General features: G+C 59.5%; 48 protein-coding genes, 5 tRNA genes and 1 pseudogene. 18 read left to right on the top strand and 36 right to left on the bottom strand.

What is annotated here, in order from left to right; all coding sequences use genetic code 11:
* Positions 1–115: 115 nt before the first annotated feature.
* Positions 116–313, bottom strand: a complete 198-nt coding sequence (locus ACY8D3_RS12165; protein WP_462379042.1) for a DUF1289 domain-containing protein — start codon at positions 311–313, stop codon at positions 116–118.
* Positions 310–927 (bottom strand): CoA pyrophosphatase, encoded by a 618-nt coding sequence (locus ACY8D3_RS12170; RefSeq protein WP_462379043.1) that lies wholly within the window; start codon positions 925–927, stop codon positions 310–312. Before ACY8D3_RS12170 ends, ACY8D3_RS12165 begins: the two co-directional genes overlap by 4 nt.
* Positions 928–1,064: 137 nt before the next feature.
* Between ACY8D3_RS12170 and ACY8D3_RS12175 the strand changes: the two genes are divergently transcribed.
* Complete coding sequence (locus tag ACY8D3_RS12175) at positions 1,065–1,622, top strand: NUDIX hydrolase (protein WP_462379044.1); 558 nt, start codon at positions 1,065–1,067, stop codon at positions 1,620–1,622.
* A 21-nt stretch (positions 1,623–1,643) separates the two neighbouring features.
* Positions 1,644–2,147 carry a L,D-transpeptidase family protein gene (locus tag ACY8D3_RS12180; protein ID WP_462379045.1) on the top strand — a complete coding sequence of 168 codons (504 nt, stop codon included), beginning with the start codon at positions 1,644–1,646 and terminating at the stop codon, positions 2,145–2,147.
* A 6-nt stretch (positions 2,148–2,153) separates the two neighbouring features.
* On the opposite strand, the gene ACY8D3_RS12185 is transcribed toward ACY8D3_RS12180, so the two are convergent.
* Together ACY8D3_RS12185 and purL are read right to left on the bottom strand one after the other, a co-directional pair.
* Positions 2,154–2,465 carry an NGG1p interacting factor NIF3 gene (locus ACY8D3_RS12185; protein WP_462379046.1) on the bottom strand — a complete coding sequence of 104 codons (312 nt, stop codon included), beginning with the start codon at positions 2,463–2,465 and terminating at the stop codon, positions 2,154–2,156.
* Positions 2,466–2,526: 61 nt separating this feature from the next.
* Positions 2,527–6,423, bottom strand: a complete 3,897-nt coding sequence (gene purL, locus ACY8D3_RS12190) for a phosphoribosylformylglycinamidine synthase (RefSeq protein ID WP_462384357.1) — start codon at positions 6,421–6,423, stop codon at positions 2,527–2,529.
* 404 nt (positions 6,424–6,827) lie between these two features.
* On the opposite strand from purL, the gene mltF reads away from it, so the two are divergent.
* Positions 6,828–8,297, top strand: a complete 1,470-nt coding sequence (gene mltF, locus ACY8D3_RS12195) for a membrane-bound lytic murein transglycosylase MltF (protein ID WP_462379047.1) — start codon at positions 6,828–6,830, stop codon at positions 8,295–8,297.
* 7 nt (positions 8,298–8,304) lie between these two features.
* On the opposite strand, the gene tadA is transcribed toward mltF, so the two are convergent.
* The 5 genes from tadA to ACY8D3_RS12220 form a co-directional block, all read right to left on the bottom strand.
* Positions 8,305–8,781 (bottom strand): tRNA adenosine(34) deaminase TadA, encoded by a 477-nt coding sequence (gene tadA, locus ACY8D3_RS12200; protein ID WP_462379048.1) that lies wholly within the window; start codon positions 8,779–8,781, stop codon positions 8,305–8,307.
* Positions 8,781–10,148, bottom strand: a complete 1,368-nt coding sequence (locus tag ACY8D3_RS12205; RefSeq protein WP_462379049.1) for a multicopper oxidase family protein — start codon at positions 10,146–10,148, stop codon at positions 8,781–8,783. Before ACY8D3_RS12205 ends, tadA begins: the two co-directional genes overlap by 1 nt.
* 136 nt (positions 10,149–10,284) lie before the next feature.
* The gene (locus ACY8D3_RS12210; RefSeq protein WP_462379050.1) at positions 10,285–11,892 is read right to left on the bottom strand and encodes an ABC transporter permease; all 1,608 of its coding nucleotides are present in this window, start codon (positions 11,890–11,892) and stop codon (positions 10,285–10,287) included.
* Position 11,893: 1 nt separating this feature from the next.
* On the bottom strand, positions 11,894–12,841 hold the full coding sequence (locus tag ACY8D3_RS12215; RefSeq protein WP_462379051.1) for an extracellular solute-binding protein: 948 nt from the start codon (positions 12,839–12,841) through the stop codon (positions 11,894–11,896).
* 185 nt (positions 12,842–13,026) lie between these two features.
* Positions 13,027–14,997 (bottom strand): BCCT family transporter, encoded by a 1,971-nt coding sequence (locus ACY8D3_RS12220; protein WP_462379052.1) that lies wholly within the window; start codon positions 14,995–14,997, stop codon positions 13,027–13,029.
* Positions 14,998–15,232: 235 nt separating this feature from the next.
* Here ACY8D3_RS12220 and ACY8D3_RS12225 point away from each other — a divergent pair, with 235 nt between their 5' ends.
* The 4 genes from ACY8D3_RS12225 to cmoB all read left to right on the top strand — a co-directional run bounded on the left by ACY8D3_RS12225 (position 15,233) and on the right by cmoB (position 18,977).
* Complete coding sequence (locus ACY8D3_RS12225) at positions 15,233–16,447, top strand: MFS transporter (protein ID WP_462379053.1); 1,215 nt, start codon at positions 15,233–15,235, stop codon at positions 16,445–16,447.
* A 356-nt stretch (positions 16,448–16,803) separates the two neighbouring features.
* Complete coding sequence (locus ACY8D3_RS12230; RefSeq protein ID WP_462379054.1) at positions 16,804–17,205, top strand: protease inhibitor I42 family protein; 402 nt, start codon at positions 16,804–16,806, stop codon at positions 17,203–17,205.
* A gap of 60 nt (positions 17,206–17,265) precedes the next feature.
* Complete coding sequence (gene cmoA / locus ACY8D3_RS12235) at positions 17,266–18,021, top strand: carboxy-S-adenosyl-L-methionine synthase CmoA (protein ID WP_462379055.1); 756 nt, start codon at positions 17,266–17,268, stop codon at positions 18,019–18,021.
* On the top strand, positions 18,018–18,977 hold the full coding sequence (cmoB, locus tag ACY8D3_RS12240) for a tRNA 5-methoxyuridine(34)/uridine 5-oxyacetic acid(34) synthase CmoB (RefSeq protein ID WP_462379056.1): 960 nt from the start codon (positions 18,018–18,020) through the stop codon (positions 18,975–18,977). Before cmoA ends, cmoB begins: the two co-directional genes overlap by 4 nt.
* A 641-nt stretch (positions 18,978–19,618) precedes the next feature.
* On the opposite strand, the gene apbC is transcribed toward cmoB, so the two are convergent.
* Positions 19,619–20,713: an iron-sulfur cluster carrier protein ApbC gene (gene apbC / locus ACY8D3_RS12245; RefSeq protein ID WP_462379057.1), complete on the bottom strand. Its 1,095-nt coding sequence runs from the start codon at positions 20,711–20,713 to the stop codon at positions 19,619–19,621.
* A 187-nt stretch (positions 20,714–20,900) separates the two neighbouring features.
* Between apbC and metG the strand changes: the two genes are divergently transcribed.
* From metG to ACY8D3_RS12265, 4 genes are all read left to right on the top strand, one after another.
* Entirely contained in the window at positions 20,901–22,937 is a 2,037-nt protein-coding gene (metG, locus tag ACY8D3_RS12250) for a methionine--tRNA ligase (RefSeq protein WP_462379058.1), read from the top strand.
* Between the two features lie 83 nt (positions 22,938–23,020).
* Positions 23,021–23,980 carry an RnfABCDGE type electron transport complex subunit B gene (locus ACY8D3_RS12255; RefSeq protein ID WP_462379059.1) on the top strand — a complete coding sequence of 320 codons (960 nt, stop codon included), beginning with the start codon at positions 23,021–23,023 and terminating at the stop codon, positions 23,978–23,980.
* Between the two features lie 23 nt (positions 23,981–24,003).
* A complete protein-coding gene (gene nth / locus ACY8D3_RS12260) occupies positions 24,004–24,642 on the top strand; it encodes an endonuclease III (RefSeq protein WP_462379060.1) in 639 nt (212 codons plus the stop codon).
* A 109-nt stretch (positions 24,643–24,751) separates the two neighbouring features.
* Positions 24,752–24,922 (top strand): PA3496 family putative envelope integrity protein, encoded by a 171-nt coding sequence (locus ACY8D3_RS12265; protein ID WP_462379061.1) that lies wholly within the window; start codon positions 24,752–24,754, stop codon positions 24,920–24,922.
* Between the two features lie 181 nt (positions 24,923–25,103).
* On the opposite strand, the gene ACY8D3_RS12270 is transcribed toward ACY8D3_RS12265, so the two are convergent.
* Both ACY8D3_RS12270 and ACY8D3_RS12275 read right to left on the bottom strand, forming a co-directional pair.
* Positions 25,104–26,321, bottom strand: a complete 1,218-nt coding sequence (locus ACY8D3_RS12270) for an argininosuccinate synthase (RefSeq protein WP_462379062.1) — start codon at positions 26,319–26,321, stop codon at positions 25,104–25,106.
* A 77-nt stretch (positions 26,322–26,398) separates the two neighbouring features.
* Positions 26,399–27,322 carry a flagellar protein MotY gene (locus tag ACY8D3_RS12275; protein WP_462379063.1) on the bottom strand — a complete coding sequence of 308 codons (924 nt, stop codon included), beginning with the start codon at positions 27,320–27,322 and terminating at the stop codon, positions 26,399–26,401.
* A 184-nt stretch (positions 27,323–27,506) separates the two neighbouring features.
* On the opposite strand from ACY8D3_RS12275, the gene pyrC reads away from it, so the two are divergent.
* The gene (gene pyrC / locus ACY8D3_RS12280; protein ID WP_462379064.1) at positions 27,507–28,553 is read left to right on the top strand and encodes a dihydroorotase; all 1,047 of its coding nucleotides are present in this window, start codon (positions 27,507–27,509) and stop codon (positions 28,551–28,553) included.
* Entirely contained in the window at positions 28,550–29,224 is a 675-nt protein-coding gene (gene rnt, locus ACY8D3_RS12285; protein ID WP_462379065.1) for a ribonuclease T, read from the top strand. The genes pyrC and rnt overlap by 4 nt, the downstream gene beginning before the upstream one ends.
* 39 nt (positions 29,225–29,263) lie before the next feature.
* Here the strand turns inward: rnt and ACY8D3_RS12290 are convergent, their stop codons facing one another.
* A complete protein-coding gene (locus ACY8D3_RS12290; protein WP_462379066.1) occupies positions 29,264–29,548 on the bottom strand; it encodes an Rdx family protein in 285 nt (94 codons plus the stop codon).
* 74 nt (positions 29,549–29,622) lie between these two features.
* Here ACY8D3_RS12290 and ACY8D3_RS12295 point away from each other — a divergent pair, with 74 nt between their 5' ends.
* Positions 29,623–31,803 carry a patatin-like phospholipase family protein gene (locus ACY8D3_RS12295; RefSeq protein WP_462379067.1) on the top strand — a complete coding sequence of 727 codons (2,181 nt, stop codon included), beginning with the start codon at positions 29,623–29,625 and terminating at the stop codon, positions 31,801–31,803.
* 282 nt (positions 31,804–32,085) lie between these two features.
* On the opposite strand, the gene ACY8D3_RS12300 is transcribed toward ACY8D3_RS12295, so the two are convergent.
* On the bottom strand, positions 32,086–32,520 hold the full coding sequence (locus ACY8D3_RS12300) for a MarR family transcriptional regulator (RefSeq protein WP_462379068.1): 435 nt from the start codon (positions 32,518–32,520) through the stop codon (positions 32,086–32,088).
* A 173-nt stretch (positions 32,521–32,693) separates the two neighbouring features.
* Positions 32,694–33,668: a cysteine synthase A gene (cysK, locus tag ACY8D3_RS12305; RefSeq protein WP_462379069.1), complete on the bottom strand. Its 975-nt coding sequence runs from the start codon at positions 33,666–33,668 to the stop codon at positions 32,694–32,696.
* Between the two features lie 251 nt (positions 33,669–33,919).
* Between cysK and ACY8D3_RS12310 the strand changes: the two genes are divergently transcribed.
* The gene (locus ACY8D3_RS12310) at positions 33,920–34,984 is read left to right on the top strand and encodes a DUF748 domain-containing protein (RefSeq protein ID WP_462379070.1); all 1,065 of its coding nucleotides are present in this window, start codon (positions 33,920–33,922) and stop codon (positions 34,982–34,984) included.
* Positions 34,985–35,017: 33 nt separating this feature from the next.
* Here ACY8D3_RS12310 and ACY8D3_RS12315 read toward each other — a convergent pair whose 3' ends face one another.
* The 11 genes and pseudogenes from ACY8D3_RS12315 to leuC all read right to left on the bottom strand — a co-directional run bounded on the left by ACY8D3_RS12315 (position 35,018) and on the right by leuC (position 47,197).
* Positions 35,018–35,692 carry an SPOR domain-containing protein gene (locus ACY8D3_RS12315; RefSeq protein WP_462379071.1) on the bottom strand — a complete coding sequence of 225 codons (675 nt, stop codon included), beginning with the start codon at positions 35,690–35,692 and terminating at the stop codon, positions 35,018–35,020.
* Between the two features lie 10 nt (positions 35,693–35,702).
* Complete coding sequence (gene folC, locus ACY8D3_RS12320; protein WP_462379072.1) at positions 35,703–36,983, bottom strand: bifunctional tetrahydrofolate synthase/dihydrofolate synthase; 1,281 nt, start codon at positions 36,981–36,983, stop codon at positions 35,703–35,705.
* Complete coding sequence (accD, locus tag ACY8D3_RS12325; RefSeq protein WP_462379073.1) at positions 36,980–37,852, bottom strand: acetyl-CoA carboxylase, carboxyltransferase subunit beta; 873 nt, start codon at positions 37,850–37,852, stop codon at positions 36,980–36,982. The genes folC and accD overlap by 4 nt, the downstream gene beginning before the upstream one ends.
* A 117-nt stretch (positions 37,853–37,969) precedes the next feature.
* Entirely contained in the window at positions 37,970–38,590 is a 621-nt protein-coding gene (locus ACY8D3_RS12330) for a phosphoribosylanthranilate isomerase (protein WP_462379074.1), read from the bottom strand.
* A gap of 52 nt (positions 38,591–38,642) precedes the next feature.
* A complete protein-coding gene (truA, locus tag ACY8D3_RS12335; RefSeq protein ID WP_462379075.1) occupies positions 38,643–39,497 on the bottom strand; it encodes a tRNA pseudouridine(38-40) synthase TruA in 855 nt (284 codons plus the stop codon).
* 1 nt (position 39,498) lies between these two features.
* Positions 39,499–42,252 (bottom strand): FimV/HubP family polar landmark protein, encoded by a 2,754-nt coding sequence (locus ACY8D3_RS12340; protein WP_462379076.1) that lies wholly within the window; start codon positions 42,250–42,252, stop codon positions 39,499–39,501.
* A 452-nt stretch (positions 42,253–42,704) separates the two neighbouring features.
* Positions 42,705–43,817 carry an aspartate-semialdehyde dehydrogenase gene (gene asd, locus ACY8D3_RS12345; protein ID WP_462379077.1) on the bottom strand — a complete coding sequence of 371 codons (1,113 nt, stop codon included), beginning with the start codon at positions 43,815–43,817 and terminating at the stop codon, positions 42,705–42,707.
* Positions 43,818–43,874: 57 nt separating this feature from the next.
* The gene (leuB, locus tag ACY8D3_RS12350) at positions 43,875–44,957 is read right to left on the bottom strand and encodes a 3-isopropylmalate dehydrogenase (RefSeq protein WP_462379078.1); all 1,083 of its coding nucleotides are present in this window, start codon (positions 44,955–44,957) and stop codon (positions 43,875–43,877) included.
* A gap of 40 nt (positions 44,958–44,997) precedes the next feature.
* Positions 44,998–45,096 (bottom strand): annotated as a pseudogene (locus ACY8D3_RS12355) (SAM-dependent methyltransferase); the annotation flags it as partial.
* Positions 45,097–45,105: 9 nt separating this feature from the next.
* Complete coding sequence (leuD, locus tag ACY8D3_RS12360) at positions 45,106–45,759, bottom strand: 3-isopropylmalate dehydratase small subunit (protein ID WP_462379079.1); 654 nt, start codon at positions 45,757–45,759, stop codon at positions 45,106–45,108.
* 10 nt (positions 45,760–45,769) lie between these two features.
* Positions 45,770–47,197, bottom strand: a complete 1,428-nt coding sequence (gene leuC, locus ACY8D3_RS12365) for a 3-isopropylmalate dehydratase large subunit (RefSeq protein ID WP_462384358.1) — start codon at positions 47,195–47,197, stop codon at positions 45,770–45,772.
* Positions 47,198–47,341: 144 nt separating this feature from the next.
* On the opposite strand from leuC, the gene ACY8D3_RS12370 reads away from it, so the two are divergent.
* A complete protein-coding gene (locus ACY8D3_RS12370) occupies positions 47,342–48,223 on the top strand; it encodes a LysR family transcriptional regulator (protein ID WP_462379080.1) in 882 nt (293 codons plus the stop codon).
* A gap of 79 nt (positions 48,224–48,302) precedes the next feature.
* Here the strand turns inward: ACY8D3_RS12370 and ACY8D3_RS12375 are convergent, their stop codons facing one another.
* The 10 genes from ACY8D3_RS12375 to uvrB form a co-directional block, all read right to left on the bottom strand.
* Positions 48,303–48,749 carry an Hsp20 family protein gene (locus tag ACY8D3_RS12375; RefSeq protein WP_462379081.1) on the bottom strand — a complete coding sequence of 149 codons (447 nt, stop codon included), beginning with the start codon at positions 48,747–48,749 and terminating at the stop codon, positions 48,303–48,305.
* 208 nt (positions 48,750–48,957) lie between these two features.
* Positions 48,958–49,944, bottom strand: a complete 987-nt coding sequence (locus ACY8D3_RS12380) for a tRNA dihydrouridine synthase (protein WP_462379082.1) — start codon at positions 49,942–49,944, stop codon at positions 48,958–48,960.
* A 24-nt stretch (positions 49,945–49,968) separates the two neighbouring features.
* The gene (locus tag ACY8D3_RS12385) at positions 49,969–50,406 is read right to left on the bottom strand and encodes an acyl-CoA thioesterase (RefSeq protein ID WP_462379083.1); all 438 of its coding nucleotides are present in this window, start codon (positions 50,404–50,406) and stop codon (positions 49,969–49,971) included.
* A 119-nt stretch (positions 50,407–50,525) separates the two neighbouring features.
* Positions 50,526–50,601: transfer RNA gene (locus ACY8D3_RS12390), tRNA-Glu, on the bottom strand.
* 42 nt (positions 50,602–50,643) lie between these two features.
* Positions 50,644–50,719 (bottom strand) — tRNA-Ala (locus ACY8D3_RS12395).
* Positions 50,720–50,761: 42 nt separating this feature from the next.
* Positions 50,762–50,837 (bottom strand) — tRNA-Glu (locus ACY8D3_RS12400).
* Positions 50,838–50,880: 43 nt separating this feature from the next.
* Positions 50,881–50,956, bottom strand: a tRNA-Ala gene (locus ACY8D3_RS12405).
* A gap of 124 nt (positions 50,957–51,080) precedes the next feature.
* A complete protein-coding gene (gene gltX, locus ACY8D3_RS12410) occupies positions 51,081–52,562 on the bottom strand; it encodes a glutamate--tRNA ligase (protein WP_462379084.1) in 1,482 nt (493 codons plus the stop codon).
* 7 nt (positions 52,563–52,569) lie between these two features.
* Positions 52,570–53,508 carry a LysR family transcriptional regulator gene (locus ACY8D3_RS12415; RefSeq protein ID WP_462379085.1) on the bottom strand — a complete coding sequence of 313 codons (939 nt, stop codon included), beginning with the start codon at positions 53,506–53,508 and terminating at the stop codon, positions 52,570–52,572.
* A 108-nt stretch (positions 53,509–53,616) separates the two neighbouring features.
* A complete protein-coding gene (gene uvrB, locus ACY8D3_RS12420) occupies positions 53,617–55,629 on the bottom strand; it encodes an excinuclease ABC subunit UvrB (protein ID WP_462379086.1) in 2,013 nt (670 codons plus the stop codon).
* Positions 55,630–55,915: 286 nt separating this feature from the next.
* On the opposite strand from uvrB, the gene ACY8D3_RS12425 reads away from it, so the two are divergent.
* Together ACY8D3_RS12425 and ACY8D3_RS12430 are read left to right on the top strand one after the other, a co-directional pair.
* A complete protein-coding gene (locus ACY8D3_RS12425; protein WP_462379087.1) occupies positions 55,916–57,112 on the top strand; it encodes an amino acid aminotransferase in 1,197 nt (398 codons plus the stop codon).
* Positions 57,113–57,192: 80 nt separating this feature from the next.
* Positions 57,193–57,268: transfer RNA gene (locus ACY8D3_RS12430), tRNA-Asn, on the top strand.
* The last annotated feature ends 403 nt before the right edge of the window (positions 57,269–57,671 follow it).

Below are 57,671 nucleotides of genomic sequence, written 5' to 3' on the forward strand. Positions count from 1 at the left end.
TTTTTTACTCTGAAGGTGCCTTAGAGACGTGCATGCCTCCATTCACAGCGCAACCTGGTCGGGCCAGGAACCCCGCACTCCACTCGAATGGACAGCCGGCCAGCACGTCGAGCCTTCAACCAAGGACCAGACCCTTGGCAACGGCACGCTCATGGCATCGAACAAGCGTCTCGCGACGCTCTGCATTGGTCATTCGCGACCAGCGGGTTATTTCAGGAATAGAGCGCTGGCACCCGCTGCATGTGTCATCGTCATCCAATGCGCATATATGAACGCAGGGTGAGGCCACCGGTCTTTCGTCATCAACGCTCATTGGCGACCTTCTCTGGTTGGAATTTCGAAGGCCTGCACAGGTTCGTTCAGGGCAATTCCGGCGTCGAACATGACATTCATCAACTCGACCACCACCATCGCTGTCAGCCCCCAGATCTTGAACCCTTCATAGCGGTAACAGGGCACATACCAGTGCTTTCCCATATGGTCGATGCGATGCGTTGTTTCGCGCGGATGATCAAGAAAAAACGTCAGCGGAACGGTAAATACCGCCGCAATTTCGTCGTCATTCGGCGTGTACTGGACATAGTCAGGTATGACCGCTACGTAAGGTGTCACCTTGATGCCATGTTTCGAGACGAGCGTACTGAGAGGACCTATGACTTCGACCAGCCCGGGCGGCAGACCGATCTCCTCGTGTGCTTCACGCAAAGCTGTCTGAGCCAGGCTTTCGTCTTCCGGATCCCGGCGCCCGCCCGGGAACGCTACCTCCCCGCCATGGGTGGATAGACCACTGGCACGCAGGGTCAATACCAGCTCAGGCTGCTCGCCTCGCGTTATTGGTACCAGTACCGCCGCCTCTGGAAACAGACGTTCGCTCTTTAACAGCTCGGGATGATGATCCCGAATGCGCTGGAGCCAGTCATCCTGCATAGTCTTTCTCGGCTTCATTCCTGGCCCAGATCATGGCACGAAGCGGCAGGCTGCCCAACCCCCCGAACGTCACTGACAATTGCAGCTTGCGCCAAACCCGGGGCAGAACCAAGATGAGCGCAGCGCATGGAGAGAACATGAACTACTGCAATTACTGTGGCGGCCCACTAACGGAGCGAATTCCCGACGGTGACAACCGGCTGCGCTTCATCTGCACGAATTGTCATGCCATTCACTACCAGAACCCAAGGATCGTGGCAGGCTGTCTGCCTGTCTGGGAGGACCGCGTCCTCCTGTGCAGACGTGCCATTGAGCCGCGACGCGGCTATTGGACCCTACCGGCCGGTTTCATGGAAAACGGCGAGACCATGGCCCAGGCGGCGGAGCGCGAGACACTCGAAGAGGCCAATGCGCGCGTGCATGGACTGACCCTCTACACGCTTTTCGATCTACCGCATATCAATCAGGTATACATGTTCTTCCGTGCGGAGCTGGTAGATACGGATTACTCGTCCGGCATCGAGAGCCTGGACGTCAGGCTGTTCGACGAAGCCGAAATACCCTGGTCGGACCTGGCTTTTCCGACAGTTGGGCGGACCCTAGAATACTTCTTCGCCGATCGTACCCGCCGCGATTTCCCGGTTCGCAATGAGCCGGTCGCGCCCATGGTCAACCGAGCCGGCAACCGCCTCTAGTTTCTTCCTTAGGTATGCAGAATGCGTTGGCTGCTGATCGCGTTTACCCTGCTGTTGGCAATTCCTGCCCCGGCTGCACTTACCGTCACGCTCGGAGACAAGTCGATCGACCGGATTCTCGTCGTGAAGTCACAACGTGCATTGCATCTGATGCATGGAGACGAAGTTCTGAAGTCCTACCGCGTCTCGCTTGGCAAGCAGCCCAAGGGCGCTAAGCTGCAAGAAGGCGATCAGCGCACGCCTGAGGGTCTCTACTGGATCGACTATCGCAAGCCCAGCCACAACTTCAACCTGTCCATGCACATCTCCTATCCCAACCACGGCGACGTCGAGCGGGCGCGACAGGCCGGCGTCAAACCTGGTGGGATGATCATGATCCATGGGACACCTATCGATGATGAATACCCAGAATGGTATTTCCATACCCTCGATTGGACAGAGGGCTGCATCGCGATGAAGAACGACGACATGCGCGAAGTGTGGGCCCTGGTGAAAGACGGTACGCTTATCGAGATCCGCCCCTGACCCGGATCAGATATCGAGCAGTGCCCAGACCTGATAGGCAGGCGTTTCATAGGGATGCGTCTTCTTCATCGCCGTAACGGCAGCCTGGATATGCTGGTCAGCGACCACCATTTCGACTTTCCATTCAGTAACCTTCTCCAATTGGCCACGCGTGCCCAGGTAGGGATCGGCGCCTGGCCCTGGTCTGAACTGGCCTTCGCCGAGCGTCTGCCAACTGCACGCCTCATAGTCCCCGATGCGTCCGCCCCCGGCAGCGAAGACAGCGCTCTTGACAGGCTCAAGATGGCTCTCTGGCACAAAAAAGCACAACTTGTACATGGCACCCCCTATCCTGTGCGATAAAAAGAAAGCCCCGAATTGATCGGGGCTCTCTTCATTTTCAGTCTACCCAGACACGGGCGTTGCGGAAGATCCGCATCCAGCCGCCATCCTCGTGCCACTCATCATCGAACCAGGAGTTCTGAACCGCGCGGAACACCCGCTCCGGGTGCGGCATCATGATCGTGACGCGACCATCCTGGCTGGACAGGCCGGTGATGCCACGTGGCGAGCCGTTCGGGTTGGCCGGGTACCGTTCGGTCACTTTGCCGTGGTTATCGATGAAGCGTAGTGCGACGGTACCGGACATATCCGTCTGTACCAGAGCGTCTTCGCTGGAGAACTCGGCAAGCCCCTCCCCGTGAGCGATTGCGATCGGCATCCGCGAACCGGCCATTCCCTGCAGGAAGATGGACGGCGACTCCTGTACCTGGACCATGGCGACGCGCGCCTCGAACTGCTCCGAACGGTTACGCACGAAATGCGGCCAAAGCTCCGTTCCCGGGATCAGCTCGTGCAGGTTGGAGAGCATCTGGCAGCCGTTGCAGACACCGAGCGAGAAGCTGTCGCCACGCTCGAAGAACTGCTGGAAGGACTCACGCGCACGGCTGTTGAAAAGAATCGACTTCGCCCACCCTTCGCCCGCCCCCAGCACATCACCGTAGGAGAAACCACCACACGCGACCAACCCTTTGAAGGTGTTCAGATCGACGCGACCGGCAAGGATATCGCTCATGTGAACATCGACCGCGGTGAAGCCGGCACGATGGAACGCAGCGGCCATCTCAACCTGACCATTGACGCCTTGCTCGCGCAGGATCGCGACGCTCGGACGTACACCCGTCTTGATATAGGGCGCCGCAATATCCTCATTGACGTCGAAGCCCAGCTTGATCGACATGCCGGGATTGTCTTCTTCCAGAATGGCGTCGAATTCCTGATCCGCACACTCGGCGTTGTCGCGCATCCGCTGAATGCGGTAGCTGGTTTCGCTCCACTGGCGCTGCAGCAGGCGACGCTCGCCCGTATATACGGATGTATCGTGGTAATGGATATGCACGTCGCCGTTATTCAGCGGCTGACCGATCACCGCTACGCAATCGGCAAGGCCGGCTGCGCTGAACTGCGACAGGACTTCGGCAGTGTCCTCCTGGCGAACCTGTACGACCGCACCCAGCTCTTCGCTGAAGAGCACGGCCGGGATACCGGACAGGTCATCCGCCAAGGCGTCAAGGCGCAGGTTCAGGCCACAATGCCCTGCGAATGCCATTTCGAGCACGGTAACGAACAGGCCGCCGTCCGAACGGTCATGGTAGGCCAGCAGTCGACCATCGGAGTTCAGGCCCTGTACGACGGCAAAAAACGCCTTGAGGTCTTCGGCATCGTCTACGTCGGGTACCGCCTTGGCGAGCTTGCCGAAGGTCTGCGCGAGAATCGAACCACCCATGCGGTTCTGGCCACGACCCAGGTCGATCAGGATCAGGTCCGTCTCGCCCTTATCCATGCGCAGTTCAGGCGTGAGGGTGCGACGAATATCCTGTACGGGTGCGAAGCCGCTGATGATCAGCGACAGCGGCGACGTCACGCTCTTGTCGACGCCGTCTTCCTGCCAACGAGTTTTCATCGACATCGAGTCCTTGCCCACCGGAATGGTGATGCCCAGTGCCGGGCATAGCTCCATGCCTACGGCCTGGACCGTGTCGTACAGACGGGCATCTTCGCCTGGGTGACCTGCCGCAGCCATCCAGTTTGCAGACATCTTGATGTCAGAAATCCGGGCGATCGAGGCCGCTGCCAGGTTGGTAATCGTCTCCCCTACCGCAAGACGACCCGATGCGGGCGCATCCAGCAACGCGACCGGCGTGCGCTCACCCATGGCCATCGCTTCACCGGTATAGACGTCGAAGCTCGTCGCGGTGACCGCACAGTCCGCAACCGGCACCTGCCACGGTCCGACCATCTGGTCACGCGCGACCAGACCCGTGATGGTGCGGTCGCCGATGGTGATAAGGAAGCTCTTGCTCGCCACTGAAGGATGCTGAAGAACGCGCGTAACTGCGTCATCGATCGCGATGGAGGCCGTGTCGAAGTCATCGCCCAGCGCGGCTTCGCGCGTCGCGGAACGGTGCATGCGCGGCGGCTTGCCCAACAGCACCTCAAGAGGCATGTCTACCGGGGCGTTATCGAAATGCCCGTCGGAGACCGTCAGACGGCGCTCCTCGGTTGCCTCACCCACTACGGCGAAGGGGCAACGCTCCCGTTCACAAATGGCCTTGAAGCGCTCGAAGTCAGCGGCATCGACGCTCAACACGTAACGCTCCTGCGACTCGTTGCACCAGATTTCGAGCGGACTCATTCCCGGCTCGTCATTGGGCACATTGCGCAGCTCGAAACGACCACCGCGGCCGGCATCGTTTACCAGTTCAGGGAAGGCATTCGACAAGCCGCCCGCCCCCACGTCGTGAATGAATTTGATGGGATTCTGCTCGCCGAGCTGCCAGCAGCGGTCGATGACCTCCTGGCAGCGGCGCTCCATCTCGGGGTTATCGCGTTGAACCGACGCGAAATCCAGATCGGCGGAACTCGTACCGGTGGCCATGGATGACGCAGCGCCGCCCCCCAGGCCAATCAACATCGCTGGCCCACCGAGCACGATCAGCTTGCCGCCCACCGAAATCTCACCCTTCTGAACATGATCCTCACGGATATTGCCCATCCCGCCAGCGAGCATGATGGGCTTGTGGTAGCCACGAACCTCTTCACCACGCTCGGACTCGACCGCCTGCTCGAAAGTGCGGAAGTAGCCAGTCAACGCCGGGCGGCCGAACTCGTTATTGAAGGCCGCGCCGCCAAGCGGCCCTTCGACCATGATGTCCAACGCCGACACGATCCGCTCTGGCTTGCCGTAAGGCTTCTCCCAGGGCTGCTCGAAGCCGGGAATACGCAGGTTGGAAACGGTGAAGCCGGTCAGGCCTGCCTTGGGCTTGGCCCCACGGCCGGTAGCGCCTTCGTCACGAATCTCGCCGCCGGAGCCGGTCGACGCACCCGGGAACGGCGCAATAGCGGTCGGATGGTTGTGCGTCTCGACCTTCATCAGAATATGGACGGGCTCGCGATTGACGCCATATTCACGTGTTTCCGCATCGGGATAGAAGCGGCCAGCCGTAAACCCTTCCATCACCGCTGCGTTGTCCTTGTACGCGGACAGTACGCCTTCGCGGTTCATCTGAAAGGTGTTCTTGATCATTCCGAACAGGGACTTTTCCTGTGCCTGCCCGTCGATATCCCAACTGGCATTGAAGATCTTGTGTCGGCAGTGCTCGGAATTGGCCTGCGCGAACATCATCAGTTCTATGTCGTGAGGATTGCGACCCAGCGACTTGAACGCGTCGACCAGATAGTCGATCTCGTCATCCGCCAGTGCGAGGCCCAGCTCCACGTTTGCACGCTGGAGCGCCTCGCGGCCGCCGCCCAGCACATCGATGGCGACCAGTACCCGTGGTTCGGCACGGCTGAAAAGACCCGCCGCATCTTCCATGCTGGACAGTACGACCTGCGTCATACGGTCGTGCAGCACCGCAGCAACTGCAGCAACGTCCTCGTCACTCAGCTCACCTTCGATGTAGTAAGCGATTCCGCGCTCGAGGCGGCGGATCTTCCGCAGGCTGCAGTTGTGCGCGATATCCGTCGCCTTGCTTGACCATGGCGACAACGTACCGAAACGCGGCACTACCAGCAGCAGACGTCCGACGGGCGCCTTCACTTCGGCGCTCGGCCCATACTTCAGCAGGCGGCCAAGTACCCGCTGCTCTTCCTCGGTGAGCGCCTCGGCCACATCGGCAAAGTGCGCAAACTCGGCGTAGAGTCCACTGACGGCAGGGACCTTGGCCGTCAGGTGGGAAAGCAGTTTGCCGTGGCGAAAAGCGGAAAGAGCGGGCGCGCCGCGCAGGGTCAACATCGTCAGGACAGCCTCTGGAGGATAGGTGCTGGAAAAGCCGGGTGAGCAGACCGCAAGGGCATCCGGGCTACCGGAGCGCAGCATGGAAAGGCGCGCCGCGTTGACGGCCGATCGATGCGCGTCGCTGCGTTCGAGAATGGCTCCGATGTCCGGGTCATGGGCAACGGCGTTCCATACGGTCTGAAAGGCCGCGCATTCTAACCCAAAGCGTACAGACACGCAGCCTGCCCCGCTGAATGTGCATCCTGGGCGACACGGCAAGCGCAAAGCGGCGTCCCAAACGCTGCGGGCTTCGCTCGCTCTGCTGCGCAGGCGCTACTTTCATACAGGCGGATCCCTGACTGGCGCACAAAGCCAAGCGCGCCGAGGTGTGGAGTCATAGGACGTTTGCGTATACTGCGCCGATGTTTGCCCTAACCGTGCTCCGTTCACGTCGTGCCATCGTGTCAATGGCGATCGGGATCTTCCTGTTGCTCGTCGGGTGCAGCCAACCGGCCCAGCCCACTACACTCGAGCGTGTTCAGGAGGAGGGAGTCCTGCGCGTCATCACTCGAAACAGCCCTGCTACCTACTTCCAGGATCGTAGCGGGGAGACCGGTTTCGAATACGAGTTGGTGAAGCGCTTCGCAGACGAGCTGGGCGTAAAGCTCGAAATCGAGACCGCCGAGAACTTCGATTCCCTCTTCACCCGTTTGGGCGCGGAGAAGGGACCGGTGCTTGCCGCTGCCGGCCTGGTCAGCACACCGGGGCGCCAGGCACAGGCCCAGTTCTCCGACACTTATCTCGAAATCACACCGCAGGCCATTTATCGGGAGGGCCAACCGCGGCCTATTCAGGTCAAGGACCTACTTGGCAAGCGCATCATGGTGCCAAAGGGCTCCAGCCACGCCGAGCAATTGGCTGCATTGAAGGAAACGTTACCGGATCTGGCTTGGGAAGAGTCGGACGAAGTTGAAGTCGTCGATCTTTTACGGATGGTAGACGAAGGCCAGATCGACCTGACCCTGGTTGACTCCAACGAATTGGCCATGAATCAGGTTTACTTCTCCAAGGTCCGGGTCGCTTTCGATCTGGGCGAGCCGCTCGGCTTGAGCTGGGCAGTTGCTGCCGGTGAAGACCGAAGCTTACTGGACGCCATCAATCGCTTTATCCATGAAGCGCGCAAGAAGGACCTGCTTGAGCGGCTCACACAACGCTACTACGGCCATGTGGACGTTCTCGGTTATGTGGGCGCTTATACCTTCGCGCAGCACCTCCAGCAACGCCTGCCGAAATATGAGCAGCATTTCCGCCAGGCCGCTCAGGCCAATGGCGTCGATTGGCGCCTCCTGGCTGCGATCGGCTACCAGGAATCGCTCTGGCACCCGACCGCCACGTCAAAGACCGGCGTTCGCGGCCTCATGATGTTGACCCTGGATACCGCGCAGGCCGTCGGCGTCTCGGATCGCCTCGATCCAAAGCAGAGCATCCGGGGCGGCGGCAAATACTTTGCCATGATCCGTGACGGGCTGACGGAGGACCTAACGGAGCCAGACCGCACCTGGTTCGCGCTGGCCGCCTATAACATTGGAATCGCGCATCTCGCCGATGCACGCAAGCTTGCAGAGGCCGAGGGCCTTGATCCGAACAAGTGGGTCGATGTCAGCAGGATGCTGCCGCGCCTCGCGCAGAAGCAGTGGTACAGCAAGACGCGCTACGGGTACGCACGTGGTGGAGAAACGGTCGCTTTTGTCCGTAACGTGCGACGCTATTACGACATCTTGACGTGGGTTACGCAGCCTCAGATGGAAGGTAACCGCCTTGCGGAAAGCGGCCTTCATGCGCCCGGGGTATCCAAGGAGAAGCCTGCTCAGGAGCCCAGTCCGCCGCTTTGAGTGCGGGCTATCCTCGTCGGATCCTGAAGAAGGCTTTGAGCATTTCGCTCGCGGCATCCGCCAGCAGCCCGCCCTCTACGAGAACGCGATGATTCAGATAGGCCTGCTGGAAGAAGCGGCCCTGGCTGACAGCTGCGCCCGCACGTGGCTCCGTTGCCGCATACACCACTCGCTGGACGCGTGCATGGACGATCAGTCCCGCACACATGCTGCAAGGCTCAAGCGTGACATAGAGCGTGCTACCTGGAAGTCGGTAATTTGAAACCTGCGCCGCTGCGTCCCGGATGGCCACCATCTCCGCATGCGCACTCGGGTCATGGCCCGAAATGGGGCGGTTGAACCCACGACCAAGAATCTCACCGTCTTTCACGAGTACGGCGCCGACTGGAACCTCGCCCAGCGCTGCGCCCTTCGCCGCAAGGGCCAGTGCCTCCTGCATGAAGTGCTCATCTCCGCTTCGATCGATGATGACTGGACGCTTCATTAGACGACTGCAATCGCGGCCATGAGGCCGGTCTCCATATGGTCGACCACATGACAGTGGAACATCCAGACACCCGGGTTATCCGCGACCAGAGCCACCCTGGCCGTCTCGTTCTTTCCAAGCAGGTAAGTGTCGGTGTAGTACGGTTCGATCTTCTGCTTGTTCGATGAAATGACCTTGAACGTCATCCCGTGGAGGTGGATCGGGTGCAGGTACTGGGCCATATTGCGCAACTCGAGAATATAGTGGCTACCTAGCTTCAAAGTTGCAATTGGGCGATCGGCACAGGACTTGTCATTGATGTCCCACGCCTCTCCGTTGATTTGCCAGTACTTGGCAGGGCCCTGGTCATTGGCGCTTGCCAGCGTAGCCGACCATTCGAAGTTGAACCGTATCACTTCAGCCTTCGATATATCCGGGGCCGAAATTGGATTGGGTGGGATCGCCTTGGGCCAACTCGGCTCGGCCTGCTCGCCCGCCATCACTCCCTTGAAGGTGGCGAGCCGCAGCGGCCCATTCTTGAGGGGGATCTCGCTTTCCTCAGTCATGCACACGCCAAGATCGAGGCGCATGCCCGGCCCTAGCCAGTAGTCCCCCTCGAACGCCCGCGGCGGGACCGGGTTACCATCGATCGCGTAGATCCGTGCCTCGATATCGTCCAAGTTGAGGCGATATGTCACTGTGTTGTCGAGATTGAACAGGCGCAGCCGAACGACCTTGCCAATTGGCAACTCGATTATCGGAACCGGTGCGCCATTGACTGTCGTCAGGCGCCCCCGCGTACCATCACGTGCCGCCTCACGCGGGACACTGAACGCCGTAAATGCGCCCTCCCGGTCCACATGCCAGCTTTTTAAAGTCAGCGAGCGTTCTTCGACGAAGCCCGTCGGCTCACGCTCATCCACGATGAGCGTTCCCACGAGGCCGCGCCCGAGCTGCTCGCTACTGGTCGTATGGGGGTGATACCAGAAACTGCCCGCATCGTGCAGCTGGAATCGATAGTCGAAGTACTCCCCGGGCTGGACTGGCGCTTGTGACACATAGGGAACACCGTCCATTTCAAGCGGTAGGCGGATGCCGTGCCAGTGGATGGTCGTTTCCTGATCGAGCTTGTTAATGAAACGGACCCGTAGCCAATCGCCCTGTCGTGCCCTGAGCTCGGTGCCGGGCACCTGGCCATTGTAGGCCCAAGCGCTCGTACGGTGCCCTGCGACCAGCTCAAGGTCGACGGGCGCTGCGATGAGCTCGTAATCGTGCGTGGTGGCTTCCGAAGGGCGCCCTAGCCAATATCGAGCGCCTCCCGCACCTACGCCGACGACTCCCAGCCCAGCGACGCCAGCCAGTACTTGTCTGCGAGAAAACTTCATCGGGATTGCTCCTTCACACGAACGAACGGTGCTTATACGCACAGGCCTGGTCGGAACGAGTCGCCAGACGGGCCCGAAGAGTATCCGAACGTAAATGGATCGTCATGGCGATGAATCGGCCAGGGCCTGTGACATATCAGCGCTCGCGCTGCCACCGAACGGATGGCGTAGCAACGTTCGATACCGCAGGAGCGCGCATTTGGCGGGCGGTCATCAAGTACACCGGTACACCGGATACCAGGACGATGAGCGCGGCGTACGGCGCTGCGGCACCATACTCGAGCACCGCCGTATGCGACCAGAATGCAGTGGCCAGAGTATCGAGCCCAGTAGGGCCAAGCACCAGAGTAGCCGTGAGCTCCTTCAAGGTGTCGAGAAATACCAGGACAAAACCTGCCGCGACGGCCGGGAAGATAATGGGAAGCGTGACTTTCAGAAACGCCATGAATGGGCGGCAACCCAGCGTTTGTGCAGCTTCCTCAAGCTGCGGAGCCGCTTTCTCGAGGGCTGTGCGGATGGGAGCCTGTGCCATCGGCAAAAACAGCAGCGCATAGGCGACGAGAAGCAATACTGTCGTCTGGTACAGCGATGGCACGTAGGCCAATGCGATGAACACCAGCGACAGCGCAATGACGAGCCCAGGCACCGCCTGCAGCAGATACGGAAGCCGATCCGCGACCTTGGCGATTCGACCTCGATAGCGGACCACGACAAGCCCGACGGGCAACGCCAGCACGCAGCTAAGCAGTGCCCCTCCGAATGCAAGATACAGCGAGGCGCTGAGCGTCTCCCCGACACGCTCCAGTTGGAGGCGCGACGATGCCCCCTCCTCAATCCAATACCCCAGCATGACCAGTGGAATCAGGCAGCCCAACGTGACCAGGAGACCAAGCACTGCCTGCAATGGCCACTGCCATGCGCCGAGATCGATCGGTGCACTCTGCCGCGCGACACCCTGCCCAGTCCGGGTAAATCCGCGTCCGCGCAGTCTAAGCTCAAGCCAAAGCAAGACCAGACACAGTGCCAAAAGCACGGCGGACAACATGGCTGCATGGGTATTGCTGAACTCCAGTTCGAATTGCTGATAGATCGCAGTCGTGAATGTCTGGAAACGCAGGATGGACAGGGCCGCGAACTCGATCAGCATATGCAATGCCACGAGCAGGCTAGTGGCCAACAAGGTCGGACGCAGCAAGGGGAACGTAACCTTCCAGAACGCCTCGGCGCGACGATAACCGAGCATTCGAGCCGACTCCTCCAGCGACGCATCAATGCTACGGAGCGCGGCCGCTACGGGAAGGTAGACCACCGGATATTTGGCAAGCGTCATGACGAGGACGGCGCCCCACAGCCCTTCGAAAGCCGGACTGATGGAGACCCAGGTGAAGCTGCTGACAAACGCAGGGATGGCAAATGGCAGGCAGAGCAGGACGTTCCACTGACGACGGCCCTTGATATCCGACCGCGTCATGCACCAGGCCAACAGTAAACCGATCGCCGCACAGAAGAACGTGACCAGAACCATTAGCGCCAATGTATTGAGGAGCAATTGCCCAACAAAGGGCCGCCACAGGAGATGCCATGCATAGGCCCATCCCGACTCCCAGGTGCGGGCAGCGATGAACACAAGCGGTAGCGCAGCCACAAGCGCAACCAGGGCAACGGGCAGCTGTAGCCAAAAAGGCGCAGCGCGCCGGCTATTGCGCGCCCCCGCTTGAGGCAATTCCCCAGCCGTCGTCAGCATGTCAGTTCAGGCCAACTTCCCGTTCCAGATCCAGCGCATCCTCCGCCAATCCGATTTCCGCTGGCGTCAGCTGTGGCGGTTGCAACTCCCCGTAGGGTTTGAGCAATGGATCCGCGGAGACCTTCGGATTCATCGGGTATTCGGCAGACTGGGTCAGAATGGCGCGCTGCCCTGCTTCGCTGACCATGAAAGCCAGAAACGCCTGCGCCTCGGCAGGATGTTTGGTTGTCTTGACGACGGCTGCACCGGAGACGCTGACCAGACCGCCTGCGTCACCCGCCGCGAAATAGTGCAGCTTGGACTTGAGCTCGCCCTTTTCCTTGCGCAGCGCCATCCAGTAGTAGCTGTTGACCAGCGCTGCCGCCACTTCGCCGTTCTCGACCGCTTTCATGGCGGTAACATTGTTCATATAGCTGGAACCAAACGCCTTGAGGCCGGTTAGCCATTCTTCAGCCGCATCACGCCCCTCAAGACGAATAACGGCTGCGGTCTGCCCAAGGAATTCACCGGAGCTCGGCACAAACGCAACCTTGCCGTTCCAGTCGGGCGACGCTACATCGAGGACATGCTCCGGAAGCTCATCCTGGGCGATCAACTCCGGATTGTAAGCAAGCACACGAGCACGGGCAGTGATACCGAGCCAGTAGCCCTGCGAGTCTGACTGCCGTGGGTCGACCTGCGCTAATGTGGCGTCGTCGACCTTGGCCAGCAGGCCTTGCTGAGCCAGCTTGATCAACGGCGGCGCTTCCTCGGTGTAGATGATGTCAGCCGGAGATCGCTCTCTTTCAACGGCGATCTGATTGGCCAACTGGCCGCCGCCACCCTTGCGGATCTTCACCTTGATGCCAGTTTTTTCTTCGAACGCCTTGGCAATTGCGACACCCGTCGCTTCGTGCTGGCCGTTATAGAGCGTCAGCGTTACCGGGTCGGCGAACGCGGTGCCCGTCATCAACCCGCACGCCAGAAATGCACCGCGTAACCATCCGCGTTGCCTCTCGAACCGACGCTTGACCATCACGACGACCTCAGAACGAAAACAGGCCGCGAGTATACGCTCGCGGCCTGATAAATGCACTTCATTCGCATCTAGACAGCTTGTTCCAGAGAGGATCGCTTTCGACCCTCGCTCAGCTGTTAACGAGTGACGTGAATGTAGTACCGATGGCGTTCGTACTGATCCAGTACGTCGCCAATGACGCCATTGGTGCTCCAACCCATGATGTCGTAATCCTGCCCACCTTCGCGCAAGTGGACCTCGGCTCGGAAGTACTTACGCTCTTCACGGTCCTGATCGCGATCGCGAAGGGCGAAAGACGGCTGGATGTAGGCGCGTGGCTTCACGGTATACAGGAAGTCCAGCTCATCACCATGCCTGATCTCCAAAGACGCGTTATTACTCTCATCGTCCTTTTTGACTTCCACTTCGTAGCCCTGCTTGCGCAACTCCTCGGCGACTGCTTCGAACGCAGGCACGACCGTGTCGTCGATGAAGCGGATCACATGGTTTCGACGCGGCATCATGACCATGTTGCGCAGCCGACGCTGCCAGCCCTCGCCACCCGAGCCCGGCGTGCTGGAAAGCGCCAACGCCTGGTAGCGCAATGCACGCTTCGCTGAATCCAGGTTGAGCGCCTTGAACAGGCCCCAGATCGCCAGGAGCAGGATGATGGAGAAAGGCAATGCACTCGCGATCGTAGCGGTCTGCAACGCTTTCAGGCCATCGGCCAATAGCAGCGCGATTGCAACTACACCCATTAGAGTCGACCAGAAGATACGCTGCCACACCGGCGTCTCGGATTGCCCGCCCGAAGCTAGCAGATCGACGACCAGCGCACCGGAGTCTGCAGAGGTGACGAAGAAGACGACAACCATCAAAACGGCAATCGTGGAAACGATAGCGCTGAGCGGTAGCTGATGCAGGAAAGCGAACAGTGCAACAGAGCTGTCCTGATCAACCGCCTCTGCGAGTGACGTCAACCCTTCGACCAGAATGAAATGGATCGCCGTATCGCCGAACACCGTCATCCAAAGCATGGTGAAGCCTGCTGGCACGAACAGGACGCCGCAGACGAACTGGCGAATCGTCCGGCCGCGCGAAATGCGCGCGATGAACATACCGACGAATGGCGACCATGCGATCCACCATCCCCAATAGAACAGCGTCCAGCCGCCGATCCAGTCGGTTGGCTGGTAGGCATACAGATTGAACGTCATGCTGACGATTTCCGACAGATAGCTGCCGGTGTTCTGCACGAAGACCTGCAGCAGGAAAACAGTCGGCCCAAGTATGAGCACGAAGATCATCAATATGACGGCGAGGGCCAAATTTGTCTCAGACAGGATCCGGATGCCCTTGTCCAGGCCGGTCGCAACCGAAAGCGTGGCGAGGGCACATGTCCCGATGATCAGACCGATCTGTACCGGTACCGATACAGGCAGACCGAACAGGTAATTGAGGCCCGTGTTGATCTGCGAGACCCCTAGCCCGAGCGATGTCGCAACACCCAGCACGGTACCAATGATCGCGAAGATGTCGACCGCATGACCTATAGGGCCGTGTATCCGCTCACCAATCAGAGGGTAAAGGGCGGACCGAAGAGTCAGTGGCAAATTATGGCGATAGCTGAAGAACGCGAGGATCAAGGCGACAATTGCGTAAATCGACCATGCGTGGAGGCCCCAATGGAAGAACGTGATCTTCATTGCCTCTCGCGCAGCGTCTACGTTCCCGCCCTCTCCAACCGGTGGGCCAATGAAGTGCATGACGGGCTCTGCGACGCCGAAGAACATCAAGCCAATGCCCATGCCTGCTGAAAACAGCATGGCGAACCAGGTGAGGCTACGATAATCCGGTTCGCTATGATCAGGGCCGAGCTTGAGATCGCCGTAACGGCTGACCGCGAGAAACACGACGCAGATCAGAATGATCGCGACTACCAGAATGTAGAACCAGCTTGCGTTGGTAAGTATCCACGCTTGGATCGCACCGAAGCCGGCCTGCGCCGTTTCCGGCGACATCACGGCAAACACCACCAGGGCAAGTATCAAGGCTCCCGCCGTGTAGAACACCGGCGGATTTATCGTTCTATTGGAGGGATTCTCCATGGAAGGGAAACTCCTTACTCTTTCCATTTGAAGACCGACGCAAAGCGTAGCGGCATCATCTAGATGACAGGCCCGTTTCGGGATAATTCGAAACACAGCAGCGCGGCACGACACGCACCTTAACCGAAAGGTCGTTCCATATGAGGAAAGCCGCGTTGCATACCGCCGGGCGGACTTCCGATTCTGACGTGGAATAATGGGCGGCTTCTTCATTTGGTCATAGATAACTCCCTCAATGCAGCATCCCCCAAGCCACACCCATCTTTCACCACGCGCCATATTGCTGATCGAATTCGCTCTTGCTGTGGGCGGCTTCGCAATCGGTACCGGCGAGTTCGCCATCATGGGACTGATGCCTGATGTCGCAAGCGGCCTTGGCATAAGCGAGCCGCAAGTCGGGCATGTCATCAGCTCCTATGCGCTGGGTGTAGTCGTCGGCGCTCCGTTGCTGGCAATCCTCGGAGCGCGCTTGCTGCGGCGGCACCTGCTTCTGCTGCTCATGGCTTTCTTCGCATTGGGCAACCTGGCCAGCGCGCTCGCGCCAAGCTACCACTCACTGATGGTCTACCGGTTCATCGCTGGGCTGCCCCACGGTGCCTATTTCGGAGTAGCGGCATTGGTGGCTGCTTCCCTCGTACCGGCCAATCAACGTGCCAAGGCAGTCAGTAGGGTCATGCTTGGACTGACGACTGCGATGCTTATCGGGAATCCACTGGCCACGCTGCTCGGGCAATGGCTTAGCTGGCGATTCGCTTTCGCGCTTGTCGCCGGGATTGCGCTATTGACGGTAGTACTGGTGTACCTCTATCTGCCCGTACAGTCGAATGAGAAGCGGAGCGACCCGGTCAAGGAGCTGCGCGCATTCAACCGGGCGCAGGTCTGGCTTGCCCTGGCGATCAGCTCGGTCGGCTTCGCTGGCATGTTCTGCGTCTTTAGCTACCTGGCGCCTACACTTCTGCAGGTTACGCAGGCACACCCGGGCTGGATCCCCTTCGGGCTTGCAGCGTTCGGCGTTGGAGGCATCGCCGGCAATATCTTCGGTGGGTGGCTGTACGATCGGATGCAATTCCGCTCGGTAGCCTGGCTGCTCGGCTGGAGCGCGCTCGTAACATTGGCATTTCCATTCGCTGCGCACTCGTTATGGACGATACTGCCCGCAACGGTGTTGATCGGCACGATGGTGGCGCTCTCCCCCGCATTGCAGACGCGCCTGATGGACGTCGCGGCCGATGCTCAGACGCTTGCCGCAGCTTCGAACCACGCTGCCTTCAACATCGCCAACGCGCTCGGGCCTTGGCTGGGCGGCCTTGCGATCACCGCGGGTCTGGGCTGGACTTCGACGGGTTATGTCGGCTCGGCTACTGCACTGATCGGCCTTGCGATCTTTTGGCTTGCGAAAGGACTCGACGTCACACCGCCGGAGACGCATCCGACATCCTCACGCACCTAATGCCTTTAGCCAGGAGATCCCCACCGGCGCCCATGCACCCCCCCAACCCACGCTGGCATCTTGCCGGTGTGGGTCCGGTCTACCCGAGTTGAGCCCCCTCATCTCCGCTCGGCAGCACCTGCAGATAGCTGGCGATCCCGAAACCATGCGCTGTCCTTGCCTAGCAAGGCTGACTGAACGAGTCTTTGAACAACGGCACTCCAACTTGGCGATAAAGCATTCCAGAACCTGCCCGGTTCTAAAAAGCTCCCGTAGCACCTATCCTTTCAGGACCCGTTTCACGACTCGCCCAAGTTTTAGCGATGCACCCTCCGCCCGGCGATGCCGGACTGCCGCCTCTCGATCCTGGAGCATAAATGAAGCGCACCTTTTATCTGTTGGCACCGCTCGCACTCGCCTTGGGCGCGTGCACCACCTCGCATCCAGACATCGTCACGCTTGATGGCGCCGACACCCGCAACTGCGCCCCGCTCGTACTCGACCGCGGACAAATGTTGATCCTATCCCTACCCAGCAACCCAACCACGGGTTATCGCTGGGTAATCCATGATGATGCGGCGCCACAACTGGAAAGCCTTGGCCCAGAGGTGTACAGCAACCCCAAAGGCGACAGCCTGATCGGGGCAGATGGACAGTCCACGTGGCGGTTCAAGGCGACCACAGCGGGTGACGCAACCCTGCGCCTCGCCTACCAGCGGCCCTGGGAGTCGGATAGCCCGCCATCGCAGTCTGTGGAATGCACGCTTCGAGTCCAGTGATTACCAGGCGCATTCCGGGATCGCCTCGCACTCGTTAGAATGCGCACCCTTTGAGCGACCATGAGCCCCATCGTGAACGAGGATGCCGACCGCCTTTTTGCCCACCCGCTGACACGGGTGCAGGACTTTGTCTTCAACGAGGATGTGGTCCGCGTTTTTCCGGACATGATCAAACGGTCAGTGCCGGGTTACCCCACGATCGTGGAAAACATCGGGGTACTAACGGCGCGCTTCGCCCAGCCCAACACCGCACTCTATGATCTGGGCGCCTCGCTGGGGGCCGTCACACAGGCGATGCGCAGGCATGTCAGTACCGAGGGTTGCCGCGTGATCGCGGTCGATAACTCTTCTGCCATGGTCGAGCGCTGCAGGGAGTACCTTAAAGCCCAAGACACGATGTTTCAGGAGCTGCTCCCCGTCGACGTCGTGCTGGGCGACATCCTTAACGTAGACCTGGCTCCTGCATCGGTCATCGCCCTGAACTTCACACTGCAATTCATCGAGCCGGAACACCGCGCCGATCTGCTCACGCGCCTGCGGCGGGCACTGAACCCAGGCGGTGCCCTCATCCTTTCTGAAAAGCTCCGCTTCGAAAACGCGGAAGACCAGGCATTGCTCACAGAGCTACACCTCGACTTCAAGCGCGCCAACGGCTACAGCGACCTCGAGATTGCACAAAAACGTGCCGCCATCGAAAACGTCATGAAACCCGATAGCCTCGAGCAACATACCGTACGCTTGCAGGCGGCAGGGTTCAGCCGAGTCATTCCCTGGTTCCAGTGCCTCAACTTCGCCTCATTGATTGCCCTTCCATGATCGATTTTTCTCCTCTCGCGACGCGACTTTCGCGCACGCCCCTCGCTGCCTGGGCCGCAACGCTGCAGGATCAATACAACGCTCGATATGCCATCGGCCACGGTGACCTGCCCCGCTGGCGGGCAGCGGTTGAGGCTATTCCTACGTTGGTTCCGGACCAGATTGATCTGGCCGAATCCCTGACACTGACTGGAAAAACCACACCGGAACAGACCGCTGCGCTAGAGGCAGCTCTCAAGGGCCTCATCCCGTGGAGGAAGGGCCCTTTCCATTTGTTCGGAGTTCATGTGGACACGGAATGGAGGTCGGACTGGAAATGGAAACGTGTTGCGCCGCATCTGGACCTGTCAGGCAAGCGTATTCTCGATGTTGGCTGCGGTAACGGCTACTACATGTGGCGAATGCTGGGCGCGGGCGCCGACACGGTGGTGGGCATCGATCCGAACTGGCTTTTTTTCTGTCAATTCCAGGCCATGTGCCGCTTGTTACCAGGACAGCCGGCCTGGCAGCTTCCGATTGGCCTTGAAGACCTGCCGCCGCGCCTCGAAGGCTTCGACACCGTCTTTTCCATGGGCGTCCTGTACCACCGTCGCTCGCCGATCGATCACCTTCTTGAACTGAAGGACTGCCTCGTCCAAGGGGGGGAACTGGTGCTCGAAACACTCGTTATTGACGGACAGGTGAACGATGTCCTCGTTCCCGAAGACCGCTACGCACAAATGCGTAATGTCTGGTTTTTGCCATCGGTGCCCGCCTTGGAGCTGTGGCTGCGTCGGGCGGGATTCGTCGACGTAAGGTGCGTGGACGTCAGCGTCACCGGGACGGATGAGCAACGCAGCACCGAGTGGATGCGTTACCAATCCCTGCCCGACTTCCTGGACCCCGACGACACCTCACTGACCGTAGAAGGCCTGCCGGCCCCGATGCGAGCAGTGATGGTCGCGCGAAAGCCGTAGTTGGCGCTGCGCCATCCAGGGCATTGCAGGTGACACCGTCAACTTTTCCATAGGCAACAAAAAACCCGCCAAAGCGGGTTCTGCCGACCACTTCCCAGTATCCATACCGGGCTGCCTTCCTGGCGGTGGCGTATCATCCATGAGCGACCTGAGCACGCCCTGTGCTGCAGTTGATGGGGGCTATCTTACTGGCCCGGTACAGGCAGCGTAATGGCTGTTCTCAGACACGTCGTGTAAGACATTCGCTATAGGTGGTCGACGTCCGGTTGCCAGCGCTGCTGCTACGGTCTTGCCGGTTGGCTCAAGCGCAGGCGCAAGAAAGGTTCAGTCCCAATACCGAACAGGACATCACCGAGCGAGCCACCACTCGCCCATCGAATCTCGAATCGATCCAATCGAGCTCAACCAAGCAATGCCGGCCGAAGCACTTTTCCATAGGCAACAAAAAACCCGCCGAAGCGGGTTCTGTCGACCACTTCCCAGTATCCATACCGGGCTGCCTTCCTGGCGGTGGCGTATCATCCATGAGCGACCTGAGCACGTCCTGTGCTGCAGTTGATGGAGGCTATCTTACCGGCCCGGAGAGGACCGCGTAATGGCTATTCTCGGACGCGCAGTGTAAGACATTCGCCATACGCGCATCAGTCATCGCTTATCTGGATGTTCGGCATGGCGACTGCGGTGCGGCCTGCCTGGACGATACGTGCACCTACGCGACGGGCCGTTTCCTGATAGATCATGGCAATCTGGCTTTCGGTGTCGGCAATAGCGGTCGGCTTGCCGCTGTCAGCCTGCAACCGAATCGCCATGGAAAGTGGAAGCGAAGCCAGCAGATCTACGCCATACTGCGAAGCCAGCTTTTCGCCACCGCCTTCACCAAACAGATGTTCAGCGTGTCCGCAGTTTGAGCAGATATGCACGGCCATGTTCTCGACAACGCCCAGCACAGGAATGTTGACCTTACGAAACATCTCGACCCCTTTCTTTGCGTCGAGGAGCGCCAGATCCTGCGGTGTCGTTACGATGACAGCGCCCGCGACCGGTACCTTCTGCGCCAGGGTCAACTGGATGTCCCCGGTGCCCGGCGGCATGTCGATCACCAGATAGTCGAGATCATTCCAGGCCGTTTGTGTGACCAGCTGAAGCAGTGCACCGGACACCATCGGCCCACGCCATACGACAGGCGTGTTGTCATCCGTCAGAAATGCCATCGACATGACCTGCACGCCGTGCGCTTCGAGCGGAATGAAGTACTTCTGGTCCTTGACTTGCGGGCGGGTTCCCTCAGGAATACCGAACATGATGCCAAGGCTTGGCCCGTAGATATCCGCGTCGAGAATGCCTACCCGTGCGCCTTCGCGTGCAAGCGCCAACGCCAGATTGGCCGCGGTGGTCGACTTCCCGACACCGCCTTTGCCCGAAGCGACCGCAATAACGTTCTTCACGTTGCCGAGTGCCGGAACCTGATCCTGCGCCTTGTGCGCCTCGACCTTGCATATGACCGACACACTCGCGCGTGTCACGCCCTCCATGTTCTCGAGCGCGACCTCTAGCAACTGAGCCAGGCCGTTACGGAAGAGATCGGCAGCGTAACCAAGCTGGATCTCGACCCTGACCTGGGAGCCATCGATATCGACGCCCTTCAGACTACCTGCACTGACGAGGTCCTGCCCCAGATGGGGATCGATGTATTGGCGAAGCGTTGCTTCTACCGCGTCGCGGCTTATCACACTCATGAAGACTCCAGCTGAAAGTTATGTAAATCGCTCGGGCATCTTATCAGCAGCCTTTCCAGGCCACAGAATTGCGATGCCCGTTCACGGCCGATTGAGGCCCAACCATTCGTGGGCCGACTGGCCCGGTAAACGCTGCATCCTTTATAGTTATGCCCTTTCCCTTCGCATTCAGTGACTGCCCGCCGATATGTCCGAACCCCGTCAGATACTCGTTACCAGCGCCCTCCCCTATGCCAATGGCTCGATTCACCTCGGGCACATGGTGGAGTACATCCAGACCGACATCTGGGTGCGGTTCCAAAAGATGCGCGGCAACCAGTGCACGTACGTCTGTGCGTCGGACGCTCACGGGTCTGCCATCATGCTGCGTGCCGAAAAGGAAGGCATCACGCCAGAACAGCTCATCGATAACGTTCGCGGCGAGCACACGACGGACTTTGCCGACTTCCTGGTCGACTTCGACAACTTCCACTCGACACATGCTCAGGAAAACCGCGAGCTTTCGGAATCCATCTATCTGGCGCTGCGCAATGCTGGCCATATCGCCAACCGCGCGGTGACACAGTATTTCGACCCGGAAAAAGGCATGTTCCTGGCCGACCGTTTCATCAAGGGCACCTGCCCCAACTGCGGTGCTGCCGACCAATACGGCGACAATTGCGAGAAGTGCGGGGCGACCTACTCGCCAACTGAACTAAAGGATCCGCGTTCCGCGATCTCGGGCGCAGTACCGGTACTCAAGGAGTCCCAGCATTTCTTCTTCAAGCTGCCTGACTTCGACCAGACGCTGAAACAGTGGACACGTGGCGGCGCGCTGCAGGACGCGGTCGCGAACAAGATTTCCGAATGGCTCGATGCGGGCTTGCAGGAGTGGGATATCTCTCGCGACGCGCCCTACTTCGGCTTCGAGATTCCCGGTGAGCCGGGCAAGTATTTCTACGTATGGCTCGACGCCCCAATCGGTTACATGGCGAGCTTCAAGAACCTGTGTGATCGCCGACCTGACCTGGATTTCGACGCGTACTGGAAGAAAGAATCGACGGCTGAGCTCTACCACTTTATCGGCAAGGACATCGTGAACTTCCATGCGCTGTTCTGGCCGGCCATGCTCGAAGGCGCTGGCTATCGCAAGCCAACGGCGTTGAACGTTCATGGCTTCCTGACCGTCGACGGGCAAAAGATGTCCAAGTCCCGTGGCACTTTCATCAAGGCCCGGACCTATCTGAACCATCTGAATCCGGAATACCTGCGCTACTACTTCGCGAGCAAGCTTGGCCGAGGCGTCGATGACCTCGACCTGAACCTCGAAGACTTTGTACAAAAGGTCAATTCGGACCTGGTCGGGAAGGTCGTGAATATTGCCAGCCGCTGCGCAGGCTTCATTCACAAGGGCAATGGTGGTGTGCTGGTAGCGAGCAATGCGGCACCCGAGCTAACGGCGGCCTTCCAGGCCGCAGCACCGAGTATTTCGGATGCCTACGAGCAACGCGATTTTGCGCGGGCCATGCGTGAGATCATGGCGCTCGCGGACCGCGCTAATGCGTGGATCGCCGATATGGCGCCTTGGGCCCTCAACAAGCAGGAGGGCAAGCAGGACGAAGTGCAGGCCATCTGCGCAACCGGCATCAACCTCTTCCGCCAGTTGGTGATCTTCCTCAAACCCGTTTTGCCCAAGCTTGCCGAAGCGGCAGAGAACTTCCTGAACGTCAGCCCCCTTACTTGGGCGGACCATCAGGACCTGCTCGCAAACCACCCCCTCAACGCCTTTAGCCCCCTGATGACCCGTATAGAACCTGCAAAAATCGAAGCCATGATCGACGCGTCCAAGGAAGACCTCGCTGCCGAAGCCCCGAAGCCCCAGGGCAACGGCGAATTGACCAAGGAGCCGCTGGCTGCCGAAATCAACTTCGATACGTTCGCAGCCGTGGACCTTCGCATTGCATTGATCGAAAAATGCGACTTCGTCGAAGGTGCGGACAAGCTGCTGCGCCTGACACTGGACATTGGCGATGAGAAGCGCAACGTCTTCTCCGGCATCAAGAGTGCGTACCCTGATCCCAGCAAGCTGGAAGGCCGCCTGACCTTGTATGTCGCGAATCTCGCCGCTCGCAAGATGAAGTTCGGCGTATCGGAAGGCATGGTCCTTGCGGCGGGCCCGGGTGGTGAGGAAATCTACCTTTTGAGCCCGGATAGCGGCGCCAAACCCGGCCAGCGCGTCAAGTAACGTTCGGCTCATCCTGAGGCCGGCGCTAGCCGGCCTCATTCGTTTCCGCCAATAGCCGAGCATCACGGCTCGGTACTGCGACCATGACACCATCTGCCATTTCAGTTCAGGCCATCGACGCGCTACTGCCTCAGACACAGTGCGGAAAGTGTGGCCACCCGGGCTGCCTGCCCTATGCGAAGGGCATTGCATCCGGTGAAGCGATAAACAAATGTCCACCGGGCGGGCAGGCCACCGTGTCACGTCTGGCAGCCCTTCTGCACAAGCCCGCCATGCCATTGGCGGAGCCTGAAATCCCGCCACAGATCGCGTTCATCCGAGAAGACGAGTGCATCGGTTGCACGAAGTGCATCCAGGCATGCCCTACCGACGCCATCCTCGGAGCAGCCAAACTGATGCATACCGTCATCCGCGACGAGTGCACGGGCTGCGAGCTTTGCGTGGTCCCGTGCCCGGTGGACTGCATAGACATCCTGCCGTTGGATGAGCATGAAGCAGCCCAGCAACGCGCTCGCGCTGACCACTTTCGTCTACGTCATAGGGCTCGCCTCGAACGACTGGCTTCTGAAGCGGCAAAACGTGAGTCCGAACGCAATGCCAGGCTCGCGCGCGCGGCCCGGGCGGCAGTCGATCACCCATCATCCGCAGCTGCCCAAAACGGAGCAGGCGCCCCTGGCACGCAAGCAAGCGATATCAAGCGCCTGAAGCTCGAGGCGGCTATGGCCCGAGTTGCGCTCGGCAAGGTGGAGAAACAGTTCGCCCAACGTGGTACGGACACGTTGAAGGCACAGGTCGAACAGCTGCGCGAGGCCAGTCGCCGAGCGGATGAAGCGCTGCAACGTGCCAGCCCACCCAAACCTGGCGCAGACGAAGCCGACATTAAAAAGGCCAAGATTGCAGCAGCCATGACCCGCGCTCAGGTCAGCAAAGCTGAAAGAGCCTACGGCGATTCGCCAACGAGCGACCAGGTCACTCAACTGGAGGGGCTTCGCCGCGCTGCCAACGCGGCCCAGGCCACGCTCGAACGCCTGCTTTCGCATTGAACACACTCTGACGGAACCACGACATGAACGCCGCCAAACGTCTTGAGATCTTCCGGCGCTTACACGAAGACAATCCGAATCCAACGACCGAGTTGGCATACACCACGCCTTTCGAATTGCTGATTGCGGTGATTCTGTCAGCGCAGGCGACTGATGTCGGCGTAAACAAGGCGACGGCGAAGCTGTTCCCGATTGCCAACACGCCCGAGGCCATCCATGCACTGGGCGTCGATGGACTCTCGGAGTACATCAAGACCATCGGCCTCTACAACAGCAAGGCGAAGAACGTCATTGAAACCTGCCGCATCCTCATGGAGCAGCATGGCAGCCAGGTACCCGAAACCCGCGAGGCGCTGGAAGCACTTCCAGGGGTCGGCCGCAAGACGGCGAATGTGGTCTTGAACACGGCCTTCCGGCAGCCGGCCATGGCGGTCGACACTCACATCTTTCGGGTTTCCAACCGCACCAATATTGCGCCAGGCAAGAACGTGGTTGAGGTGGAGCGGAAGCTGATGAAGTTCGTCCCGAAGGACTATCTCATGGATGCCCATCATTGGCTCATCTTGCATGGACGCTATGTCTGCATCGCACGCAAGCCGCGCTGCGGAAGCTGCCGCATTGAAGATTTATGCGAGTACAAGCACAAGACATCGGACGATTGAACAAGCCCGGATTTTTTGCACCTGACGATTGAAAAAATCTTTTTTACGACCTCCGCCTTTGCGGATATAAGGTGCGCCATGTAGCCCCCGTTCCTAAGGAGCGAATGCCATGGCAGATGATGTAGATATTGAACTTGACGATGATGTAACCACTGACGATCAGGACGACGCACCCGTCGAAGTCGCGAAGACCAACCTTACCAAGCGCCGAATCATCGATAATTTGCTTGAAGAACGCCGGCTGCAAAAGCAGCTCAATGACTACGACTTCGACATCTGATCGAAGCGGCGGTCACTCTTTGCCCTTCTGATCAGGCTGCTTCTTGCCGGTAGCCTGGCCACCCGCCCCGACCCCAGCTGTAACTGTTATGCCGCCTCTGGCGAAGCCGTTCCTGCCCGAGCGCTAGCCATGCATAAAAAACCCCGGCTCAAGCCGGGGTTTTTACGAAGCGGACCGGTGATCAGTTGAGCTTGCGGCCCTTACCAGCAGCGATACGCATGCGCAGGGCGTTCAGCTTGATGAAGCCTGCTGCATCGGCCTGGTTGTAGGCCCCGCCGTCTTCCTCGAACGTTGCGATGTTGGCGTCGAACAGGGAATCGTCGGACTTGCGGCCGACCACGATGACATTGCCCTTGTACAGCTTCAGGCGGACCACACCGTTCACATTGACCTGGGATGCATCGATCATCTGCTGGAGCATCAGACGCTCTGGGCTCCACCAGTAGCCAGTGTAGATCAGGCTCGCATACTTCGGCATCAGTTCATCCTTGAGGTGCGCCACTTCGCGGTCCAGGGTGATGGACTCGATCGCGCGGTGCGCCTTCAGCATGATGGTGCCACCAGGCGTCTCGTAGCAGCCACGGGACTTCATACCGACGTAGCGGTTCTCGACGATGTCCAGACGACCGATACCATTTTCACCGCCAATGCGGTTCAGTTCGGCCAGCACCTGGGCAGGCGTCATTTCCTTCCCATCGATGGCGACGATGTCGCCGGCCTTGTAGGTCAGCTCAATGTACGTCGGAGTATCAGGCGCAGCCTCAGGAGACTTGGTCCAGCGCCACATGTCCTCTTCGTGCTCCGTCCAGGTGTCTTCCAGCACACCCCCTTCGTAGGAGATATGCAGAAGGTTGGCATCCATGGAGTAAGGCGATTTCTTCTTGCCATGGCGCTCGATCGGAATGGCATGCTTCTCGGCATAATCCATCAACTTCTCGCGAGACAACAGGTCCCACTCACGCCATGGAGCGATCACCTTGACGCCAGGCTTCAGCGCATACGCGCCGAGTTCGAAGCGAACCTGATCATTACCTTTGCCAGTAGCGCCGTGAGAAATCGCATCAGCCCCAGTCTCGTTGGCGATCTCGATAAGACGCTTGGCGATCAGCGGCCGCGCGATCGATGTACCCAGCAGATACTCGCCTTCATAGACGGTATTGGCCCGAAACATGGGGTATACGAAATCGCGGACGAACTCTTCGCGAAGGTCGTCAATGTAGATTTCCTTGACGCCCATGGCCTGGGCTTTGGCGCGTGCAGGCTCGACCTCTTCGCCCTGACCAAGGTCAGCGGTGAAGGTGACCACTTCGCAGCTGTAGGTGTCCTGCAGCCATTTCAAGATTACCGAGGTGTCCAGGCCGCCTGAATATGCCAGGACAACCTTCTTCACGTCCGCCATGCCATCCACTCCACGGGGTTGTTCGCAAAGGACGGGATTCTACTGGTCCGGCGCCCGCATTTACAGCGGCGTATGCGTCAACCGCCAGCGGGATTCTCCGACGCCTGTGCAGGCGGGTTCGTCGCTTCCGCTTGCGCCTGGCTCGTCACGGGTTCTCGAGACAAGCTGATCATTACCCGTCGATTCTTGGCGCGGTTGGCGGCGCTGCTGTTGGGCACGAGCGGATAACGCTCACCGTGGAAGCGCACCACGATGCTATCGGCCGGCACGCCGCGTCCGACAAGATACTCCTGAACAGCCAGCGCCCGGCGCCTCGACAGATCTCGGTTGGTCAGCCGGTTGCCGCTGTTGTCGGAATGGCCATCGAGCTCAATGTGGTTGACGCTTGGATCTGCCTTCATGAACTCAAGGATGATGTCCAGCTTGGCCTTCGCTACGTCATCCAGGTCCGTACCGGCACCGGGAAAGCCCAGCTGGGATCGCTGGATCTGATCGAAATTGACCGGTAAGAGCTTTGCGGTACATCCAAGGTAGTTGTCATAAGCCGTCCGGAAACGCGTAGGTAGCAGCCGCACCTCAAGCGACTCGCTTCCGGAGAACGTTCGGTGGCGAACGAGCGGGCTGCGCCCTTCGAGCAGACCGGTCAACAACCGCCCGGCCTGCTCCTGGGTGCTGCTGAATGGTTTATCACCATCCGTGACATTCACGACCCCAAGGTTGATGTCCCCACGTCCGGGTTGCCACGGTGCAGCAGCAGCGAGCAACAAGGCCGACCCCTTGCCCATCCATCGCTCATTGGCACTCAGACGGAAAATCGCAGCCTCGCCAGCGCGGCGCACGAATTCGCCGCTACCAAAACCCGTCACCGACTGGGATAGCCGGCATTCGAACTGATCGCCATCGACCGTCCACTCCGCTTGTTCCAGACGCGTCTGGAACGTCAGTGCCATGGCAGGCAGGCTGACGAACAGAAACGACGCTAGAACGAGGTGCGAGCGCACGATGGTCTCCAAAAAAGCAAAGGCAGATACCCTGATATCGGTGCCGCGGCACGGAACTTGAGCGGCATCGTGCCGTGCCGGTGTCACGCTTTTCCGGTAGCATGCCCATGATTCCATTCAGCAATGCCAGATCGCCTGCTTTTTCTCGCAGGGACGACTGGTAGACCACGATCCGGATGCCTGCATGACCGACCGCATCACCTTGCTCCGCCCAGATGACTGGCACATTCACCTTCGGGATGGCGCCGTACTCCCGCATACCGTGGCTGACGCTGGCCGCGTCTGCGCTCGGGCCATTGTCATGCCGAATCTCGTACCGCCCGTGCGCACGGCTGATGACGCTGGCCAATACCGCCAGCGCATACTGGATGCACGGCCTGCTGGCAGTCATTTCGAACCGTTGATGACGCTTTATCTCACTGAGAGCACAACGCCGGATGACATCCGCGTAGCGAAGGCGGCAGGCTTCGTACACGCCGTGAAGCTTTACCCGGCCGGCGCGACGACAAATTCGGCCTCAGGCGTGACGTCCGTCGACAATGTCTTTCCAGTCCTGGAGACCATGGCAGAAGTCGGAATGCCCCTGCTCATTCACGGCGAGGTCACGCGTGCCGATGTCGACGTGTTCGACCGCGAAAAGCGCTTTATCGATGAGCACATGGTTCGTCTCGTCGATCGCTTCCCGGCGCTGAGGATCGTTTTCGAGCACATCACCACAGCCGATGCGGCGACCTTCGTCCGTGAGGCGCCGAATAATGTCGCCGCGACGATCACGCCCCAGCACCTGCTCTTTAACCGCAATCACATGCTGGTCGGCGGAATCCGCCCGCACTTTTTCTGCCTGCCCATCCTCAAGCGTAACACCCATCAAGTTGCGCTTCTGGACGCGGCCACAAGCGGTAATCCGAAGTTCTTCCTCGGCACGGATTCGGCGCCCCATGCCCAGCACGCCAAGGAAAACGGCTGCGGTTGCGCGGGCTGTTACTCGGCCAATGCCGGCATCGAGCTTTATGCTGAAGCCTTCGAGCAGCGCGATGCCCTCGATAAGCTCGAAGGCTTTGCGAGCCTGCACGGCCCGGATTTCTATGGCCTGCCGCGCAACACGGACCGCATTACGCTGGTACGGGATGACTGGCAGCTTCCAGCTACGCTGCCGTTCGGCGACCAGGTCGTCGTTCCGCTCCGGGCTGGCGAGACGCTCCGCTGGCGCGTACTGGAGGCAGCGCAATGAGTGAAGAACAGTACGACGACGATCTGGACAACGCGCCATCTTCCAGCCCCAAGCATCCAATGGCGCGTCGCTTTCGTGGCTACTTGCCTGTCGTGGTAGACGTTGAGACGGGCGGCTTCAATGCGGCCACGGACGCGTTGCTCGAGATTGCCGCGACGACGATCGGCATGGATGAGCAAGGCATGCTCTTCCCCGAGCACACGGCATTCTTCCGGATCGAGCCATTCGAAGGCGCTAACATCGAAGCAGCGGCGCTCGAGTTCACTGGCATCAAGCTTGACCACCCGTTGCGGATGGCGGTTACCGAAGAACATGCCCTGAACGAAATATTCAGAGGCCTGCGCAAGTCCATCAAGGCGAATGGCTGCAAGCGTGCAATACTGGTCGGCCATAACAGCGCGTTCGACCTTAACTTTCTAAACGCCGCGGTCAATCGCACTGCGCTCAAGCGCAACCCATTCCACCCCTTTTCCAGTTTCGATACCGCCACCCTTGCCGGTCTGGCCTACGGTCAAACGGTACTGGCGAAAGCATGCCAGGCTGCCGGGATCGAATTCGATGGCCGCGAGGCTCATTCCGCCCGCTATGACACCGAGAAGACTGCTGAACTGTTCTGCGGCATCGTCAATCGATGGAAGGAAATGGGCGGCTGGATGGAGTTCGACGACTGACCCGCAAGGCGGCGCCACGGCACCGCTTTTCATGGCCTGCTAAGCGCGATCGTTATGCCCGAGATCGCGACCGGGATCGATCTGGTCGCGTACTCGTTGCTTGAGCACTTTCGCTTCCGGGAAGCCGCCATCGGTCTTGCGTTCCCAAACCTGCACGCCATCGCAGGTTATTCGGAACACCCCGCTATCTCCCGGTTCCAGGGAGACGCCGCCGAGCGCATTCTCGAACGTTGACAGTAATTCCTGCGCGAGCCATGCCGCCCGAAGCAGCCATTGGCAACGCGGGCAATATGTGATGACGACATGGGGTTTTTCCTGGCTCATCCTCGGCGCCTGCGTATCGGACAAAGCCCTATACTATCGGCCTTTTTTCGATCCACGTCCGCCAGGATGTCGCCATGCGCCGTCTCGTTCTTCTGCTTGCCTTTCTCCTTTCCTTTCCTGCACTCGCTGAACCGCAGCGGACGGGCCTCGTGCTGTCCGGCGGCGCGGCAAGAGGGCTCGCGCATATTGGCGTATTGAAAGCGCTCGAAGAGCAGGGCATCCAGATCGACGCCATCGCAGGCACCAGCATGGGCGCGGTTATCGGTGGGCTCTATGCGTCTGGCTACAGCGTCGAAGAGCTGCGTCAGCTGGCGCTTTCATTGGACTGGAGCGAAGTGCTTTCAGACTCCCCGCCTCGTCAGGACATACCGTTCCGGCGCAAACAGGACGACCGTACGTTTCTCGTCAAGCAGCGTCTGAGCTTCAGAGATGACGGCAGCCTCGGGCTGCCGCTTGGGGCAATCCAGGGGCAGAACCTCGCGCTGTTGCTGGAAAAGCTCCTTGTTCGGGCCAGCGATACCCGCGACTTCGATCGTCTGCCGATCCCGTTCCGGGCGGTCGCTACCGACATCGCCAATGACGAGAAGGTGGTATTCAAGGAGGGCCATCTTGCCGAAGCCATTCGCGCGAGCATGTCGATTCCGGCGGTGTTTGCGCCTGTCGAAATTGGCGGGCGCCTGGTGGTGGATGGTGGCATGGTCGACAACATTCCGGTGGATGTGGCCCGCGACATGGGTGTGGACCGCGTCATCGTCGTGGACATCGGCACGCCGCTGAAACCCAAAAAGGAACTGCTCACCGTCGTCGACGTCCTCAATCAGAGCATCACCATGATGACGCGCCGCAATTCGGAAGCTCAACTGGCCACGCTTACGGGCAAGGATGTACTAATCGAACCGCCCATGGCCGGTTACGACGTGACCGACTTCGGCCGCGCCGAGCAGATGATCGATACCGGCTACCGTGCGACCAAGGCGATGGCAGAGCGTCTGGCAACACTGAAATCCAATCGCGGCGGGAACCCGGCACTGACGCTCGCACGCTCCGCGGAATCGCGGGAACCGGTCATAACGGACATCCAGATCGAGAACAACTCCAAGGTAGGTGATGACGTGATCCGTCAGATCATTCGCCAGGAGATCGGTCAGCCCCTGGATATCGAACGGCTGCAGAAGGACATGGGGACGTTGTATGGGCTCGACTACTTCGATCAGGTGCAATACCGCGTCGTCCACGGTAGCCAAGGAAGCAACACGCTCGTCATCGATGCGCGTGAGAAACGATCCGGTACCGACTATCTCCGGCTGGGCATCAACCTTTCGGACGACTTTCGGGGCGAAAGCGTCTACAACCTGGGCGCCAGCTACCGAATGAATGGTATCAATCGTCTGGGTGCTGAATGGCTCACACGACTGCAGCTTGGAGACAAGCAGGAGCTTTTCACCGAGTTCTACCAGCCGCTGGATGTCGGCTCGCGTTGGTTCGTTGCGCCCAACGTATATACCGAATCACAGAACGTCGAATCGACACTGGACAATGACCCGATCGCCCGCTATCGCCTGCAGCGGTACGGCTACGGGCTTAATACAGGCCGCCAGATCGCCAATAACGGCGAGATCCGCTTCGGTATCGGCCAGGCATGGGGCGAAGCCAAGGTAAGACTGGGAGACCGCGATCTGCCAGATGTGAACTTCACGGAAGGCTATTATGAACTCAAATATTCATTCGATACGTTGGACAACGTGGACTTCCCCCATGAAGGGGAGAACATCGACCTGACGCTTCGCCAATACGACCAGAGCCTGGGTTCAGATCAGCGCTATCGCCAATGGGAACTCAATCTGGACAAGCCGTTCGCCAACGGCCCAGATACCTGGATTCTAGGGGGCCGTTATGGCCGTACGATGGACAAGGCCGAAGTCGTGACGTCAAGCTTCCTACTAGGCGGTGCACAACAACTTTCAGGCTTCCGGCAGGATGCGCTGACCGGGCAAAACGTCAGCCTTGGGCGTATTGTCTATTACCGCCGCCTGACCCAACGCGCCATACTGCCACTGGATTTCCCGCTATATCTCGGTGCCTCCCTGGAGCGCGGTCGCATTTGGAACAATGACAACGCGTTCGATAGTGGCTACATCAATGCAGCGAGTATTTTCCTGGGCTATGAAACGCCGCTGGGTCCACTCAACTTCACCTATGGGATGAACGACGAGAACGAACACGCGCTGTACCTGAACCTCGGTCGCAGCTTTTGAAGGCTGATTTTTCCTGCAGACCACATGCACCGAGGGTAGACAAAGCCATTACCCGTAGCATTGCACGAACGCTGTACGCTCGGCCTCAGCACGAGCCGCCGGAACGCCGGCCGCAGCTCCAGGAAGACCGTAGGGGTTGATGCCAAAGATATCGGCGTGCGGCCTCACAAAGTTGATGGCACTTCCACCGTGCGCCGATTCTTAGCGCATTCGAGCGTGAGCGTAGGAAGTAGCGGCAAGGTTGCCCGAATCAGGTGGTCAGGCCTGCCAGGCCCTCTTCCGTCAGGGCTTTTCGAGATTCGCCAGGATTCGGGCGTGTACCTGCTGGCAGCGGCGAATATCTTCTTCATCGATGCCGGCGAACGAATCTTCCCGAACTTGCCTTGAGATCGTTTCGATCTTCTCGATCAGAGGTCGCGCCTTATCTTCCAAGGCAATCTTCTTGGCACGACGGTCCTCAGGAACGCCAACCCGCCGTACGAGCCCCTGGGCTTCGAGGCTATCAAGTAGCCGTGCAAGCGTCGGCCCCTCTACCCCTACGCTCTTTGCCAATTCGCGTTGCGTGGGCATTTCTGGAAAGCGATTCAAATGCATCAGTACCAGCCACCGCGCTTGGGACAGACCGAGCCCGGCGAGGCGTCGGTCAAGCTCTGCGCGCCACGCGCGTGACAGCCAGGCGAGCTGCATCGCAAATCTATGTTGGTCAGGATAGGACATGGGTATTTGAAGTCGCCAAAGCTAATTATTAGTCGACTATTCATAAAAACGTGGGTATTAGCAACTGTTCTTATGTACCGCCTGCATTCTGTTCAGCCAATCCAGGCCTCTCCTACTCCCCGCTTCCATGCTACAGCGAGCCCCCAAAGGCGACTCGCTGCAGGGAACGCACGTTATTGAACGGTTTCCTGCTCCGTGAACAGGTCACTGAACAGCATGCTGGACAGGTAGCGCTCGCCCGAGTCAGGAAGGATTACAACCAAGGTCTTGCCCTGCATGGCGGGATCCTCGGCTAGACGCACTGCAGCCGCCATGGCGGCGCCACATGAAATACCGCAAAGGATGCCTTCCTCCTGCATGAGTCGCCGCGCCATCGTCTTCGACTCTTCGTCGGTCACCTGCTCTACCCGGTCCACCATGGAGAGGTCCAGGTTTGCCGGTACGAAGCCAGCGCCGATGCCCTGAATCTTGTGGGGGCTGGGCTTGATCGGCTCCCCTGACAGCGCTTGAGTGATGACCGGCGAGGTCACCGGCTCCACCGCTACAGATAGAATCGACTTGCCCTTGGTCCCCTTGATGAAGCGTGAGATACCTGTAATCGTTCCACCCGTACCGACGCCTGCGACGAGTACATCTATTGCGCCATCGGTGTCATTCCATATCTCGGGACCCGTCGTCTTCTCGTGAATCGCAGGGTTGGCGGGGTTCTCGAACTGCTGTGGCATGAAGTATTGCGCCGGGTCCGACGCGACAATCTCGCTCGCCTTTTCGATGGCCCCTTTCATGCCTTTCGCCGGTTCGGTGAGCACCAATTCTGCGCCCAGGGCCTTGAGGACCTTGCGGCGTTCGAGGCTCATTGATGCCGGCATGGTCAGCATGAGCTTGTAGCCTCGAGCAGCCGCTACGAACGCCAGCCCGATACCAGTGTTGCCTGACGTCGGCTCAACGATGGTCATTCCTGGCTTGAGACGGCCATCCGACTCCGCGTCCCAGATCATGTTGGCGCCAATCCGGCATTTGACGGAATATCCCGGATTCCTGCCCTCGATCTTGGCCAGAATCGTTACGCCGTGCGGCGCGAGGCGATTGATTTGCACGAGAGGTGTGTTACCGATCGTTTGCGCATTGTCTCTATAGATACGGCTCATCTGGCCGGCTCCTTGATGGCGGATTATCTGGGTAGGCCGGGCGCCCAAGCGCCGCACCTCGCAGCGTTGCAGGCGAAACCGTTGCCCTGAGGCGCACCAGTATCGCCAAAAACAACCCAGCATCACACCCCAGCAGGTAACCACCTGCTCCGAGTCGTTCGCCCATCCCGAAGTCGAATGCGCCGCAAAACCCGAACCCGACCCCTCGCCCATCTGTCCACCTTTAGTCACTCCAGCACCAGGGCCCGAAGATGAACCCGCGCTATCGAATTCCCCTGTTGATCATCGCGATCCTGGCGGTAGTGTTGATCATCCTTCAATTGGCGTTACCAACCGTCGTGCGCAACTATCTCAACGACCAGCTGGCCGACATGGGTGACTACCACGGACATGTTGAGGATGTCGGGCTGCACTGGTGGCGCGGCGCATATCAGGTTCACGGGCTAATCATCGAAAAGAAGGATGACAAGACACCGGTACCACTGGTCGACGCACCGTTCACGGAGATCGCGGTGAGCTGGAGAGCGCTGTGGCAGGAGCAAGCGATCGTGGCGGAGATAACCTTCGATGGACTTAAGGTCAATTTTGTCGATAACCCGGGAGACGATGACCAAACCGGTGAAGGCGTGGACTGGCGCGATCAACTGGAGAAGCTGCTGGCTATCACCTTGGATGAGGTGCGCGTTCATGACGGGCGCCTGGCCTTCCGAAATTTCCAGTCATCTCCTCCGGTGGACGTGTATGTCGACAGTATCGAGGCTCAGGCTTTCAATCTGACGAACACGCGGGAAGCACAGAATCGTCGATCCGCTTCTTTTAATGGCCAGGGCAAACTGCTCGGTCACGCCCCGGTCGAAGTGACGGCGCACTTCGACCCTTTGGTGAGAATGGATAATTTCGACGTTCAGCTTCGCACCACCGACGTCGACCTCACCGAACTCAACTCATTCGTCGAGGCATATGGCCGATTCGACTTCAAGGCAGGCACGGGCGATCTCGTAACGGAGGTGGACGTGGAGAACGGCGAGGTGACGGGCTACATCAAACCGTTGCTCAAGAATGTGCAGGTGTTCGATTGGAAACAGGACGTCAAGGAAAAGGGTGTCTTGCAGGGGATGTGGGAAGCTATCGTCGGCGGAACGGAAAGCGTACTGAAAAACCAGCGTAAAGATCAGTTCGCAACGCGGATAGAGCTATCCGGCAGCACCAAGGACCCCAACGTCAGCGCGTTTACCGCCTTGATCAATATCCTGCGCAATGCCTTCGTTCAGGCCTTCACCCCCCGCTTCGAGCGCGCGATGGGCGACGAGGAGTGAGAAAGGCCGGCCGAGAGCCGGCCTGTTGGAGCGTTAGCCTTCTTCCGGCTGAAAGCGCACGACGAAACCATCCAGCTTTTGCTGACGGCTAAGCTGGGCCCGAAGCTTGTCAGCCTCTGAACGCTCAATGACGGGACCAACGAACACCCGATTCATCCCACCTGCCGTCCTGATGTAGGCGTTATAGCCGTCCTTTCTGAGCGTATTTTGCAAATTCTCTGCACTCGCCCTGTTTGACAGGCTGGCCAACTGTACCGACCAGCTAACGGGCAAACTGTTGGCATCGAGTCGGCTCTCGGGCGGCGGCGCTGGCGCAGGTGCTGGCTTAGCCTCGGTAATGGGCTGTATGGGTTGCTGCGGCGGCTTGGGCGGCTCGGCTGGCTTCGACGGCGAGACACTCGCAACAGCCGTGTCTTCCGGAATGATTACAGGCTCGGCCTCTTCCGGCACATCCTGGGGCGTCGTTGCGTTGCCTTCGTTCGCCGCGATGCCAGGCGCATTCGCCGAGTTATCAATGGGCTGAGGCTGTGGCGTAGTGGTCTGATCCATGCTGATTTCTGGCATGGCAGGCGCCGTAGGCGCGGGTGGCGCTTCGACGACGGTATGCCTGAGCTCATTCTGTCGCGTAAACAGCATCGGCAGGAATATGATCGCTAACGCAAGGAGTACGAGCGCACCGATGATTCGCTGTTTCAGTCCCCGTTGCACGGGCAGCTCCTTATTTTTTGTCCCGAGCCAACCAGTCCAGCGCCTCGGCGACACAATAGAAAGATCCGAAGACGACGATCTCGTCACCGTCCCGGGCATCGCGTTCAAGGCTGTCCAATGCTGCTTGCACGCTTGGCTGTACAGTAGCGTCAGCCCCCTCGGCCAGCAAGACGGATTGGAGCGCCTCCGCAGGCCTCGTCCTAGCGGTAGCCAACGGTGCGACCAGCCAGCGATCGAACACAGAAACGAGAGGCCCTACGACGCCTTCCAGATCCTTGTCGGCCAGCAAGCCAAAGACGGCGACGCGTTGCCCGGACAAGGGTCTCGTCTTTAACCGAGAGGCAAGATAACTGGCCGCTTGCGGGTTATGTCCAACATCCAGCAGTAGCGTGATGCAGCGCCCGTCACGCTTCAGCTCATGCTGCTCCAGGCGGCCCGGGATACGGGTATCGACAAGCGCCTGGGCAACTGAGGCGGCGTCACATTCGAAGCCGAGCAATGCGAACGCCTGGATTGCCAGCGCAGCGTTTTCCATCGGTAGTTGCAGTAGAGGCAGGCCGCGGATCTCGAGCGCCCTATTGGCTACATCCGTTCCCCGCCACATCCAACTGTCACGCCCTATCACCAGGTCGTAGTCGCTCCCGCGGTAGCGCAGCGCAGCCCCGATTTCCCTGGCGCATTCGCCAAGCACCTTGGGGGGCTCAGGATCGCCGCACACGGCGGCTTGGCCGGGCCGGAAGATCCCGGCCTTTTCGCCTGCTACGGATTCTCTCGTCGTACCGAGCCACTCGGCATGGTCCAATCCGATACTGGAAATCAGGGCGACATTGGCGTCCACAATGTTGACCGCATCCAGACGACCACCGAGACCGACTTCCAACACCACAGTATCGAGCGAAGCGCGCTGGAACAGCCAGAGTGCGGCAAGCGTTCCCATCTCGAAATAGGTGAGCGTTGTCCCGCCTCGTGCGCGCTCGACCGCTTCGAACGCCTCGCAGAGTTGGGCGTCTGTCGCTTCAGCGTCGTTGATACGCACCCGTTCGTTGTATCGAAGCAAGTGCGGGGAACTGTAAACCCCAACGCTGAGAGACTGCCCGCGAAGCAAAGCAGCGAGGAAAGCGCAAGTTGAGCCCTTTCCATTGGTGCCGGAGACCGTGATGACTCGCTTGGCGGGGCGCTCCAACCCTAGCCGGCCGGCCACCTCACGACAACGGTCCAGCCCCATGTCGATGGCGTTGGGGTGCAGTTGCTCAAGGTAACTCAGCCATTCGGCCAGGGTACGCGAACTCATGCGACTGCAGGGCTCGGTTTGTGCGTCATCTGCGCCAACAGGCGGCCAAGCCGATCGCGGAGCTCGGCACGGGGGATGATCATGTCTACTGCGCCATGGTCGAGCAGAAACTCACTGCGCTGGAAGCCTTCAGGCAACTTTTCGCGCACCGTCTGCTCGATGACGCGAGGCCCAGCGAAACCAATCAGCGCCTTGGGTTCAGCAACGATGACATCGCCCAGCATCGCGAGGCTTGCAGAAACTCCACCATAGACCGGATCGGTCAATACGGAAATGAAGGGGATCCCTTCTTCACGCAGCCGTGCCAGCACGGCCGACGTCTTGGCCATCTGCATGAGCGAAATCAGTGCTTCTTGCATGCGGGCCCCGCCCGAAGCGGCGAAGCACACCATGGGGCAGCGTTGCTCCAAGGCCACATTCGCGGCTCGGACAAAACGCTCGCCTACGATGGCGCCCATGGAGCCACCCATGAAGCTGAACTCGAACGCCACAGCAACGATCGGCATTTGTTTCAGCGTCCCGCTCATCGCGATGAGGGCATCTTTTTCGCCCGTATCGCGCTGGGCCGCTGCAAGGCGATCCTTGTACTTTTTACTGTCGCGAAACTTTAGACGGTCTACAGGCTCCAGCTCCGCCCCGATTTCCTCACGCCCTTCAGCATCGAGAAAGATATCGAGACGTGTACGCGCACCGATGCGCATGTGGTGGCCGCACTTGGGACATACATCGAGGGTCTTTTCGAGCTCAGGCTTGTAGAGGACGGATTCGCAGGAGGGGCATTTGTGCCACAGACCTTCCGGCACCGAACTCTTCTTCACTTCCGACCGCATGATCGAGGGGATCAGCTTGTCTACCAGCCAGTTGCTCATATGTTGTTCTCCAATCGCTGAATCGGCCGCGGCGCCACGGCGGCCGCGTAGAAATCTGAGGCCTGCTTGCAGGCCGAATCGCATATCGACGGCGGCTGCGCCGCCCAGGTCACAGTGTCAGGCGTGTTTCACCGCGTGCACGAAGCGCCGGATGAGGTCGGCATCCTTTACACCCTTCTGCGAAGCCTCGACACCACCGCTGACATCAACCGCAAATGGCGATACCTGACGGATCGCCTCGCCAACGTTCTCGCAGGTCAGTCCGCCAGCCAGAACGAGTGGCTTCTCAAGCGACGGCGTTTTTGACCAGTCAAAAGTCTCGCCGGTCCCGCCCGCAACGCCCGGCACATATGTATCCAGCAGGATGCCCGACGCCCCCGTATAGCGAGCAGCAAGCGCAGCGATATCCTGATCGTGCCGCATGCGCAACGCCTTCATGTACGGCCGTCCATGACCCATGCACTCTTCAGGCGTTTCATCACCGTGAAACTGAAGCAGGTCAAGCGGCACCGCATCAAGGATCTCACCAATCTCGCACCGGCTGTGATCAACGAACAGGCCTACCGTGGTGACGAAGGGAGGTAGCGCCGCGATGATCCGTCGAGCCTGGTGAATATCGATGGCTCGTCCACTTTTGGCGTAGAAAACCAGACCAATCGCATCGGCGCCTGCGTCTGCCGCAGCAAGTGCATCTTCAACGCGGGTGATACCGCAGATTTTGCTGCGAACGGCGGTCATTTGCGCGCACCTTCCGAAAAGAAACGGATACTAGCAAACGACCGCTGCTGCGTCAGCGATCTTCCGGCAGTGCCGACAGGAAGTGCGGCCCCAAGTAACGCGTCGGAAGCTCATACTCGGGAGGGTATTCGGCGTCGATCAAATAAAGGCCAAACGGCGGCGCAGTCACCCCGCCGGCCCTTCGATCCTTCGCGGCCAGCACGTCGGCAACCCAACTCACAGGGCGCTCACCGCAGCCAACCGTCATCAGGACTCCAGCAAAATTGCGCACCATATGATGTAGAAATGCGTTGGCACGGACATCAAGAACGATGAAGCGGCCGTGCTGGATTACCTTCAGGTGATGGACGGTCTTGATCGCTGACTTTGCCTGGCATTGCACGGCACGAAAGGATGTAAAGTCGTGTTTACCAACAAGTGCCTGGGCAGCCTCGCGCATAAGCTCTACATTCAGCGGTCGATAGTTCCATGTCACGCCGCGGCGAAGCTGAGCCGGACGAACAGGATCATTGTAGATGACATATCGGTACCGACGGGCAAATGCCTTGAAGCGGGCATGAAAATCAGGCGGCATGACCTTGCCCCAGGTCACGCTTATATCGGGCGGAAGGTTTGCATTGGCGCCCATAACCCACGCCTTGAGCGGACGCTCGGCGTACGTATCGAAGTGCACTACCTGACCACAGGCGTGCACGCCTGAATCGGTACGGCCCGCACACTCGAGCGTTACTGGCCCCGCGGCGACCTGCGACAACGCCTTCTCCAATGCCTCCTGTACCGACGGCACACCCGCCACCTGACGCTGCCAGCCGCGGTAGCTCGATCCATCGTATTCGACGCCGAGCGCTATTCTAAAAGCGCCTGCGGCAGCCGTTTCGGCTGCCGCAGGGTTAAACGTATCGACCATTTCAAACCAGCTTTTTCAAGAGATCCTGTGCTTCTTGCTGTTGGGCATCGTTCCCTTCAGCAAGGACTTCATCAAGGATATCCTGTGCGCCTTCGTTGTCACCCATTTCTATATAGGCACGCGCCAAATCCAGCTTCGTGGTCGCTTCATCCGTACCGGCTAGGAAGTCAAACTCGTCATCAAGAATCGAATCATCTGCATCCACCGATGCCGGCTCTGCCGCAGCAGGCGCGTCGAGGTCTTCGTTCAAGTCACCCAGCTCCGCCGTCACGCGATCCAACTCAGCGGCAAAGTCAGCGTCGGTACGCGGCTCGAAGGGCTCGTCATCCGACAACGACAGATCGAAGTCGGAGGACAGCGGTTCATCCGGCTGCGCGGCAGGCGGCGCACCCGCCGAGGTCTCGGCCGGCTCGTCGAACAAAGCATCGTCCAGCAGGAATTCATCATCCGCAGCTACGGTGTCGCGAGGCTTGGAAGTGTCGGCATCCAGGTCGAGACTGAAGTCCGACAGGTCGTCTTCCAATGAAAACACAGGTTCAGTAACTGTTTCGGTAACGGGAGCTGCTGGCTCGTCATCAAACGTAAAGTCGTCGAGCGAGACGTCCTGCTCTGGTGCACGGCTCGGCGGAACTTCGGCTGCGAGTTCTGCTTCGAGGTCCGAGAAGTCGAAATCCAGTTCGTCTTCGTTGAGGTCGAGCGAGTCGATACCGTCGTCGACCTGTTCATCTGCAACGTTGTCGGATTGCTCGGAATACGCGTTGGCGGCATAAGCCGCCGCGCCTGTAGCGGCCGCGCCACCGAGCGCTGCCACTGCGAGGCTCGGATAGCGCTGTTTGAGCTGCTCGATGCCCTCACCCGCACCGCCAATTTCGCGAAGCTCGGCCTCCTGACGTGCAAACCCGTCACGATCGCCAAGCTCTGCGTAGACTTCCATCAATTTCAATCGCAGGTCGGCGCGGTGCGGCTCCTGATCGATCGCATTAAGAAGCAGCTCCGCTGCCTGATTGAAACGGCCGTAAGCAATGTAGATGTCAGCTTCGCCCAGTACGTCAGTGCCCTCGGCTGGGCCGTTCCCTACTTCGCGCGGTGCGGAAACCGCTTCCTCTGCCGGGATCAACCCTTCGAAACTTCCTGGAGGCAGCTCCGATTCACTGCCGGCGTCGAAGGCAGGCTCTTCTCGGCTCTGCGCCTCACGCTTGCGGCGCGCAATGAGCAGTGCAGCGAGCAGGATCAAAAGCGCGCCGCCGCCAATGAGGCCCATCAAGGTGCTATCGCTCAACAGGCCTTCAAGCATGCCTTCGGATGCTTCATCCATGTCGTCAGCGGCAGCCGGGGCTTCTGCAGGTACTTGTTCGTCTTGTGCAACCGGCGCGGCCGTCTCGGGCGATGGATTGGCCTCAATTCCACCGATATCCTGATCCTGCTCGGAGGGTGTCGGTGCCGCATCGTTCGGTGCCTGGTCGGCAGGAGCAGCGGCATCCGGCGCGCTCATGGCCGGTGGAGCAACATCCGGTGTGGCTCCTGCCTGGCCATCCGGGGACTCCGCTTCGCCTGCGGCTCCGGTGGCATCGGGCGATCTATTTGGATCATCAACAGCCTGACCAGAAGCGGCAAGCGTCGCCTGAAGCTTGGCGAGCTGATCATCCTTGAGCTGCATCAAACGCTGGAGCTTGTCGACCTGGCTCTGCAGATCGGTAAGACGGCTATTAAGCTCTTCATTCTCGCGGCGGGTCGTGTCGAGGCTCTCTTCAGTCACGGCCAGCTTGTCGGCGAGCGCTTTCTCGCGACCGCTTGCATCCTCCGCGCCCTCAGTCGCCTGCCCCGTTGAACCCGAAAGCAAACGGAGGTTGTCTTCGGTGTCACGCTGGGTGCCAACGGGTGCTGCGGTATCGCGACGACGGGCGTCGATCTGACGCTCGCCGGAACCGGCGACGCTTGCACCCTGACGCCATGCGGCGTTCTGAGACGCAACCTCAGCCAAGGCCTGGCTCTGAGAGCGAGCACGAATCTGTTGCTCGTTCGGTAACCGCAACACCTGACCGCTCTTCATACGGTTGATGTTGCCGTCAATGAACGCATCCGGATTCAAATCCTGGATCGCCAACATCGCCTGGTGAACCGAGCCACCTGCACTGTGCTGCTCGGCGATCTGCCAGAGCGTGTCACGCGAGCCGACTCGATAGTCGCCAGGTGCAGTCGCTGCAGGGGCAGCCGCACGGGGCGCAGCAACCGGTGCCTGGGGCTGGGGCTGGGGTTGAGGTGCTGGGGCAGGCGCTGTTGGGCGAGGGGCAGGAGCCGGCTGGCGAGCTGCCGCAATGGGCAGCTGAGGCGCAACGGCGGTCGCCTGCGGAGAATAGAGCGGCGGGTCGAGTAGGAGCGTGAATTCGCGCATCAAGCGGCCGTTAGGCCATACGACTTCGACCAGGAAATTCAGGTAAGGCTCGCGGACCGGCTTCGTCGACGTTACACGAATGACACTCTTACCGTTCGGCCTGACGACCGGCGTGAAACGCAAGTCAGTCAGGAAGTACTGTCGGTCGACACCAGCCTGATTGAATGCCTCGGGTGAGGCCAGGCTTGGCTTGAGCTCGTTATTCTCCAGCCCGCGGGTGTCCAGCAGCTCGATCTCGGCGACCAGCGGCTGGTTGAGCGACGACTGCAACGTCACTTCCCCTAACCCAAGCGCATGGGCGGTACCGGCGCCAAGCGACGAGGCCGCTGCGATTGCCAAGACCAATTTGCGAACCTGAACCATAGCGTATTCCCTAGTGTTTTCTCTTCTCGTCTGTCATTAGGACGTTCGATTTGCCTGTGGCATCCGCCTCGAAACGCTCCGTTGGATGACAGCCAAGTTGGTATCGGCAGCTAATAGTAATTCTTTGAAGTTGGCGCAAGTATCTTTGACGGCTGGCCTTTAAGCAACTGCTCAGAGTCTAGACGCAGGCCAATGGCCATGCCTGATGTTACTTATCGGACCTATGCCACAAATTTACCGACAGGCAGAAAGTACGCGGCTTGAAGAGCTTGCCAGACATTGTCGGATTGCAGCTGTATACGCGTCCAAATGTGACGAATAACGGCACTCGAACTTGTGCTGCATATCTTCTAATGTTAGGTCGATAACTTGAACGCGCTTATAAGGACATTTTGATTAATTGCAAAAACACAAACGCCGGCTATTGCCGGCGTTTGTGTGAACGTTTGATATCAGCGCTCAAGCAAGATACGCAGCATGCGGCGCAGCGGCTCCGCGGCGCCCCATAGCAGCTGATCGCCTACAGTGAACGCACCGAGGAACTGAGAGCCCATGTTGAGCTTTCGCAGACGGCCGACAGGTACGCTCAATGTTCCGGTTACCGCCGTTGGAGAAAGCTCGCGCATGCTCGCTTCGCGATGGTTCGGCACCAGCTTAACCCAGGGATTGTGTTGACTGATCATGCCTTCAATGTCAGCCATTGGGACATCCTTGTTCAGCTTGATGGTCAGCGCCTGGCTGTGGCAGCGCATCGCGCCGACACGAACACAAATTCCATCTACCGGAATCGGTCGGTTGAAGCGACCGAGAATCTTGTTGGTCTCGGCTTGCGCCTTCCACTCTTCGCGGCTCTGGCCGTTCGGTAGTTCCTTGTCGATCCATGGGATCAGGCTACCTGCCAGCGGAACAGTGAAGTTTTCGACCGGGAACGCTTCGGCGCGCTGGATATCGGCGACCTTGCGATCGATATCCAGGATCGCGCTCGCAGGGTCTGCCAAGTCGTCCGCCACGGTGTCGTGAAGCACGCCCATCTGACGGATCAGTTCGCGCATGTTCTGTGCACCGGCACCGGATGCTGCCTGGTAGGTCATGGCACTCATCCATTCGACCAGACCGGCCTCGAACAGGCCACCGAGCGCCATGAGCATGAGACTAACGGTGCAGTTGCCGCCGATGAAATTGCGGGTACCGGCCTCAAGCTGTTGATCGATGACACGGCGGTTAACCGGATCCAATACGATGACGGCATCGTCCTGCATGCGGAGGCTCGACGCAGCGTCGATCCAGTAACCCTGCCAGCCCGCTTCGCGGAGCTTGGGGAAGACTTCACTGGTGTAGTCGCCGCCCTGGCAGGTCAGAATAACGTCGAGCGTCTTGAGCTCGTCGATACTGTATGCATCCTTGAGAGGCGAAGTGTCTTTACCAATGGAAGGCGCCTGCCCTCCTACATTGGACGTGGTAAAGAACACCGGCTCGATCAGGTCGAAATCGCGCTCTTCCAGCATCCGCTGCATGAGCACGGAACCCACCATGCCGCGCCAACCGATCAGACCTACACGTTTCATCTTGCGACTACCCTGAAAATAAATGAGCCCACCACGGCGAGTGGCGGGCCGAACAGATTACAGATTCCGCAGGGCTGCGACTACTGCATCGCCCATCGCCTGCGTGCCGACTTTGTTACAACCTTCCGACCAGATGTCACCGGTGCGCAGGCCTTGATCGAGCACATCGCTGACTGCCCGTTCGATCGCGTCCGCCGCTACAGTCTCCGCGAAGGTGTAGCGGAGCATCATCGACACCGAGAGGATGGTCGCAAGCGGATTTGCAATCCCCTGCCCGGCGATATCCGGTGCGGACCCGTGGCAGGGTTCGTACATGCCTTTGCCGTCCAGATCCAGCGATGCCGAAGGCAGCATACCGATGGATCCGGTGAGCATGGAGGCCTGATCCGACAGGATGTCGCCAAACATGTTGTCTGTCACGATCACATCGAACTGCTTTGGCGCGCGCACCAGTTGCATCGCTGCATTGTCAACATACATGTGCGAAAGCTCGACATCGGGATAATCGACGGCGACCGATTCGACAACCTCACGCCAGAGCTGACTCGAGGCCAGCACGTTTGCCTTGTCCACCGAACACAGCTTCCTATTGCGCAGGCGGGCCATGTCGAAACCAACCTTCGCAATCCGGCGAATTTCGCTCTCGCTGTAGGGCAGCGTGTCGAACGCCTTGCGTTCGCCGTTGGAGAGCGTCTCGACACCGCGGGGCTGGCCGAAATAGATGCCGCCCGTCAGCTCGCGAACGATAAGGATATCCAAGCCCGAGACTACTTCAGGCTTGAGCGTGGATGCGTTTGCGAGCTGAGGATACAGGATCGCAGGGCGCAGGTTTCCAAACAGGCCGAGCTGGGAGCGAATTTTGAGCAGGCCACGCTCGGGCCGGATATCCCGCTCGATCTTGTCCCACTTGGGACCACCGACGGCGCCGAGCAAAACCGCATCAGCATGGCGCGCGCGCTCCAGCGTTTCGTCAGCCAGGGGCACGCCGTGCTTATCGACCGCAGCGCCACCAATGACATCCTCGACCAGCGCGAAACCCAACGCGTATTTTTCGTTGGCAACGCTCAGTACCTTGACTGCTTCGGCCATGATTTCCGGGCCAATACCATCGCCCGGAAGTACCAGAATCTGCTTGCTCATCTCGTTCCCCTACCTGGCGCCGATCGTCTCGGGCGCCTCGCTATCTTTCAGCAATGATCACCAGCACATCCGTGCTAAACGATCCATCGCTCTTTATCTCGAAATAGTCCCGCACTTCCTGGCCAACCGATCGCTGTAACGCATTTTTTTACACGGCCTTGATCGCACCGAACAGCCAGGGCTGCGCGGCCTTGTGCGAGCCCTCGAACGCTTTGATAGCCTCGGCGTCCTGAAGCGTCAGGCCAATGTCGTCCAGGCCGTTGAGCAAGCAATGCTTACGGAACGCATCCACCTCGAACGCATAGGTTTTCCCGTCTGGACGCGTGACAGTCTGGGCGGCGAGATCGACCGTCAACGCGTATCCTTCGGTCATCTCGCATTGCTCGAACAATTCATCAACTTCTTCGTCCTTCAGGACGATCGGCAATAATCCGTTCTTGAAGCTGTTGTTGAAGAATATGTCGGCAAAGCTGGGCGCGATGACCGTGCGGAACCCATACTCGTCGAGCGCCCAGGGCGCATGTTCGCGCGAGGATCCGCACCCGAAATTTTCCCGAGCGAGCAACACACTCGCCCCTTGGTACCGCGGGAAATTGAGAACGAACTCGTGATTGATGGGTCGTTTCGAGTTGTCCTGGTTCGGTTGCCCGACGTCCAGATAACGCCACTCATCGAACAGGTTGGGACCGAAGCCGGTTCGCTTGATTGACTTGAGAAACTGTTTGGGGATGATCTGGTCGGTGTCCACGTTCGCACGATCGAGCGGGCAGACGAGACCGGTATGCTGGGTAAACGCTTTCATCGGGTACTCCTCAGGCCTGGACCAGTTCACGAACGTCAATGAAATGGCCGGTCACCGCAGCCGCGGCGGCCATTGCAGGGCTAACCAAGTGAGTACGCCCACCTGCACCTTGCCGACCTTCGAAGTTACGGTTCGAGGTCGAGGCGCAATGTTCGCCACTGCCAAGCTTGTCCGGATTCATGGCCAGGCACATCGAGCAGCCAGGCTCCCGCCACTCGAAGCCCGCTTCGACGAAGATCCTGTCGAGACCCTCGGCCTCGGCCTGCTGCTTTACCAGACCGGAACCCGGGACGACCATGGCCTGAATGACATTCGCGGCAACCTTCCGGCCCTTCGCCACTTCGGCGGCCGCCCGGAGGTCTTCTATACGTGAGTTGGTACAGGAACCGATGAAGACTCGATCCAGCTTGATATCGGTAATCGGCTGATTGGCAGACAACCCCATGTATTTCAACGCGCGCTTGATGGAGTCGCGGCGAGTCGGATCCGCCTCCTGCTCGGGGTCCGGTACGCGCTGATCGACCGCCAGCACCATTTCCGGCGAAGTGCCCCAACTGACCTGCGGCTTGATGTCCTCTGCGCGCATTTCCACAACGGTATCGAAGTGCGCGTCCTCGTCCGAGACGAGATCCTTCCAGAGGGCGACAGCCGCGTCCCAGTCCGCCCCCTTCGGCGCGAACGGCAGCCCTTCGACATAGGCAATCGTCTTGTCGTCGACCGCGACCATGCCCACTCGGGCGCCTGCCTCGATCGACATGTTGCAGATGGTCATCCGCCCTTCCATCGACAAGTCCCGAATGGCGCTGCCAGCAAACTCCAACGCGTGCCCGTTGCCTCCGGCAGTACCGATCTTGCCAATAACCGCGAGCACGATGTCCTTGGCCGTCACACCGAACGGCAGCGTCCCTTCGACGCGCACCTGCATGTTCTTCATTTTCTTCGCGACAAGGCACTGCGTGGCCAGTACGTGCTCGACTTCAGATGTACCGATACCATGAGCCAGCGCACCGAACGCTCCGTGGGTAGACGTGTGCGAGTCGCCACAGACGACAGTCATGCCAGGCAGCGTGGCGCCCTGCTCAGGGCCAATGACATGGACGATTCCCTGGCGCACGTCATTCATCTTGAATTCGAGGATGCCGAACTCATCGCAGTTCTCGTCCAGGGTTCTCACCTGAATCCGGGACACTTCGTCTGCGATCGCGTCGATACCACCCCGGCGCTCATCACGCGTCGTCGGAACGTTGTGATCTGGTGTGGCGATGTTGGCGTCGACACGCCATGGCTTGCGCCCCGCAAGACGTAGGCCTTCAAAGGCTTGCGGCGATGTGACTTCGTGAAGAATGTGGCGATCGATGTAAATGAGCGAAGAGCCGTCGTCGCGGCGCTTCACCTCATGCATGTCCCACAGCTTGTCGTAAAGCGTCTTTCCAGCCATCAGGGCGATCCTCATCAGCCTTTCTATGGGGCGGGCTTAGCCCTTCCACTTATAGGGTCAATGCTAGGCCGAGGCTTCGAATAACTCCAATTCATCTTTATCATGGGCTGGATTCCATACAGGAATAGCAAATCAGGATCGACCATGGATCTCGCTAATCTGAATGCCTTCATTGCCGTGGCAGAAGCGCGTAGCTTCTCGCTTGCTGCCGAACGCCTCTATGTGACGCAGCCAGCCGTGAGTAAGCGCATCGCAGCGCTCGAGCAGCAACTCGATACGCGCCTCTTCGATCGCATAGGGCGAGAGGTCACACTGACGGAGGCCGGCCAGGCCTTGCTTCCCCGGGCGTATCGAATCCGACATGAACTGGATGACACGCGACGGGCATTGGCCAACCTGAGTGGCCAGGTCAGCGGCCGGCTGAGCCTTGCGACCAGCCACCACATAGGGCTGCATCGCCTACCGCCCCTGCTTCGCGCATTTACGCGCGCATTCCCGCAGGTAGCCTTGGATATCCAGTTCCTGGATTCAGAGGTGGCGTATGAGGAGGTCCTTCACGGCCGCGTGGAACTGGCCGTCATTACACTCGCGCCGCAGACGAATGCGCCGATCGCAGCCACTCGTGTGTGGGATGATCCTCTGGATTTCGTGGTTGCACCGGAGCATCCGCTGGCTCAGTTGCCGCATGTCACGTTGGACGATATCAGTGCGCACCCTGCCGTCTTTCCAGGCGAAAACACCTTCACGCATCACATCGTCAGGCAACTCTTCGCGTCACGCGGACTGACCCCCAACGTGGCCATGAGCACGAACTATCTTGAAACCATCAAGATGATGGTTTCCATCGGCCTGGCCTGGAGCGTGCTGCCCCGGACCATGCTGGATGGACAGGTGGTTGGTCTGAGCCTCAACGGAATCCGCATCGATCGCGAACTGGGCTATATCGTGCATACCGACCGCACATTGTCCAATGCAGCGAGGGCCTTCATGTCGCTGCTTGACGACGAGCAGGTCAGGCAGTCCTGACATCATGAACGACGATGCCCGCCAAGGGCGGGCATCGGTTAGCGCAGAGCGAGCGATTCAAATACGCTCATCCGCTCGATCAGTTCTCCAGCGCCGGACGCTGTGCACCAATCGGGATGCGCTTAGGTTTGGCCTCTTCGGGCACCATCCGAACCAGTTCGATATTCAACAGGCCGTTCTTCAGTTCGGCGCCGCGAACCTCGATGTGATCTGCCAGGCGGAACGACAACTTGAACGCCCGCTGTGCGATGCCCTGGTGCAGATAGGTGACGCTTTCCTCACCTCGATCGCGTTTACCGCCGTTGACCGTCAGTACACCGCGCTCGACTTGCAGCTCGAGGTCTTCTTCCTGGAAACCGGCCGCCGCCACCACGATGCGGTACTGGTCGTCACCGTGCTTCTCGACGTTGTAGGGAGGATAGGAGGTGCCATTCTCGTTACGCAGGGCCGACTCAAACAGATCGTTGAACCGATCGAAGCCAATGGACTGGCGGAACAGAGGGGCAAGGGACAGTACGTTGCTCATGAATATCTCCTGAGTGATCAGCAAGTTTTTCAAACAGGGACCCGACTTCGGCATCCCCGTACTCACCTAGATAGGTACAGGCAAACCGTTTTCAACACCCCGGGAGCAAAATTTTCTGGGGACGGCGACGAACGTCACTGCGTGGCGAGGAGCAGGCCAGCGATAGGCTTACCGCGCTATGGCGGTGGGATCACAGAGGCCTTGCGCCTCAGGCGCGCTTTTCGAAATCAGCGATTGGTGCATCGTTAACGATTGCCACGCCGAGCAGCCTGTCGATGACCTCGCAGTCGCTCTCCCGGCGGATGGCTGCAAACAGCGCAACCGCCTCCGGATAGGTTCGCGTCAACATGCCCAACCACTGCTTCAACCGCCCCGGTGCATAACGCGGCGCCAGTTTGCGGCGCGCCTGCACCCAGAAGTCCTGCAGCAGCGGCGTGAGTGCGGCCCAAGTCATTGGCTCGACTGGGACCCCTTGCTTTTCAGCGGCGATCTGTCGAGCCAGATCCGGGCGGGATACCAAGCCGCGCCCCAACATGACGTCCCGCGCCCCGCTGATTTCACGGCAGCGCTGCCAGTCTTCGAGCGTCCAGATTTCACCGTTGGCAAACACCGGCACCGCGACGGCGTCCTGCACGCGCGCAATCCACTCCCAGTGGGCTGGCGGCTTGTATCCGTCCATCTTGGTCCGTGCATGCACGACGATTTGGGCCGCGCCACCTTGCGCCAGCGCACGCGCGCAGTCCAATGCACCATCGGGGCTGTCATAGCCGAGGCGCATCTTGGCCGTCACCGGAATGTTAGAAGGCGTACCGCGCCGGACAGCCTCTACGATCGTATGCATCAACTCAGGCTCACGCAGCAATACTGCGCCACCCCGGGACTTGTTGACGGTCTTGGCCGGACAGCCGAAATTCAGATCGATTACAGGCGCTCCTAGCGTACAAGCCAATGCGGCATTGTCCGCCAGACAGGCAGGATCAGAACCAAGCAATTGAACTCGCATCGGCGTGCCGGCGGCTGTACGTGCGCCGCTGCCGAGCTCTGGGGCAAGCTTCTGGAAATGCTCGCGGGTCAACAGGCGGTCGCTCACCCGAATGAACTCGGTAACGCACCAATCAATGCCTCCTACCCGCGTCAGTACATCACGCAGGATCTCGTCAACGAGGCCTTCCATGGGGGCCAGGGCTATCTGCATGGCTTGTCCTTTGACTGCACGGCTCTACCCCTGGATCAATGCCTGTCCGTAGCGCTCGAGAAACAGCTCGGGCATGCGCTTTGGCCGCCCGCTCGACATTTCGATGCAAACGAACGTGGTGACCGCGCGGAGCAGGGTCGCATCGTCCGCCGGCCTCACCAATTGGAAATGACGATCCATGCGTAGGCGGTGGTCGGTCGTAACGATCCAGGTGGCCAACACCAGGGTTTCACCCGCATGGGCAGGGACGAGATAGTCGATTTCGTGCCGGTGGACGGCCATGGCTCGGTCGAGCGACTGATAGACGTCAAGGCCGATCCCCAGCGCCTCGGAATGCGCCCAGGCACAGCGCTCCATCCAGGTAACGTATACCGCGTTGTTCACGTGACCCAGGCCATCGACATCGGCACTGCCGACCTGAATATCAAGCGTGAACGGCTTGGCGATGTAATCCAGCTTCATGTGACGGATCCTGTCGAACGGTTGCTTCAGAAGGACGCCTGAAAACCTTCGGCCCAGAAAACAAAAAGGGCCATCGAAATAGTGATGACCCTTCAATCCCAACATGTGGATTACAAAAATGGCGTCCCCTAGGGGACTCGAACCCCTGTTACCGCCGTGAAAGGGCGGTGTCCTAGGCCACTAGACGAAGGGGACGAAACCTTCGACGACTCCGACAATACGAAGCCGCTGGCAATTTGGTGGAGCTAGACGGGATCGAACCGTCGACCTCTTGCATGCCATGCAAGCGCTCTCCCAGCTGAGCTATAGCCCCAATTTAACGTCTGGCGACGGCACCTGGCCGGTGCGAGCAATATGGCGTCCCCTAGGGGACTCGAACCCCTGTTACCGCCGTGAAAGGGCGGTGTCCTAGGCCACTAGACGAAGGGGACGAAACCTTCTGCAATTTCCCCGGTGAGGAAATCACTGGAAAATTGGTGGAGCTAGACGGGATCGAACCGTCGACCTCTTGCATGCCATGCAAGCGCTCTCCCAGCTGAGCTATAGCCCCGTCTCAAGGACGGGGCGCATATTAGGCAGGCACCCCATCGCTGTCAACAGTATTTTCCAGGTAACGCAAAAAATTTGGGCCGAAGAACAATTACTTAACGATGCCCTTCGGCAGCGGAGTTGTATTAGGCAATAGACGCGAGCCGCTTCTCCCACTCCTTGGTTTCTTTCTTCGAGACCCCTCCGAGCGCCTCGAGCGCCTGCCGCAGACGGAAGCGCGTGAGATCCGGACCCAGGATCTCCATGGCGTCCAATACGGACACGGAGCTGGCCTGCCCCGTGATCGAAGCGAACAGCAGCGGCATCAGGTCGCGCAGCTTGAGCTCCAAGTGCTCCCCGACCGCCTGGATGCAGCCGGTGATACGGTCCTTCTCCCATTGGCGCAGTGCCTCGAGCTTCCAGAGGATCAGCTGCATCGCCAGGCGTACGCCATCGCCATCGAGCTTCTTATGGGCGAAAAGTGCCGGGTCGGGCTGCACGCTTCCTGAGAAGAAGAAACCCGCCAATGGTGCAACCTGGGAGAAGGTCTCGACCCTGCCCTGTACCAGTGGCGCAATCTTCATCAGGTATTCGGGATTGAGCGCCCAGCGCTGGACTTCGGCAGCAAAACGATCCACAGGCAACTCGCGGATCCACTGGCCGTTCAGCCAGGACAGCTTCTCCAGATCAAAGATCGGGCCGCCAAGCGACACGCGCGAAAGGTCGAAGTGCTCGACCATCTCATCCAACGTGAACTTCTCACGCTCGTCCGGCATGGACCACCCCATGCGGCCGAGGTAGTTCAGCATTGCCTCGGGCAGGAAGCCCATGCGCTGGTAAAACGTAATCGAAGTAGGATTCTTGCGCTTGGAAAGCTTGCTCTTGTCCGGGTTGCGCAGAAGCGGCATATAGCAAAGCTGCGGTTGTTCCCAGCCGAAGTATTCGTAAAGCTTGATGAGCTTCGGTGCAGACGGCAGCCACTCCTCGCCGCGCAGGACGTGCGTGATGCCCATCAAGTGATCGTCTACGACGTTCGCCAGGAAGTACGTCGGCAAACCATCGGCCTTCATCAGGACCTGCATGTCCATGCGATCCCACGGAATCTCGACATCACCACGCAGCATGTCCGGCACCACACAGACGCCTTCGGTCGGCACTTTCATGCGGATAACGTGCGGTTCGCCCGCTGCCAGCCGGCGCTGGACCTCGTCTGTGGACAAATCAAGACCGCGCCCATCGTAACGGGGGGTCTCGCCACGCGCGATCTGCTCGGCACGCATCTGGTCGAGCTCTTCTGGCGTTGCGAAGCAATAGAACGCATGCCCTTTGTCGACCAGCTCCTTCGCGTATTTCTGGTAAATCTCCCCGCGCTCGCTCTGACGATAGGGCCCGTGCGGCCCACCTACGTCCGGGCCTTCGTTCCATTCGATACCCAACCAGCGCAAGGCGTCGAAGATCTGCTGCTCGGACTCGCGCGTCGACCGCACCTGGTCGGTGTCCTCGATGCGCAGGACGAACTCACCGCCGTGCTGGCGAGCGAAGCACAGGTTGAACAGGGCAATGTAGGCGGTACCGACATGCGGATCACCAGTGGGCGACGGCGCAATACGGGTGCGGACTTTGGTCATGGGTATCTCAGGTCGAAGATGCGGAGGAAAATGTGGATTTTAACAGCGGGGCTGGCTGTGGCTCCACCGATTCGGCCCAAGGCGAAGCCAGGCTCTTCATCAGGAAATCAAGGAAGGTCTTGACCTTCATGGCCTGGAAGCGTCGGGACGGATAAACCGCATACACCTCGCCGACAGGCAAGCGCGCATCGGGTAGCAAACGAACCAGGCTTCCGTTGCGAACGGCGGCGTCACCGATCATGAAGGGCAGCCCCGCGATGCCGGCACCCGCCAACGTCGCCTCGCGGGCAAACGTGATGTTGTTGCAGGACAGAACGCGTTGGCACGGCACGTGCTCATCCATCAGCGGCCAGATACGTGGCGAGTCCTGGGGAAGCAGGATCGCCCGGTGATCAGCGAGTTCCGCCAGCGTCCCGGGGGTGCCGTGCGCTTCCAGATAGGCAGGACTGGCGCAAAGCATGCGCCCATTCTCGAACAGCTTGCGCGCGATCAGTGTGGAATCCTGTGGCTGGCCCAACATGATGGCGATGTCGACGCCCTCCTCTACCGGATCCACATGGCGAGAGGTCAATTCGACTTCGGCAGTGATGAGTGGATACTGCTGCATGAACTCGCCCAACACGCGGCCCATGAAGAGCTGACCAAACTCGATAGGCGTCGTGATCTTCAACAAACCGGCCGGGGCCTGCTGGAGCTGCATGACCGCCTGCTCGGCTTCGGCAAAGTCCAGCATGATCTGCCGGCAGCGCTCGTAATAGGCCTGGCCCACTTCGGTCAGGCGTAGCTTGCGGGTGGTACGGTTGAGCAAACGAACACCCAGGCGCTCTTCCAGCAACGCGATGCGTCGACTGACCGTGGATTTCTGCATACCCAGGTTCTGCGCCGCCTGGGTAAACCCGTGGCACTCGACGACACGGGTGAAGATCAACGCGTCATCCAACCCCATTGAAGTAGCTCCTTGAAACACAAAGCGCCCAGCTTATAGCGGGTTGCATACAAGGAACACAGAAAATCATCGTACGCCCCTTCCACATCGACGGTCGGGGCGCCGCGATCACACTTGAAGCAGGCGCTGACGCAGGCTCTGGATTTCGTCACGCAAGCCTGCAGCGGCCTCGAATTCCAGATCGCGCGCGAACTGCATCATCTTCTCTTCGAGCTGACGGATGCGTTTGTTGATCTCGCTGGGCGAGCGCAGCTCCTGCTCATATTTGCCGCTGTCCTCGGCAACCTTGGCAAGCCCACGACGCTTACCCCGCGCACCGGGCACATTCGCCCCTTCCAGGATATCGTTGATGTCCCGCTTGACGCCCTTGGGCACGATGCCGTGCGCCTCGTTGAAGGCCACCTGCTTGGCACGACGGCGGTCAGTCTCGTCGATAGCGCGCTTCATCGAGCCTGTCATGGCATCGGCATACAGAATCGCCCGGCCGTTCAGATTTCGTGCAGCTCGGCCGATGGTCTGGATCAACGATCGTTCAGAACGCAGGAAGCCCTCTTTGTCAGCATCCAGGATGGCCACCAAAGAAACCTCGGGCATGTCGAGTCCCTCACGTAGCAGGTTGATGCCGACCAGTACGTCGAATGTGCCCATACGCAGATCACGGATAATTTCGACGCGCTCGACGGTATCGATGTCCGAGTGGAGGTACCGAACGCGCACATCGTGGTCCGACAGATAGTCGGTGAGGTCTTCCGCCATGCGTTTGGTGAGTGTCGTCACCAACACACGCTCGTCGCTCGTGACCCGCTTCTTGATCTCGGACAGCAGGTCGTCCACCTGTGTGGTGGCCGGGCGGATCTCGATTTCCGGATCGACCAGGCCGGTAGGCCGCACGACCTGCTCGATAACGCGGCCGGCATGCTCTTCTTCGTAAGGCCCGGGTGTGGCGGACACGAAGATCGTCTGGGGGCTGATGGCTTCCCATTCTTCGAACCGCAAAGGCCGGTTGTCCAGTGCAGACGGCAGACGGAAGCCGTATTCCACAAGCGTTTCCTTGCGCGATCGATCGCCCTTGTACATGGCCCCCACCTGGGGCACGGAAACGTGCGACTCGTCGATCACCAGCAGTGCATTTGCCGGCAGGTAGTCATACAGCGTCGGCGGCGGCTCACCTGGGCCGCGTCCCGACAGATAGCGGGAATAGTTTTCGATGCCGTTGCAGTATCCAAGCTCGAGCATCATCTCGAGATCGAAGCGCGTACGTTGCTCCAGCCGCTGCGCCTCGACGAGCTTGTGATTCTCGCGCAGGTAGTCGAGGCGATCCTTGAGTTCGATCTTGATGCGATCGACGGCCTCGAGTAGCGTCTCGCGAGGTGTCGCATAGTGCGTCTTGGGGAAGAACGTGAAACGTGGCAGCTTGCGAATGATCTCGCCCGTCAGCGGATCGAATGCGGCAATGTTCTCCACCTCGTCGTCGAATAGCTCGATACGAACGGCTTCCAGCTCGGACTCCGCCGGGAATACGTCGATCACGTCTCCGCGTACCCGGAACGTCGCACGCGCGAAGTCCATCTCGTTACGCGTGTACTGCAATTCGGTCAGCCGGCGTAGCAATTCGCGTTGATCCATGCGGTCGCCGCGGTCGACGTGCAGAACCATCTTCAGATAGGTCTCAGGGCTACCCAGACCGTAGATGCACGAGACCGTCGTGACGATGATGGCATCGGACCGTTCCAGCAATGCCTTCGTCGCGGATAGGCGCATCTGCTCGATGTGGTCGTTGATCGACGAATCCTTCTCGATGTAGGTATCCGACGAAGGAACGTAGGCTTCCGGCTGGTAATAGTCGTAGTAGGAAACGAAGTACTCGACCGCGTTATTCGGGAAGAACGTCTTGAACTCACCGTACAACTGGGCGGCCAGCGTCTTGTTCGGCGCCAGGATCATCGTCGGCCGCTTAACCTGAGCGATCACGTTGGCAATGCTGAACGTCTTGCCCGAGCCGGTCACCCCAAGCAGTGTCTGGTGTGACAGGCCGGCCTCCAGCCCCTCGACCATCTGCCGGATTGCCTCCGGCTGGTCACCGGCGGGCTCAAATTGGGTAGAGAGTTGAAACTCGGCCATTCACTGCACCTCAAAAGCCTGGGCCGGTCGCCATGCTCCAATGGAGCGCAGCGCAGCGGCGGAAAAACATCGGATTGCGGTCCGGCGATGATGGGCGGCACCGGCTGGCACCATGGCCATCCGTAGAAAACCACTGCGATCCGACGACGGCGTGTTTTCATACAGAACCTACGCGTTGATCATATCGCAGGTGTCAATAGGGCCCGCTATACTACCGCCCCGCCTGCACAGCCCCCGCAGGAGCGCGGGGGCTGAACTATCACCTCTTTCTTCGAGCCCCCTCACCATGAGTTTGTTCTCTTCCGTTGAAATGGCCCCTCGCGATCCGATCCTGGGCCTTAACGAAGCCTTCAACGCCGATACGCGCCCCGGCAAGGTCAATCTGGGCGTTGGCGTGTACTACAACGAAGAAGGACGAATTCCGCTGCTGCGTGCCGTAGCTGAAGCCGAGAAGGCACGCATTGCGGCCCACGCCCCGCGCGGCTACTTGCCGATCGAAGGTATCGCGGCGTATGACCAGGCCGTTCAGAACCTCCTCTTTGGCGCGAGCTCGCATCTCATTGCAGAAGGTCGCTGTGTAACTACCCAGGCGATTGGCGGCACCGGCGCTCTGAAGATCGGCGCAGACTTCATCAAGCGTCTTCAGCCCGGCGCGGTCGCGGCGATCAGCGACCCGAGCTGGGAAAACCATCGCGCCCTGTTCGAAGCCGCCGGCTACGAGGTTCGTAACTATCGTTACTATGACGCCCAGACCCATGGCGTGAACCGTACCGGCATGCTCGAAGATCTTGCCGCTCTGCCGCCAGGGTCCGTGGTCGTACTGCATGCGTGCTGCCATAACCCGACCGGTGTCGACCTGAGCCTTGACGACTGGAAGGCTGTGCTCGAAGTCGTCCGTGAGCGCGAGCTGATCCCTTTCCTGGACATCGCCTATCAGGGCTTCGGCGACGGTATCAAAGAGGACTCGGCCGCTATCGACCTCTTCGCTGAGTCGGGGTTGGCGTTCTTTGTTTCCAGCTCGTTCTCCAAATCCTTTTCGCTGTACGGCGAACGTGTCGGTGCGTTGACTATGGTGACCGCGTCGCGCGACGAGGCCGGCCGCGTCCTCTCGCAGGTGAAGCGCGTCATTCGTACCAACTACTCGAACCCGCCAACGCATGGTGCCATCGTCGTCGCGTCCGTGCTGAACAGCCCCGAGCTGCGCGCCCTTTGGGAGCACGAGCTTGGCGAGATGCGTGAGCGCATTCGTGAGATGCGGGTTGCGATGGTGGACAAGCTCGCAGCATTGAATGCCTCGCGCGACTTCAGCTTCGTAGCGCGCCAGCGCGGGATGTTCTCCTACTCGGGCCTCACGGCTGATCAAGTGGAACAGCTGCGCAACGAGTTCGGCATCTATGCCGTCTCGACAGGCCGAATCTGCGTCGCCGCCCTGAACCGCAACAACCTCGACACCGTGACAAACGCTATCGCAGCGGTGCTGTGATAGCGGTCTGCGGAGCCGTCGGATGCGGCTGCGCAGATGCTTGACTTTGTGTTTTGAATCAGTAGGATACGCACCGTCGTTCCGCGATAGCTCAGTCGGTAGAGCAAATGACTGTTAATCATTGGGTCCCTGGTTCGAGTCCAGGTCGCGGAGCCAAATTAAAACCCCAGGTGAAAGCCTGGGGTTTTTTATTGCCTGCCGGATACTTCAGCCTATGCGTAGGGCTTCCGCCGAAACCGCGCAATCAACGATGCCGATAGTGCCTGGTACATCAGCGAGCCGGATTCATCCGGGCCGCGTCACCCAAATTTCGAGTGAACGGTGGATTACGCCTTCGGCTAATCCACCCTACGAATAGCATGTAGGGCGAATCCCGCAGGGCTTCCGCCGGAACCGCGCGATCAACGATGTCGATAGTGCCTGGTACATCAGCGAGCCGGATTCATCCGGGCCGTGTCACCCTAATCTCGAGGTGAACGGTGGATTACGCCTACGGCTAATCCACCCTACGAATAGCATGTAGGGCGGAATCCCGTAGGGCTTCCGCCGGAACCGCGCA

The sequence above is a fragment of the Pseudomonas sp. Marseille-QA0892 genome (assembly GCF_054950135.1).

Bases quoted from the DNA above. Each gene is read 5' to 3' on its own strand.
- pyrC (WP_462379064.1), top strand. From the start codon at position 27,507: ATGACCGACCGCATCACCTTGCTCCGCCCAGATGACTGGCACATTCAC.
- ACY8D3_RS12205 (WP_462379049.1), bottom strand. From the start codon at position 10,148: ATGAAGTTTTCTCGCAGACAAGTACTGGCTGGCGTCGCTGGGCTGGGA.
- ACY8D3_RS12310 (WP_462379070.1), top strand. From the start codon at position 33,920: ATGAACCCGCGCTATCGAATTCCCCTGTTGATCATCGCGATCCTGGCG.
- ACY8D3_RS12300 (WP_462379068.1), bottom strand. From the start codon at position 32,520: ATGTCCTATCCTGACCAACATAGATTTGCGATGCAGCTCGCCTGGCTG.
- gltX (WP_462379084.1), bottom strand. From the start codon at position 52,562: ATGACCAAAGTCCGCACCCGTATTGCGCCGTCGCCCACTGGTGATCCG.
- ACY8D3_RS12165 (WP_462379042.1), bottom strand. From the start codon at position 313: ATGAGCGTTGATGACGAAAGACCGGTGGCCTCACCCTGCGTTCATATA.
- ACY8D3_RS12290 (WP_462379066.1), bottom strand. From the start codon at position 29,548: ATGAGCCAGGAAAAACCCCATGTCGTCATCACATATTGCCCGCGTTGC.
- ACY8D3_RS12265 (WP_462379061.1), top strand. From the start codon at position 24,752: ATGGCAGATGATGTAGATATTGAACTTGACGATGATGTAACCACTGAC.
- ACY8D3_RS12220 (WP_462379052.1), bottom strand. From the start codon at position 14,997: ATGGAGAATCCCTCCAATAGAACGATAAATCCGCCGGTGTTCTACACG.
- uvrB (WP_462379086.1), bottom strand. From the start codon at position 55,629: ATGGCCGAGTTTCAACTCTCTACCCAATTTGAGCCCGCCGGTGACCAG.
- ACY8D3_RS12270 (WP_462379062.1), bottom strand. From the start codon at position 26,321: ATGGCGGACGTGAAGAAGGTTGTCCTGGCATATTCAGGCGGCCTGGAC.
- truA (WP_462379075.1), bottom strand. From the start codon at position 39,497: ATGGTCGATACGTTTAACCCTGCGGCAGCCGAAACGGCTGCCGCAGGC.
- ACY8D3_RS12375 (WP_462379081.1), bottom strand. From the start codon at position 48,749: ATGAGCAACGTACTGTCCCTTGCCCCTCTGTTCCGCCAGTCCATTGGC.
- purL (WP_462384357.1), bottom strand. From the start codon at position 6,423: ATGTTGACCCTGCGCGGCGCGCCCGCTCTTTCCGCTTTTCGCCACGGC.
- ACY8D3_RS12225 (WP_462379053.1), top strand. From the start codon at position 15,233: ATGCAGCATCCCCCAAGCCACACCCATCTTTCACCACGCGCCATATTG.
- folC (WP_462379072.1), bottom strand. From the start codon at position 36,983: ATGAGTTCGCGTACCCTGGCCGAATGGCTGAGTTACCTTGAGCAACTG.
- leuD (WP_462379079.1), bottom strand. From the start codon at position 45,759: ATGAAAGCGTTTACCCAGCATACCGGTCTCGTCTGCCCGCTCGATCGT.
- metG (WP_462379058.1), top strand. From the start codon at position 20,901: ATGTCCGAACCCCGTCAGATACTCGTTACCAGCGCCCTCCCCTATGCC.
- ACY8D3_RS12370 (WP_462379080.1), top strand. From the start codon at position 47,342: ATGGATCTCGCTAATCTGAATGCCTTCATTGCCGTGGCAGAAGCGCGT.
- tadA (WP_462379048.1), bottom strand. From the start codon at position 8,781: ATGAAGCGTCCAGTCATCATCGATCGAAGCGGAGATGAGCACTTCATG.
- ACY8D3_RS12385 (WP_462379083.1), bottom strand. From the start codon at position 50,406: ATGAAGCTGGATTACATCGCCAAGCCGTTCACGCTTGATATTCAGGTC.
- apbC (WP_462379057.1), bottom strand. From the start codon at position 20,713: ATGAGTGTGATAAGCCGCGACGCGGTAGAAGCAACGCTTCGCCAATAC.
- ACY8D3_RS12255 (WP_462379059.1), top strand. From the start codon at position 23,021: ATGACACCATCTGCCATTTCAGTTCAGGCCATCGACGCGCTACTGCCT.
- mltF (WP_462379047.1), top strand. From the start codon at position 6,828: ATGTTTGCCCTAACCGTGCTCCGTTCACGTCGTGCCATCGTGTCAATG.
- accD (WP_462379073.1), bottom strand. From the start codon at position 37,852: ATGAGCAACTGGCTGGTAGACAAGCTGATCCCCTCGATCATGCGGTCG.
- ACY8D3_RS12170 (WP_462379043.1), bottom strand. From the start codon at position 927: ATGCAGGATGACTGGCTCCAGCGCATTCGGGATCATCATCCCGAGCTG.
- cmoA (WP_462379055.1), top strand. From the start codon at position 17,266: ATGAGCCCCATCGTGAACGAGGATGCCGACCGCCTTTTTGCCCACCCG.
- ACY8D3_RS12425 (WP_462379087.1), top strand. From the start codon at position 55,916: ATGAGTTTGTTCTCTTCCGTTGAAATGGCCCCTCGCGATCCGATCCTG.
- cmoB (WP_462379056.1), top strand. From the start codon at position 18,018: ATGATCGATTTTTCTCCTCTCGCGACGCGACTTTCGCGCACGCCCCTC.
- nth (WP_462379060.1), top strand. From the start codon at position 24,004: ATGAACGCCGCCAAACGTCTTGAGATCTTCCGGCGCTTACACGAAGAC.
- ACY8D3_RS12180 (WP_462379045.1), top strand. From the start codon at position 1,644: ATGCGTTGGCTGCTGATCGCGTTTACCCTGCTGTTGGCAATTCCTGCC.
- ACY8D3_RS12415 (WP_462379085.1), bottom strand. From the start codon at position 53,508: ATGGGGTTGGATGACGCGTTGATCTTCACCCGTGTCGTCGAGTGCCAC.
- rnt (WP_462379065.1), top strand. From the start codon at position 28,550: ATGAGTGAAGAACAGTACGACGACGATCTGGACAACGCGCCATCTTCC.
- ACY8D3_RS12215 (WP_462379051.1), bottom strand. From the start codon at position 12,841: ATGACGGGCACCGCGTTCGCCGACCCGGTAACGCTGACGCTCTATAAC.
- ACY8D3_RS12330 (WP_462379074.1), bottom strand. From the start codon at position 38,590: ATGACCGCCGTTCGCAGCAAAATCTGCGGTATCACCCGCGTTGAAGAT.
- ACY8D3_RS12230 (WP_462379054.1), top strand. From the start codon at position 16,804: ATGAAGCGCACCTTTTATCTGTTGGCACCGCTCGCACTCGCCTTGGGC.
- leuB (WP_462379078.1), bottom strand. From the start codon at position 44,957: ATGAGCAAGCAGATTCTGGTACTTCCGGGCGATGGTATTGGCCCGGAA.
- ACY8D3_RS12175 (WP_462379044.1), top strand. From the start codon at position 1,065: ATGAACTACTGCAATTACTGTGGCGGCCCACTAACGGAGCGAATTCCC.
- ACY8D3_RS12210 (WP_462379050.1), bottom strand. From the start codon at position 11,892: ATGCTGACGACGGCTGGGGAATTGCCTCAAGCGGGGGCGCGCAATAGC.
- ACY8D3_RS12340 (WP_462379076.1), bottom strand. From the start codon at position 42,252: ATGGTTCAGGTTCGCAAATTGGTCTTGGCAATCGCAGCGGCCTCGTCG.
- ACY8D3_RS12295 (WP_462379067.1), top strand. From the start codon at position 29,623: ATGCGCCGTCTCGTTCTTCTGCTTGCCTTTCTCCTTTCCTTTCCTGCA.
- asd (WP_462379077.1), bottom strand. From the start codon at position 43,817: ATGAAACGTGTAGGTCTGATCGGTTGGCGCGGCATGGTGGGTTCCGTG.
- leuC (WP_462384358.1), bottom strand. From the start codon at position 47,197: ATGGCTGGAAAGACGCTTTACGACAAGCTGTGGGACATGCATGAGGTG.
- ACY8D3_RS12380 (WP_462379082.1), bottom strand. From the start codon at position 49,944: ATGCAGATAGCCCTGGCCCCCATGGAAGGCCTCGTTGACGAGATCCTG.
- ACY8D3_RS12185 (WP_462379046.1), bottom strand. From the start codon at position 2,465: ATGTACAAGTTGTGCTTTTTTGTGCCAGAGAGCCATCTTGAGCCTGTC.
- cysK (WP_462379069.1), bottom strand. From the start codon at position 33,668: ATGAGCCGTATCTATAGAGACAATGCGCAAACGATCGGTAACACACCT.